This window comes from Flavobacterium piscinae (genome assembly GCF_004122145.1).
Classification (GTDB): domain Bacteria; phylum Bacteroidota; class Bacteroidia; order Flavobacteriales; family Flavobacteriaceae; genus Flavobacterium; species Flavobacterium piscinae.
Window position 1 is genome coordinate 1 of sequence record NZ_SBKQ01000006.1, and the last position, 57,671, is coordinate 57,671.

Consider the following 57,671-nt stretch of genomic DNA (forward strand, 5'->3'; position numbering starts at 1 on the left):
ACCTTAATGGAATGCTACATTCAACTCAACCCATCTCTTTGCGAACCGCCGAGTACGTGACCCGTACGCTCGGTGGTGTGAGAGGCTCTTCCTGTCAGTTTCTGGCAGGGCAGTCTACTCGATTAGCGGGTCGTAATTTTGTACTATTTACAATTTCCATTATACTTTGATGATTTAAAAATTAGGCCATAATTATCACAATCTGATAAATACTCCAAGGCTTCTGATTTATCGGTGCTGTTCAAGTAATATTCTTCTATGATTTTTAGTCCTATGTAGTAACCTAAATCTGCCGGTCTATTTTCGTCTGTGGAACCACCATATACCCAATCTGAATAATCTGTTATGCCATTCTTAAAATCCGAAATAAAGGACTTCCATAAACTACATTCATTTTTATTTCCGTAAGAGTGTAGCACAGGATTATTGTCAAGCATTAAAAGATTGCATGTAACGAATTCTGCAAACCCTTCCTTGATTATAGTTGATGGCAGATCTTTGGTGTATTTGTTTTTTTGATAGGTGTGCACTGCTTCGTGAATTATTAAAGGGGTAATGTCTCCTGTTTTGCTTACGACACTTTTAAGCCAAGGAGATAATTCATCAAAGATTGATGTTGAGTCTGCTGTTATCATTTCTGTTCCGACTAGAATTGTGTTTTTTGACACCGTGCCTCCAGTTCTAAGACAACCAAAAGCAAAACATATCTTTGGAGGTGAAAAGCCTGGTAAAATTTCTGCTAATTTTGACAAATATTTATTTATCTCTTCTACTTGAGAATCAATTTTATTACTATTATCCTTTATGGATGAAAAATAAAGTGGATACCGCTGAATAACGTTGACAACTTCCTCTGCAGTGAACTTTCGAAGTTTTATAAATTTTTTATTTGCTTGTGTAGCCTTGTTGAAATATTCTGTTTGAAAAATAAGAACACTATCAGCTTTTGTACGTGCTGTTTCAAGTAAATTGTACGCATTCCAAAAGTTTCTTATATCAACCGTGCTGATTTCTGACTGAGAAAACAATTTACTGCTCGTTAAAATGAAGCAAAACAAGGTGGTAATTATTTGTTTCATTGTTTTATTTATTATGCCCGCTAACTAGTAAATATACGCAAGTTTATATAACTTTTATCAAATATAAAATAAACCATCCAAAGTAAATCATTCCCTTTAAAAAATTATGTTTTACTGTAAAACAAAAAAACCGCCTAAAAGCGGTTTTAATGTCGTATTTATTTTAGTACAGTGCCGGGTAATCTTTTGGGTTCACTTCATGCATCATGGCGTATACTTTTTCGTAGATGTCTTCGGCGGAGGGTTTACTAAAGTAATCGCCATCCGTTCCATACGCCGGACGATGCGGTTGAGCCGCTAAGGTTTGTGGTTTACTGTCTAAATAATCATAGCCATTTTGTACATCAAGCACGTGTTGCAAAATAAAGGCAGAAGCTCCACCAGGCACGTCTTCATCTACCACCAAAAGGCGGTTGGTACGGGCTAAACTTTTCTTAATGTCATGGTTGATGTCAAAAGGTAAAAGGGATTGTATATCAATGATTTCACAATCAATACCTACTTCTAATAATTCTTTTGCAGCTTGTTCTACCAAACGCAAGGTTGAACCATACGAAACAATGGTAATATCAGTTCCTTTTTTGATGGTTTCCACCACGCCAATAGGGGTTTTAAACGCTCCTAAATTGGTTGGCATTTTTTCTTTTAAACGATACCCGTTCAAACATTCAACCAGTAGAGCCGGTTCGTCGGTTTCCAATAAAGTGTTATAAAATCCGGCAGCTTTGGTCATGTTTCGTGGAACCAATACGTGAATACCACGCACGGCATTGATGATCATTCCCATTGGAGAACCGGAATGCCAAACACCTTCTAATCGGTGGCCACGTGTACGAATAATCAACGGTGCTTTCTGACGGCCTTTGGTGCGGTATTGAAGTGTAGCCAAATCATCACTCATGATTTGAATAGCGTATAGCAAATAATCTAAATATTGAATTTCGGCAATAGGGCGAAGGCCACGCATCGCCATCCCGATTCCTTGTCCTAAAATAGTGGCTTCACGAATACCGGCATCGGCTACACGTAACTCGCCGTATTTTTCTTGCATGCCTTCTAAACCTTGGTTTACATCGCCAATGTTTCCTGAATCTTCTCCAAAAACAAGTACTTCAGGGTGTTTACTGAAAATGGCATCAAAATTATCCCGAAGCACTAAACGTGCATCTACTTCTTCGGCGTTGTTATCATAAGTTGGAACAACTTCTTTGACAGATGTGACTTGATGAGCTGATTCAGAAAATAAATGTGAACTAAATTTCGGTTGAATATTCGTCAAGTAGTTTTTAATCCACGTTGCCAATTGCGGTTGACCTTTTTCACCCACAATCATCCGAAGCACTTTTCGAGCAATGGTAATAATGTCTTTGCGAATCGGTTCTTTGATTTCTTTTAAATCGTTGGCATATTTTTGAATAAAAACGCGGTTAACACTGGTAGAGGCAATGCTTTCTAATAAAGCAACCAACTCGTTTTGCTCTTTTTTAAATGGCTCTAGAAACGCAGTCCAGGCGGCTTTTTTGCCTTCTAACACTTCTTTTTTGGTTACATTGTCAATTTCCTCAATTTCTTCAGCCGTAGCAATGTTATTGGCAATCATCCACAAACGCATTTGAGCCAAACAATCAAATTCGGCTTCCCATGCTAAACGTTCGGCATTTTTGTAGCGTTCATGACTTCCTGATGTGGAGTGACCTTGCGGTTGCGTAAGTTCGTTTACGTGAATCAACACGGGAACATGTTCTTCCCGGGCTATTTGTGCTGCCCGTTGGTAAGTGCCCACCAAAGCGGCATAATTCCAACCCAACACGTTCATGATTTCGAACCCTTTGTTGTCTTCATCACGTTGAAATCCTTTCAGAATTTCAGAGATATTTTCTTTGGTAGTCTGATGACGAGCATGCACGGAAATACCGTATTCATCATCCCACACACTCATGACCATGGGCACTTGTAAAACTCCGGCAGCGTTGATGGTTTCAAAAAACAGCCCTTCAGAGGTGCTCGCATTACCTATGGTTCCCCAAGCAATTTCGTTTCCGTTTTCGGAGAATTTATTTTTTTTCGATAAAACCGAAACATTTCTGTAAATTTTAGAAGCTTGTGCCAAACCTAACAAACGCGGCATTTGTCCGGCGGTAGGAGAGATGTCGGCACTGGAGTTTTTTTGTTTGGTTAAGTCGTTCCAGTTTCCGTTTTCATCTAGAGAATGAGTTGCAAAATGTCCTCCCATTTGGCGACCGGCACTCATTGGATCGTGTTCCAAATCGGTATGACCATATAATCCGGCAAAAAACTGTTGAATTGTTAATTGACCAATGGCCATCATGAACGTTTGATCGCGGTAATAACCTGAACGGAAATCACCATTTTGAAACGCTTTGGCCATGGCCAATTGCGGCACTTCTTTTCCGTCACCAAAAATACCGAATTTTGCTTTTCCGGTGAGTACTTCACGTCGGCCTAGAAGCGAACATTCTCTGCTGGTAATGGCAATTTTATAGTCGTTTAAAACTTCTGTTCGGAAATCCTCAAACGTCATGGCTTGTTTGGTTTCTGGTGCTGTCATAAATCAATAAAAATTCTTGTATCGAACAAATTTAAGTAAAAAGTTCGAAAAACAATACAAACAGCATAAAAATAATTTTATGGTATTGATAAAAAACATCTAATTTATTTGTTTTAAATTATGTTTTTTATTGTAAAAAAGCTATATTTATGAATAAAATGTAATTTATTAAAGATGTAATGATGGATTAAAACCATTTTCGAGTAAATAAACTTACCAACACATTCGGACTTAAAGTGACCATAAATCGGATGCGTTCACCGTAATTGCTTTTTCCGACTTCCCAACCGTTGGAAGAGTAAACGGGGAAGTAAAGTTCAAAATAGTCGGTCACCAGATTGAGTCGAATACCACTGTCGTACACAAACTTGGCTGATTCATTTTCATTTTTCAATGCACCAAGGTCGCCGTAGACTTCCACCCAATTCCAAATATTTACACTCGAATTAAACGTGGTTATCCATTGGTTGGCAAAAGGAGTGTCTAACTTTGCTTTAAATGCTCCTTCCGCCACTATGTATTGTTGACTAAATAGACCGGTGGTTTCAGAACGGCCATACAAGCCATAATCAAATAAGTAATCGGTGGGTCGGTCAAGAGCAAAACTAAAGAAGTCTGAATTGGTTTTACGGTATAAAAATGAACCCGCGAAAAAGCGAAGGTTTACTTGTCGATTACTTTCAAATAATTTTCGATATTCCAATTCAACGGCTGCTTTTCCAAAGGAATTGGCGAGTTGAAGATCGGTTTTGAATGCAAAATGGTTTTTTACTTCGGTTTTTACATTAAAATACCTCGCATTGAAAATAGAGTAATTTTCATTTCTTCCTTCTAAAGAAACAAAAGGCGATTCTTCCCGTTCCACAATCACTTGTCGAATCATCAGTGATTCTTTTCGATTGTCACGGTAGTTATCCGGCCGTTTGAAGAACTGTATCATCGGATTAAAACGAATATAGCCGGCATTCTGAGCATAATCGAAGAATTGTCCGGAAAATTGATAGCGAATCAGGTAAATATCACTGTCTCTACGAAACTGATTTCCAATCAAACGAAAGTTTCCAATCATTTTCTGAGTCAAAGTTGAGTAAGCAGGATTGACATCAAAAATAATAGGTTTATCTAAAAATGTTTTATTGTGAAATCGCATTCCCGGCATCAAACCGTTATACAAGTTATATTCTAAAGTTGGCACATATAAAATTTGATTGTGATAGGGGTCTTCTAAGTCTTTGAGAAAATTAAATTTTATCGGACGGTCATTGAATGAATAATTTTTGAGTGATTTCCAGTTGTTTCTCAAGTTGTATTCCGGTACTTCATTTTCATAATTCAATACAATTCGATCGGCATCTTTTCGACTTATCGTGATGGTGGAGTCGGTTTTAATGTTTTCCAGCCAATCTTTGAATACGATTTCACCATTTTTCAAACCAAAAATCGGTATAGGAACCACGACACCGGTTTTATTACGAACGGTAAAGGCAATGCTGTCATTTGTTTTAGAAACCTCGGTAAATTTATAGTCGATGATGTCTCTGGAATTAATAATGGTCTCAAAAAACCAATCAATGTTGTTGGGACAGTTTTGCCTTAATATTTTTTCGAAATCTTTTGATGAGGTTTGTTGGCGTTGATTCAGTTGAATAAACGATTGAATACTTTTGGTGGCCAAGTTATTTCCGCAATAGTCATCCAGGTATTTTAAGCTCAAGCCGGCACGGTATTTTCCGGCAATTTGTTCGTTGAATTTGAGTAACGTGTTTTTAGGATTTCCGATGGGTTGGTCGAGGTTTTTTCTGGCCATCAGCATATAATAATAGCTGTATTGCTTATTAAAATCCAAAGCGAATAAATTAAACCCTTTTAATATTTTGAGTTTGGAAATATTACCCATCATTTTCATATCGGGATAATGTTCATCGATGTATTTCATCATGATATGTACTTGGATGGCATCGTAGATCCAATTGTCCTCACGAGCGTTTAATTTTAAATTGCTCTTTAAATACTCATAAACATAGGTTTTTAAAAATTTTATTTCATATAAAAAGTTATCGGGATATGGACTGATGAAAGCGGGAAGTTGATTCAAACCATAAAACGGATTTCGTTCATAATCAGCCTGTGAAACAAGGATAGTTGAATTAGTAGTTGAACCAATGATTTCATCCGTAAATTTGACAACTCTATCAATGATTACTGCTTTTTGAATATCGTCAAGGCGATTGTCTTTTAAATTCGTATAAACGTCGGCAATGGCATTTTTATACCGATTAAAGGTGATTTGTTGTTCGGTGTAAATAGAAAAGTCCATTCTGTTTTTTCCTTCCAACGTATAAATTGTATGCTTACCTTGGTTTTCGATGGATACCATATTCAAATCTGTAAAAAGCCTTTGGTTTTGTGGAGTTTTAAAGGTGATGTGATAATCTGCAGGGGCATTGGTAATGTCATCCACATTGTAATTGCTATTGAGACAAAAAGCATTGTTTTCAAATCGTGCCGGGGTTAAAAACCAGTCTTTGAGATGAAAACCACCTTCACTTGTGTAACCATATTTGGTGAATTTATCACTAGGGATTTTGACTCGATAGGTTAGGTTAAATTTTATTTTTTGGTTGGGAGCCAATTTTTCTTGTAATGAAACTTCAATCAAATCCGGATGTCTTTCGGGACGACACCAATCTAAAAAAGTTTTATTTTCATCAATGATGGTGATGGCAGAGGTGCTTCCTCTTTCATAAGATTTTGCCAAGTGAAAACTTCGAACAAATTCATCAGAAAACCGTTTTGCCAGCGGTGTGTTTTTTGCTGAAAATGCATTGTTCCAATCATTCAAAATAATTTTACTCAAACTGTCTGTTCCGGTATTGTGAAAAACAATTTCTTGTAAAACGGTCAGCCCTTTTTGTTCGGGAAGCAATTCCACATAAATCGAATTTGTATTTTGGGCAAAAGAACATTTTCCGCTCAATAATACTGCGAATAAAAAGATAATTTTAACAAAGGAATGCAATGGCAATTTTTTAGGTTGAAAGATATTAAATTATTTACATCAAAATGTTATTAAAATGTTTAAATTGTTAAAAAAGCCATCTGTAAAGCCTAAAATCAGTAAATTTGCTAAAACTAAAATTACCATGACAAAAAGAGTACTTCTTTGGGTCGTCTTTTTATTGCCTTTTTGCTTTAATGCACAAGTGGTTATTAATGAAGTTGATGCCGATACCCCCGGACTGGATGTTCTTGAAATAGTAGAACTAAAATCTGAAACTCCCTATTTTTCGCTTGACGGTTACATCTTAGTTTTTTTTAATGGTAGTACCGGTGGAACAGGAACGTTAAGTTATACATCGATTGATTTAAGTGGTTTAGTTACTGATGGAAACGGAATTGTATTATTAGGAAACTCTCAAGTTAATCCTGCTCCTTCAAGGCTCTTCCCCCAAAATACAGTGCAAAACGGACCGGATGCCATTGCCATTTACCAAGATGTAATTGATTCATTTCCGATTGATACTCCCGCCACGACTAATAATTTAGTGGATGCGATAATTTATGGAAATAGTGCCACGCAAGCTACTGCTTTGCAAACCGCTTTAAATGTTTTTGTTCAAACCAACGAAAATGTAAACAGTTTAGCAGCATCTCAATCAATTCAACGCAAAAATGACGGGACGTATGAAGTGAAAACCCCCACACCACGAGCAAATAATGACGGAACCGGAATTATATACAATGGAATAGAAGTAATTACTTCAACCACTTTATTGAATGAAGGTGAAAGTGTGACCATTTCATTTGAAACGGATACACCCGTAGCAGAAACAGTTAATTTTACATTGAATTTAAACAACGGAACATTTTCAACAGATGATTATTCGGGTACAATTTCCATTACGATTCCGATTGGAACTTCTTCAGCTTCCACAATAATTGAAATTTTGAATGATGGCCTTAACGATGGAGACGAAGAAATGTCAATTGTTGTTGAGACTTTGCCGGAAGGCTATATCACCTTAAATAATAATGTAAAAGTTCGTGTTTTAGACGTAAATTTTGAAGTAGCAGAATGGGGAACACCTCTGACACCCACCTACGGAAATGTTTCTAGTACAGCACCGGCAGGCTATTATGCGTCTTTAGAAGGCCTTTCGGGCAATGCTTTGAAGCAGGCAATTCAAGACATCATTGCCAATCCGGAAGTTGTGCGTGCCCATTCGTATGGCGATGTAGTTGAAATTTTAAACAACGCCGATCAAAACCCGGCCAATAATAACCAAGTTTGGTTGATGTATGTGGAGCGTCCGCAAACAAAAATTGATTACCAAACCGGAGCAAGTATTGTAGGTTTTTGGAATCGAGAACATATTTTTCCGCAATCACGTGGTGGTTTTTCGGGAGGCACTTCCTCGTTTCCGGATGGAATAGACATTTGGTTGCCTACCAATGCTAATGATATTTTGGCAGGACATTCGGATGCTCATCACATTCGTTCCGAAGATGGTCAGGAAAACAGTTCCAGAGGTAATCGCGATTATGGAAGTGATTATAATGGTCCCACAGGAAATACAGGAACTTGGAAAGGTGATGTAGCCCGTTCTTTATTTTATATGGCTGTTCGTTACAATGGTTTGACTTTAGTGAATGGAAATCCTCCGGATACAATTGTGGGACAAATGGGCGACTTAGCTTCGTTGTTAGAATGGAATGAAACGGATCCTTCGGATGATTTTGAAATGAATCGAAATAATTACATCTACACCTGGCAATTGAATCGAAATCCGTTTATTGATTATCCGGAATTAGCCAATTATGTTTTTGGCGATAATTTTGGTGACCAATGGTTTGCTCCGCTAAGTGTAGGGGAAAATAATTTTAGCCAGGTGAAAGTATATCCCATTCCGGCAAGCGATGAAATCACGATTAGTGGTCTTGAAAACGCAGCTGATGTAACGATTTTTTCTTTAGAAGGCGTTCAAGTTTATCAAACTAAAATGAATGGGTTTACACAATTAAAATTGAATTTAGCTTCGGGAATGTATTTGATGAATATTGAATCGGATAGTCAAAAATGGACTAAGAAAATTATCATTAAATAAATACGTATCTTACTTACAGAATCACTTTAGAAAAGAAAAACCGCAAATTTCGTTTTGATTTTGCGGTTTTTTTTATGTTTAAAAGTTTGGACTTAAATTGTATTTTTTATAGAAGGCATCGAGCACTTCAACAACTTCATCTTCAGTATCCACTACTTTTATTAAATTCATATCTTCCGGACTGGCATTTTTCTGTTTGTCAATCATAACGTTTTGAATCCAATCTAATAGGCCGGACCAAAATTCAGTTCCAACCAAAATAATCGGGAATTTTCCAATTTTTTTCGTTTGAATTAAGGTTACGGCTTCAAACAATTCATCCAGCGTTCCAAATCCACCAGGCATCACCACAAATCCTTGTGAATATTTGACAAACATAACTTTGCGAACAAAGAAATAATCAAAATTTAGGTTTTTATCTTTATCAATATACGGATTGAAGTGTTGCTCAAATGGCAATTCAATATTCAATCCTACCGAAGTTCCTTCACCTCGATGTGCTCCTTTGTTTCCGGCTTCCATAATACCTGGACCACCACCGGTAATCACACCATATCCGGCTTTACTGATTTTGTAAGCAATGCGTTCAGCCAATTGGTAATATTTATCTTCCGGTTTTGTTCTTGCCGAACCAAAAATAGAAACACAAGGCCCAATTCTGGCCATACTTTCATATCCGTTTACAAACTCGGACATGATTTTAAAAATTGCCCAAGAGTCATTGGTTCGTATCTCATTCCACGTTTTTTGCTTGAATTTTTCTTGTATTCTGTGGTCTTCGTTTTCGTACTGGTCTGCAGCCATTTTTCTTTTCTTTTAAAATTAAACAAACATGCTAAAATAATTCTTTTTTTAAGAATTGAGCCGTTAAACTCTTTTTGTTTTTCACAACTTCTTCCGGTGTTCCTTTGCAAACAATTTCGCCACCGCCTTTTCCGCCTTCTAAACCAATATCAATAATATGGTCGGCCAGTTTAATAACATCCATGTTGTGTTCTATGACCAAAACGGTGTTTCCTTTGTCAACCAATTTGGTAATCACTTCCATCAGCACCCGAATATCTTCAAAATGCAAGCCGGTAGTGGGCTCATCTAAGATGTAAAACGTATTTCCGGTATCTTTTTTGGACAATTCGGTAGCCAATTTAATCCGTTGGGCTTCGCCGCCTGAAAGGGTAGTACTTTGTTGTCCTAACGTAATATAACCCAAACCAACATCTTGAATTGTCTTCACTTTTCGATAAATTTTTGGAATGTTTTCAAAAAACTCAACCGCTTCATCTACCGTCATGTTCAACACATCCGAAATGGATTTTCCTTTGTAGCGAATTTCTAGGGTTTCCCTATTAAAACGTTTACCCATGCAAGTTTCACATTCCACATATACATCCGGTAAAAAACTCATTTCGATGGTGCGAACTCCTGAACCTTCACACGTTTCACATCGTCCACCTGCCACATTAAAACTAAAACGTCCGGCTTTATAGCCACGAATCATGGCTTCCGGTGTTTGCGTAAACAGACTTCTGATTTCAGAAAAAACATCCGTATAAGTGGCCGGATTGCTTCGAGGTGTTCGACCAATCGGACTTTGGTCGATGTCGATTACTTTATCAATGTGTTCTAATCCTTCAATCTTTTTGAATGGTTGTGGTTTTTTTACTGCATTAAAAAAATGTTCGTTTAGAATAGGGTAGAGGGTTTCATTAATTAGTGTCGATTTTCCACTTCCCGAAACTCCGGTCACGCAAATGAGTTTTCCCAAAGGAAATTCTGCTGTAACATTTTTTAAATTATTGCCGGTTGCTCCAGTTAATTTGAGCACTTTTCCGTTTCCTAACCGACGTTTTTTGGGGACTTCAATTTTCATTTTTCCACTCATGTATTGAGCGGTAGTTGTCGTTTCAGAAAGCAATTGTTGTGGTGTTCCTTCACTGATGATTCTACCGCCAAAACGTCCGGCTTTTGGGCCAATATCAATCACCCAATCGGCACGTTCAATCATGTCTTTATCGTGTTCAACCACCAAAACGGAATTACCAATATCTCGCAAATTTTCTAACGAATTAATCAATCGTTCATTGTCTCTTTGATGCAAACCAATGCTCGGTTCATCCAAAATATATAAAACACCTACCAGTTGCGAACCAATTTGTGTAGCCAATCGAATCCGTTGGGCTTCACCACCCGAAAGCGATTTGGAACTGCGATTTAATGACAAATAATTCAACCCTACATCCAACAAAAATTGCAATCGGGCTTTAATTTCTTTCGTAATTTCAACTGCAATGGCTTTTTGTTTATTCGATAAATTTTCATCTAATTTCAAAAACCATTCATACAATTCCGAAATATCCATTTGTGATAAATCGGCAATATTTTTTTCATGAATTTTGAAATACAACGCTTCTTTTTTCAAACGTGAACCTTCACATTCCGGACAATCAATTTCATCCATAAATTCTTTAGCCCAACGTTTAATAGACGTGGAACTGCTCTCGTCAAATTGATTTTTGATGAAATTGGAAATCCCTTCAAACTCAATCTTATATTCTTTAGTAATTCCCAATGTCTTGGATTCCACTGAAAATTTTTCTTTCCCTCCATTCAAAATCATTTCCATAGCTTCATCTGAAATGGATTCAACCGCATCGGTCAATTTGAAACCATATTTTTCACCAATCGTTTCCAATTGTTTGAAAATCCAATTCGATTTGAATTCACCCAACGGAGCAAAACCACCTTGTTTGATGCTTAATTTTGGATTAGGAATAATTTTTTTCAAATTAATTTGATTGATGGTTCCCAAACCATTACAACTTTCGCAAGCCCCTTTGGGCGAATTGAATGAAAAATTATTCGGTTCCGGATTCGGATAGGAAATTCCTGAAGTTGGACACATTAACGTTCTGCTGAAATAACGCACTTCTTTACTTTCATGTTCAATCACCATCATCACATCATCTCCATGATGCATAGCGGTTTTGATGCTTTCTGTCAGACGTTTGTCGGTTTCTTCATCGTTTTCGATTTGCATGCGGTCAATTACAATTTCAATGTCGTGGGTTTTATAGCGATCGACTTTCATACCACTAATCAAATCCTGAATTTCACCATCCACACGCACTTTTACAAAGCCTTGTTTCCCAATTTGCTGAAATAACTCAGCATAATGACCTTTCCGGGAACGAACAATTGGAGCTAAAATATTAATACGTTTTCCTTTAAAATTTTCAATGATAAGACTTTTGATTTGTTCATCGGAATAGGAAACCATTTTTTCGCCGGTGTTATAACTATAAGCTTCACCGGCTCTGGCAAATAATAAACGTAGAAAATCGTAAATTTCGGTAATGGTACCAACTGTAGAACGGGGACTTTTGCTGGTTGTTTTTTGTTCAATGGCAATGACAGGCGAAAGTCCGTCAATTTTATCCACATCCGGACGTTCCAATCCACCTAAAAATTGTCGGGCATAGGCTGAAAAAGTTTCGATGTATCGTCGTTGTCCTTCGGCATAAATGGTATCAAAAGCCAAGGAAGATTTACCCGAGCCTGAAAGTCCGGTAATGACTACCAATTTTTCTCTTGGAATAGATACGTCAATGTTCTTGAGGTTGTGAGCCCGAGCACCAATTATTTCAATCGTTTCGTCTGAATGTTGCATGATTTTTTCGCAAAACGCAAAGTTACAATTTTAACAGCAAGATTTATACAGACAGATAAGAAGAATTTGTTAAACAATTTCTATTTTTGAAAAAATTAAACGTCAAACTTAAAATATGAAAATACTAGGAATCGGTTCCAGAATTAAACACGCCGAATACGGTTTAGGAGTAGTAACCAATGTAACTTCCAAACATTATTGGGTAACTTTTATCGAAAATGGATTAGAAACCATCGATGTGGATAGTGAATTTGAAGTCATTGAAGCATTAGAAGACGAGGTAGATTCGGTTAGTTTTTATGAAGTAGAAAAAACACTGAAAAATTTATTGCAAAAATGGTCGGATGTGTCACAAATTGTACCGATAGCTGATAAATGGAAAGGTGGAAAATTGATTCTAGAACCCGGAACAGCCACGCAAAATAAAGAAGTGCCAATCGATACATTTTTCCATAAAATTATTATGGTTCGTGACCGTTTAAGAGTTATGGAGCAAAAAATCAATGCCAGTAATTTAGATGAAGCTGAAAAGATTGATTTGCAACAATACATCACTCGAATTTATGGAAGTTTAACCACATTTAATGTGTTGTTCAAGAGTACGAATGATTATTTTGTGGGAGAGAAAACAAAATAGTCTCAGTTTTCAGTCTCAGTTTTCAGTCTCAGTAAACAGTCCCAGTAAACAGTCGCAGTTGACAGTATATGCTGCTAACTGTGACTGTAAACTGTAAACTGCGACTGAGACTGAAAACTCCACTGAAAACTGCGACTGCGACTGTAAACTGTGACTGCGACTGTAAACTGCGACTGCAACTGTAAACTGCGACTGAAAACTACCTAATCCTTTTCCTATTCGCTATATATTCTTCAATGGCTTTTTTGGTAGTATACCAATTCCTGCCTTCTTTGTGGGCATCAATTTTTCCTTGGCGAGCCAATAAACTGATATATTCTTGGCTGTAAGGCAATTCATTGGGTTCACTAACAATATTGGAAATTTCCTGAAAATCATAATCATTATCCGGTAAAGAACTGATGTAAATATTCAATGTTCTTTCCAAAGCCTGACTCATCAACAACATCAATTTTTGATAATTGCCCGAATTGGCTTGGTTGAGGGCTTCGTAATATTTTTTTCGGTCATTTTTTAAAATAATTGCCGGAGGAAATCCTTTTCGCATTAACAATAAATTCATGGCTAAACGAACGGTTCTACCATTTCCATCAAAAAAAGGATGAATCCAAACGAGTTTATGATGGAAAACTGTTGCCAATTCTATATCATTTAGTTCCAACGGATTGGTATTTACAAAATTTATCAATTCATCTAGTAAATCTGAAACTTTGTTGGCGTTCGGCGGAACAAAATTGGCTCCTGTAATTCGAACACCACCATTTCTGATACGTCCGGCAAATTCATCCTCAATCATTCGTAAAACTAATTCATGCAACGATAAAATATCGATACTTCGTAAAGTATACTTTTCATTCACTATCGAATACAAATAGTCAATTGCTTTTTCATGGTTTTTGGCTTCAAAATGTTCCCTTAATGATTTTCCTTTTACAGTAATTCCTTCTTGTAAAACCATTTGCGTTTCACGTAACGTCAACGTGTTTCCTTCAATACTGTTGGAATTATACGTCCATTCAATGGTTAATGATTCTTTGATTTTTCGCAAAGCAATAGCAGGAAGCGGTCTGCTTTGATTTAAAACAGCTAGCTTATCATACAATCTTTCAAATGTCGATTGAAATTCGGGTCGATAGGATGTATCAATTTTCCACATAACCCCACAAAGATACTAGTATCGTTTGAATAAAAAAATAATTCTATCCGATAGTAAGAAATTATTCAATAATCATATTTTTTAATCGAACACGATATGCTTCTAATATTGCTGTTTTTGATAACAATCCAATCACTTGATTATTTTTTAAAACAGGAAGAAAATCTTCTTGTGATCGATCAAATTTGTCCATGATGGAATCCGCTGTTTCATCATAGTTGACTTGTTCTTTTGGGGGACGCATAATATCTTGTAGTGGAGTAAATTTAACTTTATAATTGTTGAATAAATAAGGTCTGATTTCTTCAAAATTTACCATGCCAATTAATTCATTTTTATCATTTACAACCGGAAAAACGGATTGATTATAATTTGAAAGTTTTTGTATTAACTCTTCCAATGAATTGGATAATTTCAAAGTTTGAATATTGGTTTGAATGAGATTATAAGGTGTTATGCCCGAAAGAATATTCCGATCGCGATCATCGGTAAACACATCGCCTTTGGCAGCTAGATTTTTTATATCAAACGAATAGGGTTCATACCGTTTGGAAATAGCAAAACTGATGGAAGATACCACCATTAAAGGCACCATTAAACTATACCCACTTGTAATTTCGGCAATAAGGAAAATGGCTGTGAGTGGTGCATGGAACAATCCGCTGAGTATTCCTGCCATTCCCACCATCGTAAAATTAATGACAGGAAGTTTAAAACCAACTTGATTGAAAAAAGTGGCTACAACGAATCCCAAATAAGAACCCACAAATAGAGAGGGAGCAAAGTTACCACCGTTTCCACCACTTCCAATGGTAATACTCGTGGCATAAACTTTAATAAACATTGTGGCTCCGACAAAGAGGAGTAAAATCCAAATATTATCTTTAAAGTTTTGGAGTACGGTATTTTCTAAAATTTGTTGCGGATTTGTATTGGCAAGCATTTTTATACTTTCATATCCTTCACCAAATAACGTTGGGAAAAAGAAAATGAGAATGGCTAAAATAAAGGCTCCGTATAATGCTTTTCGAATGGGTTTTAGACGTGATTTTTCAAAATGATGTTCAATATTTCGGAAAGTTCGTGCATAATTTATGGAAACAAAACCCGATACTACTCCTAACAGTATATAAAAAGGCAAGTTATGATAATCAAAATTCAATTGTTTACTGAAGGTAAATAGAATTTCATCTTTCAATAAAATTGCCGAAACAATTGCACCGGTTGCCGAGGAAATCATAATCGGAATAAAAGCCGTGATACTCACATCCATCAAAACCACTTCAATGGCAAATAATACACCGGCAATGGGTGCATTAAAAGCAGCAGCAATTCCGGCAGCCACTCCACATGCTAGAAGAAGTGTTCTGTCTTTATAACTGAGCCGATAATTTTGAGCAAAATTACTTCCAAAGGCAGCACCTGTGATGGTGATAGGCGATTCTAAACCGGCGGAACCACCCATACCTACTGTTAGAGAACTGGTAATAATTTGAGCATACATTTGTTTTTTCGGCATGATGCCTGATTTTTTTGCAACAGCATACATGATTTGAGAAGTGCCTTTTTCGATGAAACCATCCAATGCTTTTTTTACCACAAAAGCAGTAAGTACAATTCCAATAATTGGTAGTGTACTGTTACTGTAGGGTAAATGCAAAATAGAATCCATGTATTGGGCAAAAACATACACCCAGTGAGCAAATGTTTTTAAGACAATTACGGCCAAAGCAGAGGAAACTCCTACCAAAAAACAGGCTAAATAAATAAATTGTCTAGGAGATAAAAAAGATTTTAAATAAAAAATAAATCCTTCTAGTCTTCTGAAGTTCTTTCTAAAAAAGTTTTTAAAAGGAGTTTTTCTATTAACCGGCATCAATCAAGAATATTGAACAAAAATAGCAATAAAAGATTACTTTAAAATATTTCGAAGTGCTTCTTTTTTACTTAATGGTTTCAGGTTTGTATTTTCAACATAGTTTATTACAGCATTTGGATTAAATCTTCCATAATCTCTCAGTGCCCAACCAATCGCTTTTTGAATAAAAAACTCTTTTGAATTTTTATGTTTTTCACATTCTGATTTCAACAATTCAAAATCAGTATTTTTTTTATAATTCAATTGAAATAGTATGGCACTACGATTGAGCCACCTATTTTCAGAATTTGAAAATCGCTCAATAACTTCCAATGTTTGTTCCGGAAATTGCAATAAATAATTCCCCAATAGGTATTTTGCTAATAAATCAACACTATCCCACCAAGAATGGGTTGTGAGCCATTTTTCAATTAATATACCGTCTTCTTTTTTGTAGTTTTTCTTAATTTCTTGAATTAAAATTTCCATGCCACAATACTGAAAATCGCGATCTTTTTTAGTAAAAAGTGACCAACTAATTCCTCTAAAATCTGATTGAATTTCAGGTTTATGCTTTTTCCATAGTTGTTTTAAAATAATTCTTCTTTGTTCTGTTTTGATGCCTAAAAACGGGAAGTTGTCTTTCATATAAGCTTCCATTTTAATGGCATTTTCAGCATTGCGATGTGCCAACAATTCTTTTTCAAGTGCTTGAATAAAATTCATTTTTTTTATTTAAAATCCAATTGCTTTATCATCACCTCTTTTGTCGGCTCCACCTTCATATTTTCCATTGGGAAGAACGAGAATGGCATCTACTTTTCCCAAAACGGGGGTGGTTTTTTCATTGATGATGTACTTTTTCTTTTTTAACGATTCCAATAAATCAGTTGTAAAACAATTGGGTTCAAAAATTACTTCATCGGGCAACCATTGGTGATGAAAACGAGGAGTGTTCACCGCTTCTTGCATACTCATGTTAAACTCTACCACATTTAAAAACGTTTGTAAAACGGAAGTAATGATGGTTGAACCGCCCGGAGTTCCGACAACCATAAACAGTTTTCCTTCTTTTTCAATAAGGGTAGGCGTCATCGAACTCAACATTCTTTTTTGAGGAGCAATGCTATTCGCCTTGGAACCGGTTAATCCAAACATGTTTGGTTCGCCGGGTTTAGATGAGAAATCATCCATTTCATTATTCAAAAAGAAGCCTAATTCATCACAATACAATTTAGAACCATACGCATCATTAATCGTTGTGGTGGCAGAAACGGCATTGCCAAATTGATCTATAATTGAATAATGAGTAGTTTCCATACTTTCGGAAAATTGAATATTTCCTTTTGAAACATCACTAGATTTGGTAGCTTCATCAAATGAAAAAGTTGACATTCTATCTTTTAAATATTCATCATCCAAAAGTTCTTTACTTGGAATTTTTACAAAATCCGGATCGCCCAAAAAATGATTTCTATCAGCGTATGCTCTTCGTTCTGCTTCTACCAAAAGTTGAATGTACTTTTCAGAATTATGTTGAAAGGTGTTTACATCATACGGTTCAATCATTTTTAAAATTTGACCTAATGTGATTCCACCACTGCTTGGTGGAGCCATTGATATAAGTTTATAATTTTTGTATGTGAAAGTGATTGGTTTTCGCCAAATGGCTTCATATTTTTCTAAATCTTCAAGTGTAATGATTCCACCTTTGGATTGAATATAATGGACTAAAGTTTTAGCTGTTTCGCCTTTATAAAATTCATCTCGACCGTTTTGGGCAATCTGTTCTAATGTATTGGCTAAAGCCAAATATTTTATAGTATCTTTTTCGTTAAAAACATTGGAAAACAGTGTTTTATATCCATTTGCTTTAACAATTGCTTCACGGTGTTTAAATAATCTTTCTTCTTGTTTTTGAGTAACCACAACACCTTTTCGAGCCAACTCAATTACCGGTTTTAATATAGTTTCTATAGGTAGCGTCCCAAATTTTTCATGCACGGCAAAAACACCGGCAATGGTTCCGGGAACACCCACACTTTTGCCTGATTCGGTACTCAACCCTTTGATTACATTTCCGTTTTCATCCAAAAACATATCAGAAGTAGCTGCAATCGGAGCTTTTTCCCGATAATCCAAACTGCCTATTTCACCATCATTTTTACGATACACCATAAATCCACCACCACCAATATTTCCGGCATATGGATAGGCAACGGCCAAAGCTAATTCGGTGGCTATCATCGCGTCAAAGGCATTTCCTCCTTGTTTCATGATTTCTACTCCAATTTGAGAAGCTTCTTCTCTTGCAGAGACTACCATCGCTTTTTCGGTCACTAATCCGGTTGGAATTGTGGTTTGTTCGGATTTGCATCCTAATAAAATTAATACAAGAAGTAATGAAATAATTCTCATAAAGTGGCAAGTTTTTCTTGGCAATGGATTTGTAATTCTTTAAAAAAAGCGGTGAATTCTTCTTCAAATTCGGAATAAAACTCCTTTAATTCATTTATTGAAAGATGCATATCAACTCGGTTTTTGGTACGATGATCCATTTGAAATAAAATCATCGATAAACCTTCAATTGAGGCATAACTTACCAACCAATTTCGGGCAATCATATAGGGCATCATTCCTTTGGTTCTCTCGGTTAAAATGTCATAATGACTTCTCAAATTTTCATAAAAAGAAATAGCCACTTTCTCTAATGGTTGATTGGAATACTTACTCCAATTTTTTGCTAAAAAATGGTCGTAAAAAATATCGATAATTACACCTGAATAATGACCGTATTTTTCATGCAATCGGTGTTTGCTCTTTCGAAAGATAGGGTGTGCATCCGTAAATGTATCAATAGCTCTATGCAAAATGATTCCTTTTTGAACCTCCGGAGGATAATTCAAATAATCGTTACCACGAATGCCATCGGCCATAAAATTGCCGATTTGAAGCAGTTCGTTATCGCCGGAAAGATAGATGTGAGCTAAAAAATTCATTTGCCTAAAGTAACAATTAATTCTTAAAAAATTGAATTTTAAATCACATTTACACCACTTCAATTCTTTATCTTTGCCTTGTTTTCAATTAAAAAGTATAATTTATGACATTAATTAAATCAATTTCAGGAATCAGAGGAACCATTGGTGGAAAAGTAGGCGATAATTTAACTCCGGTGGATGCGGTAAAATTTGCTTCGGCGTACGGCACATTTTTAAAAGCGGGAGGCGGGAAGATGGAACCGGGAAGAAAGCTGAAAGTGGTGATTGGAAGAGATGCCCGAATTTCCGGTCCGATGATTCATAATTTAGTAGTAAATACATTGATTGGATTAGGCATTGATGTCATTGATTTAGGTCTTTCAACTACACCAACTGTTGAAATTGCTGTTCCCTTGGAAAAAGCAGATGGTGGAATTATTTTAACTGCTTCACACAATCCGAAACAATGGAATGCCTTAAAATTATTGAATGCAAAAGGTGAATTTTTAAGTGGTGCCGAGGGTGCAGTGATTTTAGAAATTGCAGAAGCAGAAGCCTTTGATTTTTCAGATGTGGATAGTTTAGGTGAAGTTATTGTTAATGATGCTTACATGGATATTCACATTGATGAAGTGTTGAATTTACCTTTAGTGGATGCCGAAGCAGTAGCGAAGCGAAAATTTAAAGTAGTGGTCGATGGTGTGAATTCTTCAGGCGGAGTTATCATTCCAAATTTATTGGAACAAATGGGCGTGGAAGTCGTGAAATTGTATTGCGAACCAAACGGTCATTTTCCACACAATCCGGAACCCTTGAAAGAACATTTAGGTGATATTTGTGAGCTAGTGGTGAAGGAAAAAGCCGATTTTGGAATTGTGGTTGACCCGGATGTTGATCGATTGGCTTTTATTTCCAACGATGGTGAAATGTTTGGAGAAGAATATACCTTAGTGGCTGTGGCTGATTATGTGTTGAGTAAAACTCCGGGAAATACCGTTTCTAACATGTCTTCGTCAAGAGCATTACGTGATATTACCGAAAAACATAACGGAAAATACCAAGCTAGTGCAGTAGGTGAAGTGAATGTGGTAGAATTGATGAAAGCAACCAACGCCATTATCGGTGGCGAAGGAAATGGCGGAATCATCTATCCGGAGTCGCATTATGGACGTGATAGTTTGGTAGGAGTGGCTTTATTTTTAACACATTTAGCGAGTTTGGATGTTACGGTAGCGGAACTTCGGGCTTCTTATCCGCAGTATTATATGAGTAAAAACAAAATTGAATTGACTCCGGAGATTGATGTGGATGCCATTTTGGTGGCGATGACCGCTAAATATGCACATGAACAAATTTCTACCATTGATGGGGTAAAAATTGATTTTGCGACTGAATGGGTGCATTTGAGAAAGTCAAATACAGAGCCAATTATCAGAATTTATACCGAAGCTCCAACGCAAGCAGCAGCGGATGCACTGGCTTTGCGTATTATTGATGAAATTAAAGCGGTAATTTCTAAGTAAAATGAAAAAATTCATTCGGATTTCTTTTTTATTGGTTTCGATGGCGACTTTTTCACAGAAGTTCACAAAAGAAGAACGCGACTTTATTTTGGCAGCTGATACCACCCAAATGTTTAAAGTCATACAAATTACAGAACCGAATGAATTGAAAATTTTGAAAGCAGTTTCATCGGATATTCATCCAAAAGATAAATTGCTTCCGATTGTTGCGAAACGCATGTTTTTGGCCATGCGAGATCCCGAAAATCCGGGAATTGGTATTGCTGCTCCGCAAGTGGGTATTAATCGGAATTTATTTTGGGTGCAACGTTTTGATAAACCGGGAGAACCCTTTGAGTTTTATATTAATCCAAAAATTATTTGGCGTTCAGAATTACTTCGAAAAGGAATGGAAGGCTGTTTATCTATTCCCGAAGACCGAGGCGACGTGTATCGCAATTATACGATTAAAGTCACTTATTTTGATTTAAAAGGAAATTTCAAAGAAGAAATTGTAGAGGGTTTTACAGCCGTTATTTTTCAACATGAAGAAGATCATTTAAACGGAATCTTATTTACCGATAGAATTATTGAACAAGCGGGTTGGAATGTTCAATCCATTAATAATGATGCGAATTTGTTTTTGCGAAAAAAACTAAAACGCAATTAATTTTCAAACTTAAAAAAGAAAAATACCACGGCAGCCCATTCCTTTTTGATGCCTTTTGCATAGCCAATGGTAGAATAGCTATTGTTTTGAACCGTTCCGTCGTCTTTGATGTAACCTAAAGTAGAATAGTTGTTATTTTGAACCGTTCCGTTTTCTTTTACATAACCAACGGAGGAATAATTATTGTTTTGAATGGTTCCGTCGTTTTTGATGTAACCGATTGTGGAATAATTACTGTTCTGAATCGTTCCGTTTTCTTTGATGTAACCAACCGTTCTGTAATTGCTGTCTTGAATAGTTCCGTCGTTTTTAATGTATCCAGTTGTGCCGTAATTGTTGTTTTGAATGGTTTGACCGATAGAAATCAAAGATGAAAAAAGAAGAAAAAGGATTATGAATTTTTTCATGATTTTAATTTTTTTCTAAAACGTCTTTCAATGAAACTTTATAAATTCTACTCAAACCGTTTTGGTATTTCTGAATTTCTGATTCAAATTCTTCAATAGTTTTGAAGGACTTTGTTGCGGGAAGGCTTCTTTTACTTGTAAAATATAACGTTTGGGTTGAAGCATCATAAAACGGACAATAGTCCATACTTTCTGAATTGAATTCTTTTAAATTGAATGATTTTTTCCAATTACCTTCATTATCTTTAAAACTAATATATAAATCACCACTTCCCAAACCATCTGACGAGCCGTAAATTGTATAAATTAAAAAGGTCTCATCAGGTGAAATATATGCATTGAATTCGAAGCCTATGCTATTAATAGTTTCCTCTAAACGAACCGGAATTTTATAATTTTCACCATTCCAAACACTCATAAAAATATCATCTTTTCCCATGGATTTATCAGAATCAGAGGTGTAATAAAGGTTCTTATTGTTTGCTACGGTAGGATAAAATTCATCGGCAGTTGTGTTTATCGGACTTCCAACATTGATAGGAGAAGACCATTCACTTTTAGTGTTTTTTCGTTCGACATACCAAATATCAAAATCTTTTGGTTCTCCGCTTTCTGTCAAAGGTCGATTGGAAGCAAAATATAGTTTCAATCCATCAGTTGATAAAAAAGGTTCTAAATCTTTGTATTTTCCGGTAAACGAAACCAATTCCGGTTTGCTCCATTGTTCTTTTACTTTTTTTATATATGCAATAGCTGATAATTTTTCATTCGGACTCACTATTGAAAAGTAAGCTTCGTTTTGATTGGAAGAAATTGTAAAATCTCTTACGTGATGATAGTTCGAAAAGAATTCAAAAGCCGGTTCAACGTTGCTCTTTATTTGAGAAATAGCAATTGAAGAAATCAATAATAAAGGAAGTAGGTTTTTTGTCATCTTTTAAAAGTTTAAAACGCACTAATCAAATGTACTCTAATAATGGAATAAAAAATCTGATTTTTAAATAATTTAACAATCGAAGATCAATTGTTTTAAAGAGAGAAATTACCAAAAAAACGTATATTTGTCCAAATTATTTTTAGCATGACTACAACGGAAGAAACCACTCAACTGGAATTATATTTTCAACAATTTCGTGAAAATATAATCGGGATTGATCAGGAATTTGTTTCGCCTTTTGGCAAGCAAAAAATGGTATATACCGATTGGACTGCCAGCGGAAGATTGTATCGTCCGATTGAAGAAAAATTGATGAATGAATTCGGTCCGTATGTAGCAAACACCCACACTGAAACTACGATTTCCGGAACAGCAATGACGATGGCGTATCATCAAGCCAGAAACATCATCAAAAAGCATGTGAACGCCAATGAAAATGATGTCTTGATTACGGATGGAACCGGAATGACCGGCGTAGTCAATAAGTTTCAACGTATATTAGGATTACGAGTTTCAGAGAATTTAAAAGAATATACCAACATTCCAACCGAGATTAAACCAATTGTTTTTATTTCACACATGGAACATCATTCCAATCAAACCTCTTGGTTGGAAACAATTGCCGATGTAGTTGTTATTCCTGCTGATGCTGAAGGACTTTTTTGTTTGAATGAATTTAAAAAGCTAGTTGAAAAATATAGCGATAGAAGTTTTAAAATTGCTTCCATCACTTCGTGTTCTAATGTTACCGGAATTAAAACACCTTATCACGAAGTAGCCAAAATTATGCACCAAAACAATGGGGTTTGTTTCGTTGATTTTGCCTGTTCCGGACCTTATGTTGAAATTGATATGCATCCCGATAATGAAAGTTATTTAGATGCAATTTTCTTCTCACCACATAAATTTTTAGGTGGTCCAGGAACATCGGGAGTGTTGGTTTTTAATAAAAACTTATATAAAAATAATGTACCGGATTGTCCCGGAGGCGGCACTGTTTCGTGGACAAATCCTTGGGGTGGACATAAGTATATCGATAATATAGAAGATCGAGAAGATGGTGGCACACCTGGTTTTTTGCAAGTTATTAAAACCGCTTTAGCCATTCAGTTAAAGGAAAAAATGGGGGTTCAGAATATTTTAGACAGAGAACACGAATTGGTGGATTATGTTTTTGAACAATTGGAATCGGTTGAGAATTTAACCATTTTAGCCAATCAACACAAAAATCGATTAGGTGTCATTTCATTTTATATCAAAGATTTACATTTTAATTTAGGGGTAAAAATTTTGAATGATAAATTTGGCATTCAAACCCGAGGCGGTTGCAGTTGTGCCGGAACATACGGCCATTATTTATTACATGTGGATGAAGAAACTTCGAATGATTTAGTTTGTCAAATTACTTCAGGCGATTTAATCAAAAAACCGGGATGGATTCGAATGTCGATTCACCCAACCACCACAACGGAAGAAATAAAATTTGTGTGTGAAAGTATCAAACAATTAGCAGCAAATCATACAACTTGGGCTGATGAGTATGTATACGATGGAAAATCAAACAATTTCCGTCATAAAAACGATTTGGTTTTAGAAAAAGAAATGGTGAAGGGTTGGTTTTTGTAGTTTATTTTACATACTTAAACCGCTTGTGCGTCCACAAATAATATTCCGGAGCTTCTAAAATAAGGGCTTCCAATTTTTTCATAAATAAGTCGGTAATTTCATAATTGGGAACACTTGTAGGATTTTCAGATAGAATTTCCAATTCGGCTTCATAAAAACCTCTTTTTACTTTTCGAATTCGCATGAAAACAATATTCATATCAAATCGTTTCGAAAGCATTTCCGCTCCCGTTTGTAGTGGTGTTGAAACACCAAAAAAATTGCCCCAATGAAACGCTTTGGATACTTTAGGTGATTGGTCGCTGGCAAAACCATAAATGCCTAAATGTCCTTTTTTAAAGTTTTCCTCGATAGTAGGAATTGTCTCTTTGGTTGTAATTAAAGTAGCACCGAATTTAGAACGAATATCACGCACCAATTTGTCAAAATAACTATTGGCAATTTTCTTGTAAATGGCAAAACCCTGAAAACTAAAACTTTTATTCATCGAAATCGACCATTCATAGCTGGCATAATGTCCGGTCATTAAAGCAATACTTTTTCCTTTTTTTTCTAAATCTTTTATCACCTCTATGTTTTTGGTAATAAAGCGTTTATTCATTTCTTTATCTGAAATGGTTAGTGTTTTAATCATTTCTAAAAACAAATCACACAAATGATGATAGGACTTTTTTTCTATCTCCAACCGTTCTTTTGCAGTAAGATGCGGTAATGCAATTAATAAATTTTTTCGTACCGTTTTTTTTCGATAGCCTGCTACATGGTACATAATCACGAAAAAAAAGTCGGAGAGCAAATACAATACTCGAAAAGGTAACATGGAAATCATCCAAAGAAGGGGATAAATCAAAATAAAAGCGATGAATTGCATGCCAAAAAATTTTTACAAATATACAGTAATTTCCAATTTTATAAATCAAGCTTTAACAATTGGTAAAGAAACAATCCTTAATTTTACATTTTTAAAATAATAGTATGAGTATCGCTTTAATTGTAATTATCGTAGCCAATGCATTAGTAAGTTTTAAAGCATTTGACGATCAGTTTTTTTTCCGAAAGTATGAGTTTCACATAGGTAGCATTCGTGCGGGAGAACACCTTCGAATGATTACATCTGCTTTTTTGCATGTGGATATTGCCCATCTGGCATTTAACATGTTAACTTTATATTTTTTTGCTCCGGTAGTTATAAGTTTTTTAGGTACGCCTTCATTTTTAATGATTTATTTGGGAAGCTTATTGTGTGGCAACTTATTAACCTTACAATTTCACAAAGATGAATACCATTACAGAGCGGTTGGTGCATCGGGAGCTGTTACCGGAATTTTGTATTCAGCTATTTTATTACAACCGGATATGAATTTGTATATGTTTTTTATTCCCATACCCATTCCGGCTTATATTTTTGGAATAGTTTATTTATTGTATTCTATTTATGGAATGAAATCCAGAACCGATAATATTGGGCACACTGCTCACTTTGGTGGTGCCATTGGAGGTTATTTGATAACGCTTTCCAAAGAACCTCAAATGTTGACAGAAAATACGTTAATGGTTATTCTTTTGGCAATTCCGATTATTATTCTTTTTGTCTTGGCTAAAATGGGAAAGATTTAAAACGAATTACTTTTGGCATACAAATTGAAATAGACCAATGCAATAAATCAAAACAATATGAAAAAGTCAATGATTATCTTACTCACGTTAGTCGCAACGTCAATGAATGCACAAGAAAATAAACTCGTTCCGCAAATTTCTGTTTCCGGAGAAGGAAAGGTAAAAGTTACTCCGGACCAAGTTGTCATCAATCTAGGTGTCCAAAACACCGGTAAAGATGCTGCGGAAGTTAAAAAAATGAATGATGAAACGGTGGATAAAGTGGTGAAATACATCAAAAAATTTGGTATTCCAACTTCCGATTTTCAAACCACAAATGTAAGTCTGTACAAATCGTATGATTATGAAAAAAAGAAACATAATTTTCAGGCATCGCAATCCATTACGATTACTTTAAAAGATATCAAAAAATATGATGAATTAATGATGGGATTGGTTGATACGGGAATTAATAACATCACTGGTGTTGAATTTAAATCTTCCAAAATAGAAGAACACAAAGTAACTGCCAGAAAACAAGCCGTTTTGGATGCAAAGAAAAAAGCGGAAGATTTTGCAACAGCTTTGAATCAAAAAGTAGGTAAAGCGATTTTGATTACGGATAATTCGCAACCAATGTATCAGCCACCAATGTATAGAAATGTAATGATGAAAGCAGAAGCAATGGATGCTATTCCTGAAACACTTGCCATTGGAGAAATCGAAATAATAACCAATGTGAATGTTAGTTTTTTGTTAGAATAAAATGACAAAACATAAATATTAAACCACGAACTCAATTGAATTCGTGGTTTTTTTATACAAATTATTCTGAAATCTGTTTTTTCAAATGTTCACTATCCCACGCATGGTCAGAAGCTGAAAAATTGATGTGTAAATCATTTTTAAGCAATTGTTCCTGCATTTCAATTTCATCTTTTACGGTGGCTAAGTAAGCCATTTTATCGTGGCGTTTGGCAGCAAGTTTACGAATGGCTGCCTCATCATATTTAATAAATCGCTGCCCTTGACGTGTGGCAGAATATTTTCGATGTCCCAATTGTGTCAAAGCATCCACACCTAAATGGACCGCAGTATACAATGTCTCCCGATAAATTTTAGTTACACCATGATCAATTAATTCGTAGGCATCCACGCGGTTTCTGGCTCGGGTTAAAATATTTAAATGTGGAAAGTGTTTCCGTAAACTTTCAACTACACTTAAATTGACTTCCGGGTTGTCAATGGCGGCAATGAATATTTTTGCCTCTTCAGCACCGGCTGCTTTTAATAATTCTAAACGCGTGGCATCACCGTAATATACTTTAAAACCCATTTTACGAAGTAAATCTACCCGATCTGAATCGTGGTCCAAAATGGTTGCATTTACACCGTTAGCTCGCAACAAACGACCAATCGTACTGCCAAAATGACCAAAACCTGCAATAATAACCTCGTTTTGTTCATCTATTTCATCGTGTTTTCTCACTTCTTTTTCTTTTACTCCAAAATAAGGGTCAATCCATTTTTCATTTATTAAAAGTAAAAAGGGTGTGGATAACATGCTCAAAGCAATAATGGCCATCATTTGATTGGCTAATATATTGGGTAAAATATTCAATTGCATGGAGAAACTCAGAATCACAAATCCAAATTCACCGGCTTGACTTAATCCAAAGGAGAATAGAAAATTTTGGTCGCTACTTTTTTTATACACTTTTCCTATGCCGAACAGCACTAAAAATTTCACTGCAGTTAGGATGGCACCAAATACTAATATAAAAGTTGGATTATCAATAATTAATTTAAAATTGATGGAAGCTCCCACACCAATAAAAAATAAACCTAAAAGTAATCCTTTAAAAGGGGCAATATCACCTTCTAATTCGTGTCTGAATTCAGAATTTGCCAATACTACACCGGCTAAAAATGCTCCAAGTGCCGGACTCAATCCGACTAATTGCATTAAATACGAAACGGCTACCACTAATAATAGGGCAGAGGCGGTAAACAATTCCTGCAAACGGGTTTTGGCTACCATTCTGAGAACCGGAATGATAATTAATCTTCCACTAAAATATACGGCAACGATGGTGAAAATAACAATCAGGGTTTGTATCCAAGCATCAAAATCTGCAATCAAAGAAGTGTGCAAATTATCAGTTTCTACATGGCTTCCGGATACCATTAACGGAATGATTGCCAAAATCGGAATCACAGCAATATCTTGAAAAAGTAATACGGCAAAAGAGGATCTTCCCATCGAGGTTTGCGAAAGCCCTTTTTCTTTTAAGGTTTGTAAAACAATGGCTGTGGAGGAAAGTGAAAGTGCCAATGCAATTACCACAGTAGTTTGCCAAGACCAATCTAAAAACAATTGACAAAGTATAAATATGGTAAACGCACTTCCAATCAATTGCATCGAACCCATCCCGAGTATAAATTTCCGCATCTTCCAGAACTTATAAGGATCTAATTCTAAACCGATTAAAAATAGCATCATGACCACACCGAACTCGGCAAAGTGCATAATATCTTGACCTTCTGCACCAATAAATCCTAACACAAACGGACCTATAAAAATTCCGGCAAACAGATAGCCTAAGATGGAACTTAGTCCTAATTTTTTTGCAATCGGAACACACACAATGGCCGACGTTAAATAGATGATGGCTTGTACAAAAAATCCGTTATCCATTTGTTTTTAGTTTAGTAAACCATTCATTGATATAGAAATGTTTATTTAATTCTTCAAAATTCAACTCGTTTTTGGTCAGGAAAAGTAGTAATTCAGCATAGTTTTTGGCATGATTAACGGTTTCGTTTTCATCCATTTTATGTGTTCCATGCACTACAAAAGGTGGCAAATAATTCATTTTGCACACTTTTGCGGTTTGATTAAAAGGCTCTAATAATTCAGGAATGGTAAAACGATCCTTTCCGGTTGCACAATAATTTTCTTTGGCTCCACCGGTGGTGATCATTTGAAAAATCGATTTTCCTTTTAATACATTTCCGTTTTTTCCATAGGCCCAATCGTATTCTAAAACCATATCAATCCATTGTTTTAAGAGTGGTGGACAACTATACCAATACATCGGATGGTGCCAAATGATAATATCGTGTTTTTCTAGCAAAGCTTGTTCTTTTTTTACATCGATGTCAAATTCAGGATATTCTTCATACAAATCATGAAATGTAATGTGATTTGAAATGGGAATATGACGAACAAGCTCCTGATTGACAAAAGATTTTTCAAACAAGGGATGAGCAAATAGAATTAAAATTTTGTTTTGTGCCATGCCTTAAAACTACAGCTTTTTTTTCAAAAAAAGAAGTTAATTTGAAGCAAATGAAAAACTAAATTCCTAAATAATTTGATGGGGTAATTTGAAGCAATTCAGCTTTAATTTGATCTGAAACACTTAACGTATGAATAAAGGCATGAATTGTTTTTTGATTCATCACTTCATTGGTTCTAGTCAGACCTTTCAATGCTTCATACGGATTGGGATAACCTTCTCTACGTAAGATGGTTTGAATGGCTTCGGCTACCACAGCCCAGTTTCGTTCTAAATCCTCTTCCAGTTTTGACGGATTCAATAACAATTTATCTAAACCTTTCAATGTAGCTTCAAAACCAATTAATGTATGACCGATTGGTACACCAATATTTCGTAAAACCGTACTATCCGTTAAATCGCGTTGTAATCTTGAAAGTGGTAATTTGGCAGAAAGATGTTCAAAAATTGCATTTGCGATGCCTAAATTTCCCTCCGAATTTTCGAAATCAATTGGGTTAACTTTATGTGGCATAGCCGATGAACCAATTTCTCCGGCTTTGATTTTTTGCTTGAAATAATCCATTGAAACATATGTCCAAATATCTCTATCTAAATCGATTAAAATGGTATTTATCCGCTTTAAACAATCAAAATAAGCCGCCATATGATCGTAATGTTCAATTTGTGTGGTTGGGAAGGAATGATGCAGGCCTAATATTTCTTCCACAAATTGAGTTCCGAATTTTTTCCAATCCAATTGAGGATAAGCGACATGATGAGCATTGTAATTTCCGGTTGCACCGCCAAATTTTGCCGCAAACGGAATGTTGAATAACTGACGCATTTGTTCTTCTAAACGTTCCACAAACACACCAAATTCTTTTCCTAATCGAGTAGGAGAGGCCGGTTGACCGTGAGTGCGTGCAAGCATGGGGATATCTTTCCATTCCTGACTTAACTCTTTTAATTTTGAAATAACATTGACTAATAGTGGTACATATACTTTTTCAAAACTTTCTTTTACAGAAAGCGGAATAGCGGTATTATTGATGTCCTGCGATGTTAAACCAAAGTGAATGAACTCTTTATAACTATCTAAACCTAATGAATCAAATCCGTTTTTAATGAAATATTCAACAGCTTTTACATCGTGATTGGTTGTTTTTTCAATTTCTTTGATGGATAGGGCATCTTCAGTTGAAAAATTACGGTATAAATCCCTCAACTTTTCAAAAACACTTGCATCAACCGATTCCAATTGCGGTATCGGAAGTTGACAAAGAGCTATAAAATACTCAATTTCAACTAAAACTCTATACTTTATAAGAGCTTCTTCAGAAAAGTAAGCTGATAAGGAAACCGTTTTGTTACGGTATCGACCGTCAATTGGAGAAATGGCATTTAATTCGTTTAGAGCAATCATGTGTTGTGTTGTTGAGTTAATCTGAAAATTATCGGAAATTTTTAGAATTGCAAATATAGAGTTTAATGCAAAAAGGTAAAAGAAAATTCGACCGATAAAAGTTATTTCAATAGCAATAACCTTTCTTTCAGCATTATCATTCCCTCAGAACCTGAAAGTGGAATAATTTCTAATGGATTGGCTAATTGAACCACGCTTGCCGGTTTGGGGTCGATATAAAAAACGGGGGTCGCCGGTTTTGTGTAATGCATAATGCCAGCGGCCGGATAGACTTGTAATGATGTTCCGATAACAATAAAAATGTCGGCTTGTTCTGCTATTTCAATGGCTTCTTCTATGGCTGGTACATCTTCACCAAACCAAACAATATGGGGTCGCAATTGAAATCCGTTTGGGTCCTTGTGTTCGATTGTTAAATCACCATTCCAATCTAATAGGTAGTTTTCATTTTTTGTGCTTCTAACTTTAAGTAATTCGCCATGCAAATGTAAAACGTTTGTACTTCCTGCTTTTTCGTGTAAATTATCGACGTTTTGAGTGATAATATGTACATCAAAATGTTTTTCTAATTCAGCTAAAATAGAATGTCCATGATTGGGTTGTACTTCATGTAATTGCTTTCTTCTTTTGTTATAAAAATCTAAAACTAGTTCTGGATTTTTATTCCATCCCAAAGGTGATGCCACCTCCATAATGTCATGACCTTCCCAAAGACCGTCTGCATCACGAAAGGTTTTGATACCACTTTCGGCACTAATTCCGGCTCCGCTTAAAACGACTAATTTTTTCATCTGTAAAAAGAAACCCTCTCTATTTGAAAGGGCTTAAATGATTTATTTTTAAACTTTTCCTAAGGTATACAATTGTTCTAAAGTAGGGCTAGCACTGCCTCCTGAAGGCTCAAGTGTAATTCCGAAAGCTTCAGCTTCTACGACATTGTCAACTGCAAAAATCCGTTTGTTATCTCCTTTAAAGTCATCCAAAAGCCCTATACTCAAAGGAGTTAGCGGATTTAGTTTTAATGCCCAAACTTGATACACATAACCTTCCGGTGGTTCAGGTAATCCTGCACCATCAATGAAAACCGTTTGTGTTTCCTGATTCCAATATACTTTGGCATATGATGTAGGCGAAACTTCTTGACCGGCTAATGGAACAATTGTATTTTTCGGGTCTCTAACCAATGCCAAAGCTTCTTCGTTTGATTTATTTTTCAATTCTAAATCTACAACCGCTTCTTGTAATTTGCTTTTTTCTTTTTCTATCGAAACAATAGCCTCTTTTTTACCTTCTAGTTGTTGGTATAAATATCCTCCACCGACAAGGAAAACTATTGCTGCTGCCCATCCAAGGTACTGACTGAGGCCGGATTTTGGTTTTTCCTTCGGTTTCAATTCAACAACTTTGGTAGTATCTCCAAAAATTTGTTGTTTGATAGCTTCGTAATTTTTGCCTGACAAACGTGGAGCAACACTACCCGAAAGATAAACTATCGCGTTTTCAATCTCTACAATTTCCGCCTGTATCTCGGTATGTTGATTGGCCATTTTTACAACTTCCTCATTTTCGGAGTCGTTTAATTTTCCATAAACATACAATTCCAGAATCCCTGATTCTATATATTCTTGTGTACTCATGATACTTGTAATAAGTTTCTTAATTCGTTAATACAGTTTCTGTTTTGTGTTTTAACGGTACCTAACGGAATTTCGAGCTCGTCTGATGCTTCTTGTTGGGTAAAGCCTTTGAAGAATAATAAGTCGATAATCTTAATGCATTTAGGTTTTAATTTTTTAACAAATTCTTGAATTCCAATGGAATCAATTTTATTGTTCAGTCGCGTGTTATCATCAAGTAGATGTACGAAATTTTCAGCCGATAGGTTTTTTTGACTATTGTTAAAACCTTTGGAACGCAATCGATCTATAGAACTGTTTCTGGCAATATTAACAATCCAAGTATAGAACCTTCCTTTTTCCTCGCTGTAGGAATCTATGTTTTTCCAGATTTTTACAAATACGTCTTGCAAAACATCTTCCGCTTCTTCATGATCTTTGATGAGGTTACTAATTACACCAAAAAGACTTTTGGAATACATATCATACAAAAGTGTGAATGCTCTATCGTCTTTTTTGTAAATTAGTGGCAATAATTCTTCTTGTGTCATACCTTATTTTTTGATGTAGCCAAGATAACAACTTACGAATTAAAAACCAATTTTGTATGAGTGAAAAGTTAAAAACGACTGAATACCTAACATATTTAGAGGGATTTTTGACGGAAAACAGAAAAGCTAAGTTTTTGGAAATTTTGCAAGCTAGAACCAACCATTTTACGGTAGCCATCGAAGATGTTTATCAAATGCATAATACCAGTGCGGTCATGCGTAGTTGTGATGTTTTTGGATTACAGGAATTGCATGTAGTGGAACAAAAGTATGGTAAGAAAATCGATTCACAAATTGCTATGGGGGCTCAAAAATGGGTAGATGTATTTCAATATCCATCCAATCAGTCATGTTTAAAAGCACTAAAAGCAAAAGGTTATCAGATAGTGGCAACTACACCGCATTTTGATTCTTGTTTATTGGAAGATTTTGATATTTCCAAAAAATCTGCTTTGTTTTTTGGAACGGAACGCGACGGATTATCAGAAGAAGTAATGTCTCAAGCCGATTGTTTTCTTAAAATTCCAATGGTGGGATTTACAGAAAGTTTAAATATTTCAGTTGCAGCAGCTATTATTTTGCAAAATTTGACCAATCGACTTAGAAATTCGGATATGTGTTGGAAATTAACTGAAGAGGAGATTTTTTTTAAGCGAATTGATTGGGCTAGAAAATCGATTAAAGATATTAATAGGATAGAGGAGAGATATCTTAATAAGGAAAGTTTTTAGCTTTCAATTTTCATATTGTCCGTTATTGGATGAATAAAATAGAAAATAAATAAGAGTTAACTACTTTCTTTTCAATATTTTATATTCTTCATAACAATCATTAATGGCATCTAAAACCTGTAAATCATTTGCAGTTTTTATAAAAGATTCGGAATAATTACAGCGTTCAAGAATTTCAGGAATTTCTTTTTTATCAACGCCTAGCATAATTGCAATGGTTTCACGATCATATTTAGATTCCAAAAGATTTCTAACGGTATCGTCTTTTTTCATTTCTTTTAATTTCCGTAATTCTCGGGGTTTATTACCAAAGAAATTATAAAGCATATCAGTTGGATTGAAAATCGATCCCAATACTCGATTAAAGGCATTTGGTGAATATTGTCCGGCTTCGTAACCATAATTTAAACCGGAAATCCCGTAACGTTGATTGGTGTTTACAGGAATAAGTTTTGCATCTACTTGAAGATAGCCGGTTAAATTATAAGGAGTTAAAACTACTTCTTCCAAAGCTATAGCTTTTTCGGTCAATTTAATTTGGGTGTTTTTTGACTTTAACCAATCGTTGGTAACCCGAACGCGAATGGATTGAAAACCGATTAATGAAATATGTAGTGTATCATTTGTTTGTGCACTGATTTCAAAAATTCCTTTTTCATCAGTAATGGTTCCTTTAACGGAATTTAGATTAATGATATTAACATTGGCTAGAGGTTTTGAGTCACTGTCGTTCAAAATAGTAGCGGTCACTTTTTCAGTGCGTTCCGATTCTTGAGCGGAAAGTTGATAAGTGAAGAATAATAAAAAAACTACAAAATATTTCATATCATGATTTAACGGTTTAAAAGTACTAAATCACAAGAATATATTTTGTAGTTTCTTTATAATTATAAGAAAATTAACAAATACGATTAACTTCTTCTGGGTCTTCTGCTTTTTGCGGCTTCAAAAGAACGGCTTGCGGGTCTGTCACCTTCTGACCTTCTTGGTCTTTCAGAAGAACCTCCTTCTCTACGTGGTCTGAATCCACCTTCTTTTCGGTCGCTTCTTGAAACTCCTCCACCTTCTTTTCTTGGTCCAAATCCTCCGCTGCGTGAACCTGAGTTTCTTTCACCTCTAAATCCACCACCGCCACTAGTACCTCTTCCGTTATGGTCACGTCGTCCGCCACCATCGTTTTTAGAAATTTCAACGTTGATTCTTCGACCTTCAATTTCCATTCCGTTTAAAATCCCCATTACTTTATCGGTGTGTTCTTCGTCTGTGTTAAAGAATGAAAAACCTTCTTTTACATCTACTTTATATACATCTTCACGACCTAAATCCAGTGTGTCACGCAAGAAATCTTTTAATTGCATCCAATCAAAATTATCTCTTGAACCAATGTTTACAAAGAAACGAGTGGCTCCACTGGTGTTTTCTCTAGGTGCTCTCTCGTCACGTCGTTCCAAACCTGCATTTTGAGCTGATAAATCTCTGTTTTTCTTGTAGTAACTAATAAAACGGTTAAATTCTACTGAAACCATTTTCTTAATTAATTCTTCTTTCGACAACCCATCTAAAACTTCATTAATCGCCGGTAAGTAGTTATCAATTTCATGATCTACTTCGGTATCTTTAATTTTAGTAGCTAAGTGTAATAATTGAATTTCACAAATTTCGATACCGGAAGGAATTGATTTTTCTTGGAATTTTTGTTTGATGATGCGTTCGATGGATGAAATTTTACGCAATTCACTTTTAGTTACAATTACGATGGAAGTTCCTAATTTTCCGGCACGACCTGTACGACCTGAACGGTGATTGTAGGTTTCAATTTCATCCGGTAATTGATAATTGACTACGTGTGTAATGTTATCAACGTCAATTCCTCGAGCCGCTACATCGGTTGCTACCAACATTTGTATTTGGCGACTACGGAATGATTTCATTACACTGTCTCGTTGTGCTTGCGATAAATCGCCATGCAAAGCTGCTGCGTTATATCCGTCTTCAATTAATTTTTCGGCAACGGCTTGTGTATCACGTTTGGTTCTGCAAAAAACAACCGAAAAAATATCCGGATTGGCATCGGCTAAACGTTTTAAAGCTTCGTAACGATCACGTGCGTTCACTAAATAAAATTCGTGCGAAACGGTGGCAGAACCTGAATTTTTTGTACCCACCGTAATTTCAACCGGTTCATGCATGAATTTTTTGGCAATACGGGAAACCTCTGCCGGCATGGTTGCAGAAAACAACCAAGTGTTTTTTTCGTCTGGTGTTGTAGATAGAATGCTTACAATGTCTTCATAAAATCCCATGTTCAACATTTCATCTGCTTCATCAAGAATGCAATAATTAATTTGTGAAATATTTACATACCCACGATTAATCATATCTTGCATTCTACCCGGAGTGGCTACAATAATTTGAGCACCACGTTTTACTTCTCTGGCTTGTTCAGAAATACTGGCACCACCATAAACGGCTACTACATTTATTCCTTTTTCATATTTAGAATAAAGTTTTAATTCGTTGGTAATTTGCAAACAAAGTTCACGCGTTGGCGATAAAATTAATGCTTGTGTATTGCGGTTATCGGCATCTATTTTTTGAATGAGCGGGAAACCAAATGCCGCTGTTTTTCCTGTTCCTGTTTGAGCTAAGGCAACTAAGTCTGTTTCACTTTCTAATAAAACCGGAATCGCTTTCTCTTGCACTTCTGATGGATTTTCAAATCCGAGGTCTTTAATCGCGAGCAGAAGCGATTCGTTAAGACCTAATTGTTCAAATTTATTCATATAGTATTTTAAATTGGGTGCAAAGGTAGGTTTTAAAAACGATATAAACTAATTAGTTAAGCTATTGATTTTTAATTAGATAAATTATTGTAGTTGGTAGTAATGAAGGTGAATTATTGCAAAGTGAGTTAAAAAATTTTCAAAATCGTTTCGTTTTAATTATAGTTTATTCAGAAAATGAACTAGTTTTTCTACTGCTAATCCGCGATGACTAATTTTTGATTTTTCGCCGATTGACATTTCTGCAAAGGTTTTATCATAGCCGTTTGGAATAAAAATTGGATCATAACCAAAACCTTCAGAACCTCTTTTTTCGTTGATAATTTCACCTTTGATGATGCCTTCAAATACGTGTTGATATCCATTCAAATTCAGACAAATAACGGTTTTAAATTGAGCCTTTTTGTTTTCTTTATTAGCTAAATTACTAAGCAGTTTATTCATATTATCATCAGCATTCTTCTGTTGACCAGCATACCGTGCGGAATAAACTCCCGGTTCTCCGTTCAAAGCTTCCACTTCCAAACCGGTGTCGTCTGCAAAACAGGTATAACCATATTTTTCAGTAACGTAATTGGCTTTTAGAATGGCATTCCCTTCTATTGTGGATGCTGTTTCGGGTATATCTTCCAAGCAACCAATGTCTTCCAAACTTAAAATTTTAATTTCTTTGGGAAGTAATAACTGAATTTCTTTGATTTTATTTGGATTGTTCGAAGCGAAAACGAATTGCATAGAATATTTTTCAACAAAAGTAAAGATTTTTTTCAGGTTGAAAGGATTTGCTTAAATTTGGTAAAATTATCGAATGAAACGAGAACAAACCCGGAAAGAAGAAATTGTAAATGCCATTTCGCATGGAGTTGGCATTTTGTTTTGCCTCATTGCAATGCCTTTTTTGTTAATCGATTCGTTTAATGAAAATCAATTATCCATTTTCATTTCTGTTTTGGCCTTTGGTGTGGGGATGTTGTTGGTTTATTCGTTTTCCACCTTTTTTCATGCTGTAAAAAACCCCAAAGTGAAAGACATTTTGCAAATTGGAGATCATATCAGCATCTATTTTTTAATAGCGGGAACTTATACACCGCTCATGGTTCGCTATTTACCAAGCAAAACTGCCACTGTTTTTTTAGGAGTTATGTGGTCTATTGTTGCTATTGGAATAATCTTTAAAATTTTCTTAACTAAGAAATTCAAATTTGTCTCCGTTTTGCTTTATCTAGCCTTGGGTTGGATGATTGTTTTTGTGATAGAACCATTGATTCAAACCATGCCATTTTCTGTTTTTCTGTGGATTTTAATAGGTGGATTGAGTTATACATTTGGGGTTTATTTTTATGTAAAAGACCATAAATTTTACTACCATTCAATTTGGCATTTCTTTGTACTTTTTGGAACAATTGCTCACTTTGTTTCGGTTTATTTGAGTGTTTGATCTTCTTCAACGATAGTTAAAAAATAGCTCAAAATAAATTTTTTGTATATAATTGTGTTGGTTTACAGTGAAGGTAGTTGAGTTTTTTTGTTAAAATTTGAATTCAAAAAAACCAAACGAATTTATTTTTCGTAGATAATTTACCAATAAAAAATTCCTACATGAAACACAATTACGAAGCCCCGTCGTTTAGCGTTTTTTATGCTTTTCCTTTTTTCTTTTTATTCAGTTTCTTTCCATTACAGGCACAGTTTGTCATTAATGAAAATTCTTCTATTGATGAAATTTCATTACATCCTTATGCCCAAATTGCTGATTTAGAACAAAAAACGCTTACCATTGAAGAGATTTTTGTTGACAAGCAATTGGTTTTCCAAAACTTGCCGCATGAAAATACCGATTTAGGTTTTACTAACAATCATTTTTGGATAAAGTTTGACATTCACAACCAAACCGATAGCGAAAAAACATATTTTTTAGAGGCTTGTCGACCTATTGTTGATCTGGCTGAATTTTACACTATTGATAAAAACGGAATTGTTTCAAAACAAGTAAGTGGTGATGCAATTCCTTTCATGGAAAGAAGCTTGAAAAACCGTAAGATATTGTTTAAAATCATTCTACAACCCAAATCGAATTACTCTTATTATTTGCATTTAAAAAGTGATGGCGAAGTTATCAACGCGGGTATCATGCTTCGAACAATGGATAATTTAATGCAAACATTATCTTTTGAACAAGTAATTTTTGGAATTTTTTATGGAATTCTGCTCATTGCAGCGATTATTTACATGTTCTTCTTTTTCGCAATGAAAGAACGCAGTTTCTTATATTACAGTTTGTATGTAGTGTTTATTGGTATGTTGCAGTTTTCACTTGATGGCTATTTTTACCAATTATTTACACCCAATTCCGGTTGGCTTTGTTTGAATGCGGTAATTCTGTCGGCTTGTATAGCCAATTTTTTCTTAGGAAGGTATGCTCAAGTTTTTCTTCAAATAAAAAAGTACAGTACATTTATTAATAAGGCATTTTACATTATTTTTATTCTAGATTTTATTCTGTTGCTTTCTCTGTTTATACATCCAAAAGCGTTGCAGTTTTCTTATCCTTTAGCCAATGCACTAGGTCTTATTTTACTTATTTTAATTATTTCCTCTGTTGTCGTAATTTATAGCAAAACCAAGAAAATTGACAAGTATTTTGTGATTGGTGTAGCCTTTTTAATTGCCGGTTTAGTAGTGTTTATTCTGAAAAATTTTGGTGTGCTTCCGGTTACTTTTATGACCGAAAACGGTTCAAAATTAGGAACCGGAATGGAGGTGATTTTTCTTTCCCTTTCCATGGCAAATTTTATTCGTCAGTTGCGTGATGAACGAGAAGAATTGCAAATTGTTGCCCTTCAAAAATCGGAAGAAATGAACGAAATGAAATCCTATTTTCTTTCCAATATCAGCCATGAACTTCGAACACCTTTGAACGCAATTCTAAATTTATCGAAAGAAATTTCAAAGGAATCAAGAGATGAATCAATACAAAAAAACAGTTTGTTAATTAAAGATTCCTCTTATAGTCTTCTAAGTTCTGTGAATGATATCCTCGATTTTTCGAAAATAGAAAAAGGAGAATTAAAATTAGATTATGAAGAATTTAGTCCAAAACCACTGCTGGAACACATTGCCAAAAACATGGCGTATCGAGCAAAAAATCAAGGACTTGGTTTTAATGTAGATATTTCTTCCGATTTACCGGAAATGATTTTAGGGGATAAAATGCGTTTGACTCAAATGATTAATAATGTGCTCAGTAATGCATTAAAATTCACCACACATGGTTTTGTTACGTTTAAAGTGGAAGGCAAGCAGAAAAAAGGAAATCTTGTTGAACTGGTCATCGCAATTGCTGATACCGGTGTTGGCATTCCAAAGGAAAAGATGAATTCGATTTTTGAATCGTTTACCCAAGAAAGTATCAACAACAAACGAAAATTCGGAGGATTAGGATTAGGACTTTACATAGTCAAAACATTGGCGAATTTACACAATGGAAAAGTTGATCTTCAAAGCATTTTGGATCAAGGAACGGTATGTAAAATATCTCTAGAATATCAAACGGTTGTTGTAGCGAAGAAAGAATTACCTGTTGTAGAAACTGTTGAATATGATTTAAAAGGAAAAAACATATTGGTTGTGGAAGATAATGCCATGAATCAAATGGTCATCAAAATGATTACCAAAAAATGGTTAAACACCCATGTTGTTTTTGCCAATAATGGTCAGGAAGGTATTACTGCCTTGCAAGAAAATCATTTTGATTTGATCCTAATGGATTTGCAAATGCCTGTGATGGACGGTTATGAAGCGACAATTGCCATTAGAAATGGTGAAGCCGGAGATCAAAAAAAGAACATTCCAATTATCGCATTAACTGCCGATGTAATGGAAACAACCAAAGAACGTGTCATGGAAATCGGTATGAACAAATACATGTCAAAGCCCGTCGATAAAGAATTGTTATATAAAAATGTAGCTGAGTTGGTAAAGGAGTAATTTTATTTACTTTCGATACGCTTTTTTATTTTTGGCATTAAAATCTTTGCGTTTTTGTTGAAAGCATCCAGTATTCCTTTTTTGTTTTTTATGACAAGGACTTGCTGCATGGCAATTTTGTTTTTAAAATCTGCACTTTGCAAATAGGTGAGGTATTCGTCGTTTTTAATTCTTTCTTGGTGATTTAAATAGAACCAATTGTGATTATCTTTCCAATCTTTAAGATTTTCGTGAACATCTTCTTTTAAATACTCGTTTATGACGAGTAATAAATCATCCATTTGATTATAAAACATGAGCAAGTCAGCAGTTAATGAATCTTTTAATTGGGTTTCGTTTTCCACATAATTTTCTAACATTTTAAAACCCTTGTTTTTGATGGTAAATGGATTGTGCATTCCAACTAGGTTAGCACAAACTTCGCAGGAAGAATAATCATCATTCGTCATTTTTCCGGATAGAATTTTTTGATAAACACTATCTAAAAATGTGAAATTTCTTTTCATTTGATAAATTGTTAGTGTGTCACTGGACATATCCTCACTAATTATTTTAAAGATGGAAAGTTGTAAATTTCGCTGTTTTCGCTTTTCGTTGGAATTATTAATATTTACAGCGATCAAAATTCCGATAACCACTAGAATAATTTCGCCTACGGCATATTTTAAATAATTTAAAAATTTGCCTTCTTTAAGCTGGTTAAATCGAATGTTTCTGAAAAATTTAATCATATTATCTATTTTAATCGAACATACACATGTTTAATGCCTTTTTTATCCGATTCACGCTCATGAATTTCCAACAAATGTGTAAGCGATTTCATTAACGGAGTAAGCTTAGAAAAGCCAAAATTACGAGGGTCAAATTCAGGTTTTTTCTTCACAATCAAATTACCGACATCGCCCAAAAATGCCCAACCGTCATCGTCTGCAATATCTTCAATGCTTGATTCGATAATGTCAATCGTATCCACATCAATTTTGGTCATAATTTTTTCATCTTTCTTTTTATCGGTAGAAGTGGCAGTTGTTTTCTTCTTTTTAGCTCCTTCTAATACTTCAATAAAGATAAATCGGTCGCAAGCACTTATAAATGGTTTTGGTGTTTTTTGTTCTCCGATACCAATCACTTTCATGCCGGATTCCCGCAATCGAATCGCCAGTCTTGTAAAATCGCTATCGCTGGAAACAATACAAAACCCATCTAATTTTCCGGAATAAAGCAAATCCATTGCATCAATAATCAAAGCCGAATCCGAGGAGTTTTTTCCGGTTGTATAACCATATTGTTGAATTGGTGTAATGGCATTTTCAAGCAAAACACCCTTCCATCCATTGGCATTCGGACGTGTCCAATCACCATAAATTCGTTTGGTGGTGGGTGTGCCGTATTTTGCAATTTCTTCCATCATTCCTTTAATATTGCTAAACGGAACATTATCGGCATCAATCAGAACGGCTAACTTTAAATCGTTGTCATCGTGTTTACTCATAAAAATCAAATTAGTAATCAAATATACTCATATTAGCACATTCTTATGGCACTTTTTTAAATTATATAATTGTTGGCAATAATTCATAATCATTCCATTAAAAATATTATGAAAGTAGATTTGAAATCCTTACTTTTGCCACGTTTTTTAACACACAAAAAGTCATGGTAAAAGATTTATTCGAAAGAATTCAAAACAATAAAGGACCATTAGGAAAATGGGCTTCACAAGCAGAAGGATATTATGTTTTTCCAAAATTAGAAGGAGAACTTGGGCCACGTATGCAATTTCACGGAAAACAAATTCTAAATTGGAGTATCAATGATTATTTAGGTTTAGCCAATCACCCTGAAGTACGTAAGGCAGATACTGAAGCAGCGATTCAATACGGAGCAGCCTATCCGATGGGAGCCAGAATGATGAGTGGTCATACCAATGTGCATGAGCAATTAGAAAATGAATTGGCTGCCTTTGTCATGAAAGAATCAGCGTATTTGCTGAATTTTGGTTACCAAGGAATTATGTCAACCATTGATGCGTTGGTTACCAAAAACGATATAATTGTATATGATGTAGATGCACATGCTTGTATTATTGACGGGGTTCGTTTGCACATGGGAAAACGTTTTACCTATCGTCACAATGATTTGGAAAGTATGGAAAAAAACCTTCAACGTGCTACTAAAATGGCAGAAGAAACAGGAGGTGGAATTCTTTTTATAACCGAAGGAGTTTTTGGAATGCGTGGTCAACAAGGAAAACTAAAAGAAATTGTGGCCATGAAAGAAAAATATAATTTCCGTTTGTTGGTAGATGATGCTCACGGTTTTGGAACACTTGGAAAAACAGGTGCCGGAGCAGGCGAAGAGCAAGGTTGTCAAGACGGTATTGATATTTATTTTTCAACTTTTGCCAAATCCATGGCCAGCATTGGTGCTTTTATTGCCGCGGATAAGGATATTATCGATTATTTGAAATACAATTTGCGTTCACAAATGTTTGCCAAATCGTTGCCGATGATTCAAACCGTTGGTGCTTTAAAACGTTTGGAATTGTTGCGAAACCATCCTGAATTGAAAGATAAATTATGGGAAAACGTAAATGCTCTTCAAAATGGTTTAAAAGAGCGTGGCTTTAATATTGGTGACACAAATACTTGTGTAACTCCGGTTTACTTAGAAGGTTCTATACCGGAAGCGATGGTGATGGTGAATGATTTACGCGAAAATTATGGAATTTTCCTTTCCATTGTGGTTTATCCTGTGATTCCTAAAGGAATTATTTTATTGCGAATGATACCTACAGCTTCTCACACTTTGGAGGACATTAATGAAACACTTGCTGCATTTGAAGCCATTCGCGAAAAGCTAGTGAGCGGAACCTATAAAAAAATTGCAGATGCTACTACGGTAGATGTTTCTTAAAATAAAGCGGAAAGCTTATCAAAACAGAAACCACTCTTTTAATGGAGTGGTTTTTTTATAAATCAATTCGATAGGTTCTCCTTCGTCGGTCTACCACCGAATTAAAATTTTTCCATAAATTGTGAATCGCATTATTTTCTTCTAATTCAGGAGTTCGATTGCATTGGGTAATGCCTTTTTCTTTAAAAACGCGATAATATTCTCTAAAAATAAGGGCAGTTACGCCTTTGTTTTGGTATTCAGGATCAATACCAATGAGGTAAAACAACACTTCTTTACTGTGTTTTTTCGCTTGTAATAAGTGATAAAATCCAAACGGAAAGAGTCGCCCGTTTGCTTTTTGTAACGCTTCTGAAAAGCCAGGCATAACGATGCTAAAAGCGACCATTTTATCATTTTTATCCATTACAAATAAAATGTATTCCGGATTTACAAAAGGAATGTATTTCTTTTTAAAATAAGCTTTTTGTCTTTCGGAAACGGCGACAAAAGAAGCCAATTTTTCATAGCATGTGTTAAATAAATCAAACATTTTATCTACATACGGAATAATGTCTTTTGTCTGTGTAAAGGTTAAAATCTTTAATTCATAGCGTTTTTGAATTAATTCGCTTGCTTTTGTAAACGTATCAGGATTAACATTTGAAAACGAAAAAATACTTTCAAAATATTCTTTTTCTCTCACATAACCCAATTGTTCTAAATGGTCTTTGTAATAGGGAAAATTATACCAAGTAATCATTGATCCCAATCGGTCAAATCCTTCCGTTAATACACCAACTTTGTCTAAATTTGAAAAGCCCATAGGACCTTCAACATATTCTAAGTTGTTTTTTCGTCCGAGTTCGTATACTTTTTCCAAAAGAGCTTTGGTAACTTCAATGTCATCAATCACATCCCACCAACCAAATCGCACTTTTCTTTTTTGTTGATTATTGACTTCTTCCCAATTAATAATGGCAGCTATTCGACCAACAATTTTATTTTCTTTGTAAGCCAAATAAAAATAGGCTTCTGCATTATCAAAGGCCGGATTTTCATCTTTATTAAATGTTTCCAATTCATCCGAAATTAATGGTGGTACCCAATACGGATGATTTTTGTATAACGAAAATGGGAATTTAACGTAATCGGTCAGTAGCTTTTTTGAATTTGCTTCAATAATCTTTATCATTCTATTCTCCTCCTTCTACTTCGTCAATTCGTTTTTTCTTTTCTTTTTTATCTTTTTTCTTTTTGTCTACTCTTTTTCCACCATCTTCGTCTGATTCAATTTTTACAGGTTTGTATTTTTTATCAAAACGCCATGAAACGCCAACTCCTCCATATAAAATATCGGGAGTATCTTTAAAATTTTTACTGATGGAAGCATCAATTTGCAAATTATTTTGAAGTAAATAGGCTGCACCAATTCTAAAAATACTATCTGAATAATAGTCGCCTTTAATGCCTTGATTTTCAATAAAACCGGACCATTTTTGATTAAATCCTCTTGTTAAAGTCAATATATAACCCAATGATTTATAGTCTGTTGTGAATTTGTCATAAAAAATATTGGTAACCAAAACCCAACGTGTACCAAAGTGATTTTGTGCAATGACCATTATTTTCGGACTCATACTTGGTTCATCAGGAAAGGCATAATCTTCGTTTGCAAAACCAAAATTCATTCCAACATAAACACCTACTGCCGGAATAAACTGTTTCCATTTAAATTTGTGATTGGCTTTCCAACTGTATAGGTTTGGTTTATCTTCACCTTTTTTAAATGGGTCATAAATCAGGTATTTTGCTCCAAAGGTTGTTGCTCTAAATCCACTTCGAGTGGTTTCCACTAAAGGAGAAAAGTATTTATCATATTGGTATTTAAAATTCCCAATTACTTCCAATTGTTCAAAAAGAAAACCATAACGAAGGTCTAAATCAACACCAAAACCATTAGAATTGTAGCGAGAAAGATTATGGTCTTCGCGAATTCCATAAATACCACTTTCCATTTGAAAAACATTTTTTCCAACCGAAAAAGCCGCCATTGAGAGTCCGGGACGGTTAGAATTAATCATATCCGTATGCTGAGCCAATAAACTTGAAAAGCTAAAGACAAAAGCGATGTGAAGTAAACTATTCATTTTTTTCATGGTAGTAATGAGGTTGAATTACTGATTAGAAACCAAAAATAAGACTTTTTATTATTTATTTAAGAATGTTAATTTATTTTTGACCTCCGTAATTATTATTTTTACCAAAAATATTACCTTATGCAAACAGCTTCTGTACCTGGATTTGTGAGAACTATTTTAATTATTGTAGGAGTTTATTATGCTTTCAAAATTTTAGCCCGTATTTTGATGCCTATTTTATTGCGTAAAATGGTTCAAAAAGCAGAACAGAATTTTAAACAACATACTAATTATCAGAATCAAGCCGACAATCATTCAACTACTCAGAATTCATCCTCTACATTTGAAAAGCCTAAAGCCAAAAAACAAGTGGGGGAATACATTGATTATGAAGAAGTGGATTAGTTTGTTTACTTTCGTTTAAATTTACATTGATTTATTAAAAACACAGAATGAAATATTTTCAGAAATTTCTTCCGCATCTTTTAGCCTTTTTCGGTTTTGTGATGCTATCGTTGGTCTATTTCTATCCGGTTTTACAAGGAAAACAAATTTCGCAGTCCGATATTGTGCAATATACCGGAATGGCCAAAGAACAAAACGATTTCAGACAACAAACAGGCGATGAACCCTTTTGGACAAACGCCGCTTTCGGCGGAATGCCCACCTATCAATTGGGAGCAAAATACCCGCATAATTATGTAAAATCTGTGGATGGTTTTTTGCGTTTCCTTCCTCGGCCTGCCGATTATTTGTTTTTATATTTCCTTGGTTTTTACATTCTTTTGTGTGTTTTAAAAGTTGATCCGCTCAAAGCTTTTTTTGGAGCATTAGCGTTTGGATTTTCCACTTATCTAATCATTATTTTAGGAGTGGGACATAATGCCAAAGCTCATGCCATTGCTTACATGCCAATGGTTGTTGCGGGCGTTTTACTTGTTTTTCAAAAACGATTCATTGTAGGAGGATTACTCACCATGATAGCCGCAGCTTTAGAAATTCAAGCGAATCACTTTCAAATGACTTATTATTTACTACTGTTGTTGATTGTGATTTCTTTTTATTACACTTATAAGTTAATTAAAAGAAAAGAGTTCAAAAACATTGGAATTGCTTTTGGTGTTTTTGTAATTGCCGGACTTTTTGCCTTAGGAGCAAATGCAACGAATTTATTGGCTACAGCGGAATATACAGAATTTAGTACTAGAGGTAAAAATGAATTAACTATTGGTTTGGAAGGTGAAAAATTAGAAAATAAGTCGGGAATGACTTATGAATACATCACCGAATACAGTTATGGAATTGCCGAAAGTTTTAACTTAATTGCTCCACGCTTATTTGGAGGAGGAAATGCTGAAAAACTTGGTGCCAATAGTGCGTTATACGAAATGTTTATAGGCTTAGGGGCTCCTGAAAATGATGCTCTAGAATATGCTTCTCAAGCACCAACCTATTGGGGAGATCAACCTATTGTTGCTGCTCCGGCTTATATCGGAGCGATTGTTTTTTTCCTTTTTGTGTTGGCCATGTTCACAGAGAAACGCAAATTAAAATATGCTTTTTTAACGGGTGCGGTTTTTTCTTTAGTCCTTTCTTGGGGAAAAAATTTCCCGATTTTAACCGACTTTTTTATTGATTATTTTCCATTGTATAACAAATTTAGAGCGGTTTCATCCATACAAGTTATCTTAGAATTATGTATGCCGGTTTTGGCTGTTTTGGGATTGTATTCGTTCTTCAAATTAGAAAAAGATGAACAATGGAAAGCACTTTGGAAATCTTCGGCAATTGCGATTGGAATTTTTGTGTTGTTATTTGTTTTCAAAGGAATGTTTAACTTTTCATCTGAAAGTGATGCCTATTACAAACAAGTTTATGGAGAGATTGGAGAACCTTTTGTAAATGCATTAATTGAGGATAGACAGGCTATGTATACTTCCGATTTACTACGCTCGATGGGATTGATTGTAGCTGTTTTTGCTCTTTTTTGGTTGTTTATTAAAGAGAAAGTATCACAAATTATCGCTATTATTTTAATTGGTTCGTTGATGGTATTGGATTTATATGTAATTGCTAAAAATTATGTGAATGCGGATGATTTTGTCAATACCAGACAAGTCGATCAACCTTTTCAGCCTACCGAAGCCGATTTGCAAATTTTGGCTGATAAAGATCCAAATTTCCGTGTTTTTGAGCCAAGCCAAGGGATGGCGGGAGCAAGAACTTCTTATTTTCATAAAGCGATTGGTGGTTACAGTGCTGTTAAACCGCAACGCATTCAACAATTATACGATTATCAAATTGCCAAGAATAACATTCAAGTATTGAATATGTTGAATGTAAAATATGTCATTCAAACCACTGAAGAAGGTCAGGCAATTCCACTTCAAAATCCAAATGCCAATGGCAATGCTTGGTTTGTAAGTAAAGTAAAAACTGTTCAAAATGCTGACGAAGAAATGAAAGCCTTGGATAGTATAGATTCTAAAAATGAAGCGGTTGTTGATAAAGAATTTATGAAAAAAGTGAGTGCTCAATCGTTTGTAAAAGATAGTTTAGCAACCATCACCTTAGAAGATTACAAACCGAATTATCTCAAATATACTTCTCAAAATGCAAATAAAGGTTTGGCTGTTTTTTCGGAAATTTATTATCCAAAAGGTTGGAAAATTACTATTGATGGGAAAGAGGTAGAACAAATTAGAGCCAATTATGTATTAAGAGCAATAGAAATCCCTGCAGGAAAACATACGATTGATTTCAAATTTGAACCGGAAGTGGTGAGAACCGGAAGCTCCATTGCATTGTTTAGTTCTATTGGAATGTTGTTACTTTTGGCCGGTGGAATTTATTTTGAAATAAAGAAAAAAGAATAAATGATAGATTTTCATATAATTAATGTAGTATGAAAAAACCTGAAATAAATAAAGAAAAAATTGAAGAAAGAGAAGCTAAAAGAATTGCTGAAATTAAAAAGCTTTCTTATGCTCAACGACTTGAAAAGTTCTTAAAGTTAATGGAAATTTCTTATGCCTTAAAGAATGCACCTAAAGTTTATCCAAATAAAAAATGATTGAAGAAATAATAAATATTTGGAAAGTTTTTGAAGTAAATAATGTAAAATACATTACGATTGGAGGTTTTGCAGTAAATATTTATGGTTATTCAAGAAATACTGGTGATTTGGATATTTTGATTGAAGATTCATTAGAAAATAGAAAAAATTTAAGAAAAGCTTTCATTGAAATTGGAATTGGAGATTTTGAATCAATAGAAACTATGCAATTTATTCCAGGATGGACAGATTTCACTTTATTTTTTGGTTTGCGTTTAGATGTTATGACTTCAATCAAAGGCTTAGAAAATGTACCTTTTGAAGAATTGTTAGAAAAGGCAACTAAAGTTATAATGGGAAATGTTGCTGTAAATTTTATTGATTACGATAACCTAATTATCGCAAAAAAAGCAACGAATCGATTAAAGGATCAATTAGATTTAGATGAATTAAATAAAATCAATAATCCGAATAAAGAGTAACATTTTTTACTTTTCAGGAAACTATACAAAAAACTTTAACCAAGAATAAACTGAAACCAGAAGCACAAAAAATTCTAATCATTACCTACTATTGGCCTCCAGCCGGTGGTCCCGGTGTGCAACGTTGGTTAAAATTCGTGAAATATTTACCTGATTATGGTTTTGAACCACATGTTTATATTCCTGAAAATCCAACGTATCCCATTGTAGATGAAAAGTTAATGAATGAAGTTTCTGAAAAGGCAATTATCATCAAACAAAAAATAAAAGAACCGTATCGTTGGGCTTCGTTTCTTTCTAAAAATAACACCAAAAAAATCAGTTCCGGAATTATTCCTAGTAAGAAAAGACAATCACTGATTGAAAAAATAATGCTTTGGGTTCGTGGGAATTTATTTATTCCTGATGCCCGTGTTTTATGGGTGAAACCTTCAGTTGTTTTTTTGAAAGATTATATAGCGAAGCACCACATTGAAACTATCATTACCACTGGTCCACCACATAGTTTGCATTTAATTGGCTTGCAATTGAAAAAACAATGCAACATCAAATGGATTGCAGACTTTCGTGATCCGTGGACAACCATTGGGTATCACAAAGAATTGATGCTGAATGAAAATTCTGAAAGAAAACACAAAGAATTGGAAAAATCTGTTCTCCATTCAGCTGATAAAATTATGGTAACCAGTCCGACAACAAAAAGTGAGTTTTCCAACTTAACCACAAAACCAATTGAAGTAATCACAAATGGTTATGACATTGAAAAAGTGAATAAATCCGAATTAGACAAGAAATTTTCCATTGCTCACATCGGTTCGTTTTTATCCAATAGAAATCCGAGAATTTTGTGGAAAGCTTTAAAAGAATTAGTCAAAGAAAACAACGAATTTGCAGCTGATTTTCAATTAAAACTGATTGGAAAAGTAAGTCAGGATGTTTTGGAAACGATAGATGAATTCAAGTTAGGTAAATTTGTCAATAATTTAGGGTATGTTTCACATGACGAAGCTGTCTCACACCAAAGGATTTCACAAGTTTTGCTGTTAATTGAAATTGATGCAGAAGAAACCCGTTGCATTATTCCCGGAAAATTGTTTGAATACATGGTTTCCGAACGTCCGATTATTGCCATTGGTCCGAAAGCGTCTGATTTTGAAGGAATTTTAAAAGAAACCAACACAGGTCAGTTTTTTACTTATCAAGAGAAAGAAAAACTGAAGGATACAATTTTGACATATTATCAACTTTATAAACAAAACAATTTAAAAGTTTATCCTGTTGGTTTACAATATTATAGCCGAAAAAGTCTAACCGAAAAATTAGTAAAAGCTTGTCTTACTGATCACTAATCACTATTCAATAAAGTATGGGCATCGTACTCAATCAATCCATCAAAAACACCATCATTACCTTTATCGGTTTTGCTATTGGTGCCACGAATGCATTGTTTATGTACACGCATTTTTTAGGAGAAGATTATTACGGATTGACGGCTTTTTTACTTTCTTCTGCTAATATTATGATGCCATTAATGGCTTTTGGCATTCAAAATACATTGGTAAAATTTTATTCAGAGCATGAATCAGAAGAAGAGAAATCACGATTTCTAAATTTAGTTTTAGTATTGCCTTTCGTGATAATCATTCCTATTTTCTTGATTTTGTTTCTGTTTTATGGTGAAGCAGCGACTTTATTGTCACAAAAAAATTCAATTATTCAGGATTATGTTTGGATGATTCCCGTGATTGGATTGTTCATGGGATATTTTGAGATTTTTTATGCTTGGGTAAAAGTACATTTGAAATCTGTTTTTGGAAATTTTGTGAAAGAAGTATTGCTACGCGTATTCATCAGTATTTTTCTTTTTGCTGTTTATTTTGATTGGATAACCAACGTACAATTTGTATATTGTTTGGTGTTTATTTATTTCACAATGATGTTTTTAATGGCATTGGTGGCCTTTAAAGTGAGAAAACCGCAATTTCATTTAAAGTTTCCGAAGGAAAAAAAAGAGGTTTTTGTTTATTCAACATTTATCATTTTTTCCTCCAGTATCGCAGTGCTTTTGTTGGATATTGATAAGTTTATGATTGGACAATATATTCCAATCAGTGAAGCGGCTTATTATTCGGTAGCCATTTTTATTGCATTAACTATCTCTGTGCCGATGAGGGCCATGCATCAAATTACACATCCGATTACAACTGATTTGATGGCAAAGAAAAAGCACGAAGAATTGAACGATTTGTATAAAAAAACGGCCATAACTTTACAAGTCATAGGCGGATTTATTATGTTGGGAATTTTAACAAATATCCACCAAATTTATGCATTATTACCCGAAAAATATAGCGGTGGAGTAGCAGTAGTGTTTTTAATTTCTTTTTCAAAATTCTTTGATTTAATGTTGGGAAATAATAATTCCATCATTTTTAATTCAAAATACTACCGAACTGTGTTACTGTTAGGTTTGTGTTTGGTGTTTTTAACCGTGAGTTTAAACATGTATTTTATTCCCAATTATGGCATCGAAGGAGCTGCCATTGCTACTTTAATTTCCATTGGGTTATACAGTTTAGCCAAATTTTTATTTGTTGTTTTTAAAATGAATTTGTTTCCATTTTCAAAAAAGACAATTATTTCATTAGGTATAATTGCCTTCACTTTTGTTGCTTTTTATTTTTGGAATTTTACTTTCCACCCGATTTTGAATATTGTTTTAAAATCCATCTTAATCAGCCTATTTTATTGGTTTTTAAATTATAAATTATTGATTTCTACAGATATTAATGGAATGTTGGACAAGGTTTTTAAAATAATAAAAAGATAAATTGAATTGTATCTTTGTTAAAAGTGAATTTCTTTCTAGTAAAGAATTGCGTTAGGGATAGTAGCGAAAAGCCAGTTCACCGCGGTGAAAACGCCCAAATGAATTTAGAAATTAGAATTTAGAAATTTGAAAAAGAAAGAAAGCGAAAAGACGATCAATCTTAACAAAAAGAGAAAGCCCTGCTACTTGGGGATTTTCGCAGGACTTTCATCAACCAAACTTAACCAAACTTCTTAATCTAACTAACCAAACTCAATTTATTTACTTATTTTTTTTCATTTACCAACGCTTTTGTTCCATCTGCTTTATAGTAGTAGTAACTATTGTCGTTGTAGGTGTAACCGCTGTGGTAGTTATCTGAATTTCCATAGTAGGTGGAATAAGCATATCCATAATTTCCTCTTGTAAAATTCACTTGACCAATCGTGCGGATTATCATTCCTCTGTTGTTATATACAATTTGCATGCCACCAATTTGTGAAAGGGCAAAACGGTTGTATCTCATAAAAACTGATCCGATTCGGCTTACACGATTTCTACTGTCGTAGTTGATAAAAGTATTACCAACTCTTCGAACTCTTCCAAAACTATCGTGCTCAATTCGAACTCCGTAATTTATCGCTACGGTGGTATTTCCGCGTGTTCCTCCTCTGCGGTAATAGATTCCACCTTGACTGTCTTGTGGTCGCGTGTTGAAATCGAAATCACCGTTTAAGAATACAAAGAACTCGATACCTCGCTCCATGAATACAATTGGTTCTGCGTCCATGTAATTTGAGTGAGCAACATTTCTGTCAAAATCAGAAAAAGTAATTTTTTCTGTTGCTAAAGCCAAACTTCCAACCAGTAAGTTTACGGCTACTAAGAGGGTAATTTTTTTCATGACACATTCGATTTAAACATTTTATCTGAACTCGTTTCAGATTCTTGTTTAGGTAATTTCAATTGCCGTGCCAGAAATGATTTTTAAGTTGTGAATGAGTTGTTAATGATTTTTAAGTGATTGGTTTATAATGTCTTAATGGATGGGAGATAGAAGAGATTGAGAACACAGATATCTAAAATTTTATAAATTAGAAAAATTAAACAGAAAACCGATAACGGATAACCTACAACGGAGAAGAAGCGAATGGCTCGGGCATTATCAGCCAACCATTTTCCCGCTCTCCGTTGCAATCTCGCCAAAAGGCTAGGATTTACACTACAATCGGGGCTAAAAAGGAAACAAATCGTCTACTTGTAAACAAAACTGAAAATAAAAAATTTATCACGAAAAGCACAGAATTCACAGAATAACCTGAAACCTGAAACCCGTAAGCTACTTCAACTTCTCCTTCAAATACTTCCCCGTAATCGATTTTTTTTCTTTCACAACTTCTTCCGGAGTGCCAAACGCCATTAATTGTCCACCGTTTTCGCCTCCTTCCGGACCAATGTCGATGATGTAATCGGCACATTTAATTAAGTCCAAATTATGCTCAATCACGATAATGGAATGGCCTTTTTCGATTAAAGCATCAAACGAAGCCAATAATTTTTTGATGTCGTGAAAGTGTAAGCCGGTGGTTGGTTCGTCAAATACAAAAAGGGCTTTGTCTTTGGTGGTTCCTTTCACTAAAAACGAAGCGAGTTTAATCCGTTGAGCTTCACCACCCGAAAGAGTAGAAGAGGATTGACCTAATTGCACATAACCCAAACCAACATCTTGAAGCGGTTTTAATTTCTGAATGATTTTGGCTTGTTTGTGTCCATCGAAAAATGCAACGGCATCATCGATGGTCATTGTCAATATGTTATCGATATTTTTTCCTTCAAATTGTACTTCAAGGATTTCTTTTTTGAAACGTTTTCCACCACAGGTTTCACATTCCAAATGCACATCGGCCATAAATTGCATTTCGATGGTTACTTCGCCATCGCCTTTGCAGGTTTCACAACGACCGCCATCTACATTAAACGAAAAATGTTTGGGTAAATAGCCTCGAATTTTCGAAAGTTTTTGTTTTGTAAACAAATCCCGAATATCATCATACGCTTTAATATACGTTACCGGATTCGATCGTGAACTTCTCCCAATCGGGTTTTGATCTATGTATTCTATGTGTTTGATGTGCGAAAAATTACCTCGTAATTCGGTGAATTGTCCGGCTTTATCGCTTACACCTTCTAATTTTTTTTGTAAAGCGGGAAACAATATTTTTTTGACCAACGTACTTTTTCCACTACCGGAAACACCGGTAATGACAGTTAAACAATCCAACGGAAAGTTAACATCTATGTTTTTTAAATTGTTTTCACGAGCTCCAATAATTTCAATATGATTTTTGAATTTCCGTCTTTTTTTTGGAACTTCAATTTCTAATTCGCCGTTTAAGTATTTTGCTGTGAGTGAATTTGCATTTAGAATTTTGCTAAAATCTCCTTCAGCAACTAAATGACCACCGTGCGTTCCGGCTTCTGGTCCGATGTCAATAATACGATCGGCAGCTTTCATAATGTCTTCGTCATGTTCAACCACAATTACAGTATTGCCGAGATTTCTGAGGTTTTTCAACACTTCAATTAACCGTTCGGTATCTTTTGGATGTAATCCGATGCTTGGTTCGTCTAAAATATACATCGAACCTACCAAACTACTTCCTAACGAAGTAGCCAAATTGATGCGTTGTGATTCGCCACCGGAAAGAGAAGCAGAATTTCGGTTTAACGTTAAATAATTCAAACCCACTTCATCCAAAAATTTCAATCGGTTATTAATTTCAATCAACAATCGTTTCGCAACTTTTTGATCGTATTCTGAAAGTTCCAATTGTTGAAAAAAAACAATTAAGTTTTTTATCGGTAAATCAACCAATTCCGAGACGGTTTTGTTGCCTATTTTAATATTATTGGTTTCTGTTCGTAATCGTTTTCCTTTACAAGTCGGACATTTTGTTTTTCCTCGATAACGCGAAAGCATTACACGGTTTTGGATTTTATAATTTTTCTCTTCTAATTCTTTGAAGAAATCGTGTAATCCGGTAAAGTATTTATTTCCATTCCAAATCAACTGTTTTTGTTCTTCGCTTAATTGAAAATAGGGTTTATGAATTGGAAACTCAAACTTGTAAGCATTGTTGACCAATTGATCGCGGTACCAACTCATACTTTCTCCACGCCATGGAAAAATAGTGTTTTCATAAACGGATAAAGCTGTATTTGGAATTACTAAATCTTCATCAATACCAATCACATTTCCGTAACCTTCGCAAGTCGGACAAGCTCCGTACGGATTGTTAAAACTAAACAAATGAACGTTTGGTTCTAAAAAAGTGAGACCGTCTAATTGAAAATTGGTACTGAATTCAAGTCTTTTCTGCGAAGCTACTTCCTGCACAAAACATTCACCTTTTCCTTCATAAAAAGCGGATTGAACAGCATCAGCTAAGCGATTTAAAAACTCTTCATCGTCTTTCACCACAATTCGGTCGATGATTAACAGAATATCTTTATTGTCTAACGAATGTTGTTCTAATTCATCCAAACGAATCATTTCATGATCAACCAAAATCCGAATAAAACCTTGTTGGAGTAACACTTTCAATTTGTCTTCCAATGCTCTGCCTTCTTCCAAATGAATAGGAGCAAGGAGAAGCCATTTGCTATCAGGTTCAAAGGAAGAAATGGTTTTCACTACATCCGAAACACTTTGTTTTTTTACTTCCTGACCGGAAATTGGTGAAAATGTTTTTCCAATACGAGCAAAAAGTAATTTTAAATAATCATATATTTCGGTGGATGTTCCAACGGTAGAACGAGCGTTGGTTGTATTTACTTTTTGTTCAATCGCAATTGCAGGAGCAATCCCTTTAATGTATTCCACTTTAGGTTTGTCTAATCTTCCTAAGAACTGTCGTGCATACGAAGATAAACTTTCTACATAACGGCGTTGGCCCTCAGCATACAACGTGTCAAATGCCAAACTCGATTTCCCGGAACCTGAAAGTCCTGTAATTACTACCAGTTTATTCCGAGGAATAGCCACATCAATGTTTTTAAGATTGTGCAGTTGAGCTCCTTTGATTAAGATATTTTTCTTAGGTTCGAGTAAAGCAAATTCTTCTGGTGTCATAGCAAAATGGAAAGAATTGCAAAGATAGTGATTTGAAAGTTCAATTAAAAGGTTGACAATTTCTATTTTTTATATAAAATCAGCGTGTTTTATTATGGTTTTCCGTAATTATTGCATTTAGAATGTTAAAATTTCAATTAAAATTTGTTAGTTCAAATAAAATTGTGTTACATTTGGCTATTAATTAATCTTTATTTAACAATTGCTTATAGGAAAAAAAATACTTTTTTAGAAAAATTCAGTTCAAAACACGAAATTAAAAAGGTATTACTATGGCTACTGTTAATCAACTTCCAGACGCATTATTGGTTAAGAATTACATTGCTGGTGATGAACAATCGTTGGCTATTCTGATAGAAAGACATCAATCTAAAATTTACGGATTTATTTATTCTAAAATTGCAGATCGTGACATAACTGATGATGTTTTTCAAGATACTTTCATTAAAGTAATTAAAACGCTAAAATCAAATTCCTACAATGAAGAAGGTAAGTTTTTACCTTGGGTCATGCGAATTGCTCACAATTTAGTGGTCGATCATTTTCGTAGAACAAAAAAAATGCCTATGCAACGCGAAACAGAAGAATATTCTATCTTTTCGTACATGAGTGACAATTCGATGAATGTGGAAGGGCAAATGATTACTGAGCAAGTGGAAAATGATTTACATCGTTTATTAGATGAATTGCCGGCAGATCAAAAAGAAGTATTGGTGATGCGAATGTATCAAGACATGAGTTTTAAAGAAATCGCTGATTCAACCGGTGTAAGTATCAATACGGCTTTAGGTAGAATGCGATATGCTTTGATGAATTTGCGAAAAGTAATTGAAAAAAATCAAATAATTTTAACCAATTAAACAATATTTGGAAAAGTCTTTCGTTGTAGATAAAAACAAACATAATTATCTATGGCAAAACTTTACACTAGTAAAAAATTAGCGGCTCCAAAGATGTTACCAAAAAAAGAAACGATTCGTTTTTTGCTCGACTACTCCAAGGCACTGAGCATTGTTAAAGTTGGAAACATAACTTTTGAAAATATCGCTAATTAAAAGGAACATCCCGATTAAAGTCGGGATGTTTTTTTTTGGAATTCCTTCAAAACCGACTTCCGTCCAATCGTTCTCGTAATCACATCTTTCTCCAAGTCCCAACCACGAGCAGGCGAATATTCGCGACCATACCAAATAATTTGAAGATGCAAATCGTTCCATAATTCTTTTGGAAAAATCGCTTTTGCATCTTTTTCGGTTTGTACCACGTTTTTCCCATTCGATAAATTCCAACGATACATCAACCGATGAATGTGCGTATCCACCGGAAATGCAGGAACTCCAAATGCTTGGCTCATCACCACACTTGCCGTTTTATGTCCCACTGCCGGAAGAGATTCCAACGCTTCAAAACTTTGTGGGACTTGACCGTTGTATTTTTCAATCAAAATTTCAGACAAACCATAAATTCCCTTTGATTTCATGGGTGAAAGTCCACACGGGCGTATAATTTCTTTAATTTCTTCTACACTCATTTTTACCATATCATATGGATTATCGGCTTTAGCAAATAATAGGGGTGTAATCTGATTTACACGCACGTCAGTGCATTGAGCTGAAAGCAATACGGCAATGAGTAGAGTATAGGGGTCTTTATGGTCTAATGGTATAGGAATCGAAGGATATAATTCATTTAACGTATTTATAACAAATGTTGCACGTTCTTTCTTTGTCATTTTTGGTAATTTTGAGTTGTAAAAATAACTTTAATTGTACAACTTAGCAACTGGTTAAACAGTAACTCAATTCTTCAAACTATGACAACATTACAAAAAGGCGATAAAGCACCTGATTTTTCTGCAAAAGACCAAGATGGAAACCTTCACACTTTGGCTGACTATAAAGGAAAAAAATTAGTAGTATTCTTTTATCCCAAAGCGAATACCCCGGGTTGCACCGCTGAAGCTTGTAATCTGCGAGATAATTTTGACCGTTT

The 57,671-nt window shown here is 34.8% G+C and carries 49 protein-coding genes (1 of these 49 running past the window's edge); 20 read left to right on the top strand and 29 right to left on the bottom strand.

Features of this window, described 5'->3' with window-relative positions; genetic code table 11:
- Positions 1–143: 143 nt before the first annotated feature.
- From EQG68_RS06645 to EQG68_RS06655, 3 genes are all read right to left on the bottom strand, one after another.
- On the bottom strand, positions 144–1,079 hold the full coding sequence (locus EQG68_RS06645) for a gliding motility protein GldB-related protein (protein ID WP_129464013.1): 936 nt from the start codon (positions 1,077–1,079) through the stop codon (positions 144–146).
- 163 nt (positions 1,080–1,242) lie between these two features.
- Complete coding sequence (locus tag EQG68_RS06650) at positions 1,243–3,648, bottom strand: alpha-ketoacid dehydrogenase subunit alpha/beta (protein ID WP_129464014.1); 2,406 nt, start codon at positions 3,646–3,648, stop codon at positions 1,243–1,245.
- A 187-nt stretch (positions 3,649–3,835) separates the two neighbouring features.
- On the bottom strand, positions 3,836–6,667 hold the full coding sequence (locus EQG68_RS06655; RefSeq protein WP_246011669.1) for a gluzincin family metallopeptidase: 2,832 nt from the start codon (positions 6,665–6,667) through the stop codon (positions 3,836–3,838).
- A 124-nt stretch (positions 6,668–6,791) separates the two neighbouring features.
- On the opposite strand from EQG68_RS06655, the gene EQG68_RS06660 reads away from it, so the two are divergent.
- Positions 6,792–8,753, top strand: a complete 1,962-nt coding sequence (locus tag EQG68_RS06660; RefSeq protein ID WP_129464015.1) for an endonuclease — start codon at positions 6,792–6,794, stop codon at positions 8,751–8,753.
- Positions 8,754–8,831: 78 nt separating this feature from the next.
- Here the strand turns inward: EQG68_RS06660 and EQG68_RS06665 are convergent, their stop codons facing one another.
- Positions 8,832–9,557 (bottom strand): LOG family protein, encoded by a 726-nt coding sequence (locus EQG68_RS06665; protein WP_129464016.1) that lies wholly within the window; start codon positions 9,555–9,557, stop codon positions 8,832–8,834.
- 31 nt (positions 9,558–9,588) lie between these two features.
- Positions 9,589–12,420 carry an excinuclease ABC subunit UvrA gene (gene uvrA, locus EQG68_RS06670; protein WP_129464017.1) on the bottom strand — a complete coding sequence of 944 codons (2,832 nt, stop codon included), beginning with the start codon at positions 12,418–12,420 and terminating at the stop codon, positions 9,589–9,591.
- A 115-nt stretch (positions 12,421–12,535) separates the two neighbouring features.
- Here uvrA (EQG68_RS06670) and EQG68_RS06675 point away from each other — a divergent pair, with 115 nt between their 5' ends.
- Positions 12,536–13,057 (top strand): hypothetical protein, encoded by a 522-nt coding sequence (locus EQG68_RS06675; protein ID WP_026711218.1) that lies wholly within the window; start codon positions 12,536–12,538, stop codon positions 13,055–13,057.
- A gap of 199 nt (positions 13,058–13,256) precedes the next feature.
- On the opposite strand, the gene EQG68_RS06680 is transcribed toward EQG68_RS06675, so the two are convergent.
- From EQG68_RS06680 to EQG68_RS06700, 5 genes are all read right to left on the bottom strand, one after another.
- The gene (locus EQG68_RS06680) at positions 13,257–14,213 is read right to left on the bottom strand and encodes a Fic family protein (protein ID WP_129464018.1); all 957 of its coding nucleotides are present in this window, start codon (positions 14,211–14,213) and stop codon (positions 13,257–13,259) included.
- A 61-nt stretch (positions 14,214–14,274) separates the two neighbouring features.
- Entirely contained in the window at positions 14,275–16,089 is a 1,815-nt protein-coding gene (locus tag EQG68_RS06685) for a chloride channel protein (protein WP_129464019.1), read from the bottom strand.
- 36 nt (positions 16,090–16,125) lie between these two features.
- The gene (locus tag EQG68_RS06690) at positions 16,126–16,797 is read right to left on the bottom strand and encodes a DNA alkylation repair protein (RefSeq protein ID WP_129464020.1); all 672 of its coding nucleotides are present in this window, start codon (positions 16,795–16,797) and stop codon (positions 16,126–16,128) included.
- Positions 16,798–16,806: 9 nt separating this feature from the next.
- A complete protein-coding gene (gene ggt, locus EQG68_RS06695) occupies positions 16,807–18,489 on the bottom strand; it encodes a gamma-glutamyltransferase (RefSeq protein WP_129464021.1) in 1,683 nt (560 codons plus the stop codon).
- Positions 18,486–19,070, bottom strand: a complete 585-nt coding sequence (locus EQG68_RS06700) for an acyl carrier protein phosphodiesterase (protein ID WP_129464022.1) — start codon at positions 19,068–19,070, stop codon at positions 18,486–18,488. The genes ggt and EQG68_RS06700 overlap by 4 nt, the downstream gene beginning before the upstream one ends.
- Before the next feature lie 104 nt (positions 19,071–19,174).
- Here EQG68_RS06700 and glmM point away from each other — a divergent pair, with 104 nt between their 5' ends.
- Together glmM and def are read left to right on the top strand one after the other, a co-directional pair.
- Complete coding sequence (glmM, locus tag EQG68_RS06705) at positions 19,175–20,575, top strand: phosphoglucosamine mutase (RefSeq protein ID WP_129464023.1); 1,401 nt, start codon at positions 19,175–19,177, stop codon at positions 20,573–20,575.
- A gap of 1 nt (position 20,576) precedes the next feature.
- Positions 20,577–21,224, top strand: a complete 648-nt coding sequence (gene def / locus EQG68_RS06710) for a peptide deformylase (protein ID WP_129464024.1) — start codon at positions 20,577–20,579, stop codon at positions 21,222–21,224.
- Here the strand turns inward: def and EQG68_RS06715 are convergent.
- Positions 21,221–21,631 (bottom strand): 5-fold beta-flower protein, encoded by a 411-nt coding sequence (locus tag EQG68_RS06715; RefSeq protein ID WP_129464025.1) that lies wholly within the window; start codon positions 21,629–21,631, stop codon positions 21,221–21,223. The genes def and EQG68_RS06715 overlap by 4 nt on opposite strands.
- 4 nt (positions 21,632–21,635) lie before the next feature.
- Positions 21,636–22,565 (bottom strand): TolB-like translocation protein, encoded by a 930-nt coding sequence (locus tag EQG68_RS06720; protein WP_129464026.1) that lies wholly within the window; start codon positions 22,563–22,565, stop codon positions 21,636–21,638.
- Positions 22,566–22,712: 147 nt separating this feature from the next.
- Here EQG68_RS06720 and EQG68_RS06725 point away from each other — a divergent pair, with 147 nt between their 5' ends.
- Positions 22,713–24,194, top strand: coding sequence for an aminotransferase class V-fold PLP-dependent enzyme (locus tag EQG68_RS06725; RefSeq protein ID WP_129464027.1), 1,482 nt, complete (start codon positions 22,713–22,715; stop codon positions 24,192–24,194).
- Position 24,195: 1 nt separating this feature from the next.
- On the opposite strand, the gene EQG68_RS06730 is transcribed toward EQG68_RS06725, so the two are convergent.
- The gene (locus tag EQG68_RS06730) at positions 24,196–25,065 is read right to left on the bottom strand and encodes a lysophospholipid acyltransferase family protein (RefSeq protein WP_129464028.1); all 870 of its coding nucleotides are present in this window, start codon (positions 25,063–25,065) and stop codon (positions 24,196–24,198) included.
- Between the two features lie 104 nt (positions 25,066–25,169).
- On the opposite strand from EQG68_RS06730, the gene EQG68_RS06735 reads away from it, so the two are divergent.
- Together EQG68_RS06735 and EQG68_RS06740 are read left to right on the top strand one after the other, a co-directional pair.
- Positions 25,170–25,811, top strand: a complete 642-nt coding sequence (locus EQG68_RS06735; RefSeq protein ID WP_129464029.1) for a rhomboid family intramembrane serine protease — start codon at positions 25,170–25,172, stop codon at positions 25,809–25,811.
- A gap of 57 nt (positions 25,812–25,868) precedes the next feature.
- Positions 25,869–26,555, top strand: coding sequence for an SIMPL domain-containing protein (locus EQG68_RS06740; protein WP_129464030.1), 687 nt, complete (start codon positions 25,869–25,871; stop codon positions 26,553–26,555).
- Between the two features lie 61 nt (positions 26,556–26,616).
- On the opposite strand, the gene EQG68_RS06745 is transcribed toward EQG68_RS06740, so the two are convergent.
- From EQG68_RS06745 to EQG68_RS06770, 6 genes are all read right to left on the bottom strand, one after another.
- Complete coding sequence (locus EQG68_RS06745) at positions 26,617–28,488, bottom strand: monovalent cation:proton antiporter-2 (CPA2) family protein (RefSeq protein ID WP_129464031.1); 1,872 nt, start codon at positions 28,486–28,488, stop codon at positions 26,617–26,619.
- Positions 28,481–29,092, bottom strand: coding sequence for an NAD(P)H-dependent oxidoreductase (locus tag EQG68_RS06750; protein WP_129464032.1), 612 nt, complete (start codon positions 29,090–29,092; stop codon positions 28,481–28,483). The genes EQG68_RS06745 and EQG68_RS06750 overlap by 8 nt, the downstream gene beginning before the upstream one ends.
- A gap of 58 nt (positions 29,093–29,150) precedes the next feature.
- Positions 29,151–30,497: an adenylosuccinate lyase gene (gene purB / locus EQG68_RS06755; RefSeq protein WP_164975406.1), complete on the bottom strand. Its 1,347-nt coding sequence runs from the start codon at positions 30,495–30,497 to the stop codon at positions 29,151–29,153.
- 101 nt (positions 30,498–30,598) lie between these two features.
- Positions 30,599–31,288 carry an SIR2 family NAD-dependent protein deacylase gene (locus EQG68_RS06760; RefSeq protein ID WP_129464033.1) on the bottom strand — a complete coding sequence of 230 codons (690 nt, stop codon included), beginning with the start codon at positions 31,286–31,288 and terminating at the stop codon, positions 30,599–30,601.
- 48 nt (positions 31,289–31,336) lie between these two features.
- Positions 31,337–32,134, bottom strand: a complete 798-nt coding sequence (locus EQG68_RS06765) for an anti-sigma factor (RefSeq protein ID WP_129464034.1) — start codon at positions 32,132–32,134, stop codon at positions 31,337–31,339.
- A complete protein-coding gene (locus tag EQG68_RS06770; RefSeq protein ID WP_129464035.1) occupies positions 32,131–32,664 on the bottom strand; it encodes an RNA polymerase sigma factor in 534 nt (177 codons plus the stop codon). Before EQG68_RS06770 ends, EQG68_RS06765 begins: the two co-directional genes overlap by 4 nt.
- A gap of 56 nt (positions 32,665–32,720) precedes the next feature.
- Here EQG68_RS06770 and EQG68_RS06775 point away from each other — a divergent pair, with 56 nt between their 5' ends.
- Positions 32,721–33,395: a TrmH family RNA methyltransferase gene (locus tag EQG68_RS06775; RefSeq protein ID WP_129464036.1), complete on the top strand. Its 675-nt coding sequence runs from the start codon at positions 32,721–32,723 to the stop codon at positions 33,393–33,395.
- Between the two features lie 60 nt (positions 33,396–33,455).
- Here EQG68_RS06775 and EQG68_RS06780 read toward each other — a convergent pair whose 3' ends face one another.
- The 3 genes from EQG68_RS06780 to EQG68_RS06790 all read right to left on the bottom strand — a co-directional run bounded on the left by EQG68_RS06780 (position 33,456) and on the right by EQG68_RS06790 (position 36,913).
- Positions 33,456–34,220 (bottom strand): carboxypeptidase-like regulatory domain-containing protein, encoded by a 765-nt coding sequence (locus tag EQG68_RS06780; RefSeq protein WP_129464037.1) that lies wholly within the window; start codon positions 34,218–34,220, stop codon positions 33,456–33,458.
- A gap of 86 nt (positions 34,221–34,306) precedes the next feature.
- On the bottom strand, positions 34,307–36,178 hold the full coding sequence (locus EQG68_RS06785) for a DEAD/DEAH box helicase (RefSeq protein WP_129464038.1): 1,872 nt from the start codon (positions 36,176–36,178) through the stop codon (positions 34,307–34,309).
- Positions 36,179–36,337: 159 nt separating this feature from the next.
- Positions 36,338–36,913: a non-canonical purine NTP diphosphatase gene (locus EQG68_RS06790; RefSeq protein ID WP_129464039.1), complete on the bottom strand. Its 576-nt coding sequence runs from the start codon at positions 36,911–36,913 to the stop codon at positions 36,338–36,340.
- A 73-nt stretch (positions 36,914–36,986) separates the two neighbouring features.
- Between EQG68_RS06790 and trhA the strand changes: the two genes are divergently transcribed.
- Positions 36,987–37,616 (top strand): PAQR family membrane homeostasis protein TrhA, encoded by a 630-nt coding sequence (gene trhA, locus EQG68_RS06795; RefSeq protein ID WP_129464040.1) that lies wholly within the window; start codon positions 36,987–36,989, stop codon positions 37,614–37,616.
- Between the two features lie 161 nt (positions 37,617–37,777).
- Positions 37,778–40,165, top strand: coding sequence for a hybrid sensor histidine kinase/response regulator (locus tag EQG68_RS06800; RefSeq protein WP_129464041.1), 2,388 nt, complete (start codon positions 37,778–37,780; stop codon positions 40,163–40,165).
- Positions 40,166–40,167: 2 nt separating this feature from the next.
- Here the strand turns inward: EQG68_RS06800 and EQG68_RS06805 are convergent, their stop codons facing one another.
- On the bottom strand, positions 40,168–40,896 hold the full coding sequence (locus EQG68_RS06805; RefSeq protein ID WP_129464042.1) for a DUF6090 family protein: 729 nt from the start codon (positions 40,894–40,896) through the stop codon (positions 40,168–40,170).
- A 5-nt stretch (positions 40,897–40,901) separates the two neighbouring features.
- Positions 40,902–41,657, bottom strand: a complete 756-nt coding sequence (locus tag EQG68_RS06810; RefSeq protein ID WP_129464043.1) for an NYN domain-containing protein — start codon at positions 41,655–41,657, stop codon at positions 40,902–40,904.
- Positions 41,658–41,821: 164 nt separating this feature from the next.
- On the opposite strand from EQG68_RS06810, the gene EQG68_RS06815 reads away from it, so the two are divergent.
- Complete coding sequence (locus EQG68_RS06815) at positions 41,822–43,081, top strand: aminotransferase class I/II-fold pyridoxal phosphate-dependent enzyme (protein WP_129464044.1); 1,260 nt, start codon at positions 41,822–41,824, stop codon at positions 43,079–43,081.
- A 55-nt stretch (positions 43,082–43,136) separates the two neighbouring features.
- Here EQG68_RS06815 and EQG68_RS06820 read toward each other — a convergent pair whose 3' ends face one another.
- Positions 43,137–44,255 carry a GTP cyclohydrolase gene (locus tag EQG68_RS06820; RefSeq protein WP_129464045.1) on the bottom strand — a complete coding sequence of 373 codons (1,119 nt, stop codon included), beginning with the start codon at positions 44,253–44,255 and terminating at the stop codon, positions 43,137–43,139.
- A gap of 1 nt (position 44,256) precedes the next feature.
- The gene (locus EQG68_RS06825) at positions 44,257–45,210 is read right to left on the bottom strand and encodes a transporter (RefSeq protein ID WP_246011671.1); all 954 of its coding nucleotides are present in this window, start codon (positions 45,208–45,210) and stop codon (positions 44,257–44,259) included.
- Between the two features lie 129 nt (positions 45,211–45,339).
- On the opposite strand from EQG68_RS06825, the gene EQG68_RS06830 reads away from it, so the two are divergent.
- From EQG68_RS06830 to EQG68_RS06850, 6 genes are read left to right on the top strand one after another with little or no spacing between them, the layout of a single operon-like run.
- A complete protein-coding gene (locus EQG68_RS06830; RefSeq protein WP_129464047.1) occupies positions 45,340–45,606 on the top strand; it encodes a DUF4834 family protein in 267 nt (88 codons plus the stop codon).
- 47 nt (positions 45,607–45,653) lie between these two features.
- Positions 45,654–48,077 carry a YfhO family protein gene (locus EQG68_RS06835; protein ID WP_129464048.1) on the top strand — a complete coding sequence of 808 codons (2,424 nt, stop codon included), beginning with the start codon at positions 45,654–45,656 and terminating at the stop codon, positions 48,075–48,077.
- Positions 48,078–48,106: 29 nt separating this feature from the next.
- On the top strand, positions 48,107–48,274 hold the full coding sequence (locus EQG68_RS15030; RefSeq protein WP_164975407.1) for a hypothetical protein: 168 nt from the start codon (positions 48,107–48,109) through the stop codon (positions 48,272–48,274).
- Positions 48,271–48,738 carry a nucleotidyltransferase gene (locus EQG68_RS06840; RefSeq protein WP_129464049.1) on the top strand — a complete coding sequence of 156 codons (468 nt, stop codon included), beginning with the start codon at positions 48,271–48,273 and terminating at the stop codon, positions 48,736–48,738. Before EQG68_RS15030 ends, EQG68_RS06840 begins: the two co-directional genes overlap by 4 nt.
- Positions 48,739–48,788: 50 nt before the next feature.
- Positions 48,789–50,087 carry a glycosyltransferase family 4 protein gene (locus tag EQG68_RS06845; RefSeq protein ID WP_129464050.1) on the top strand — a complete coding sequence of 433 codons (1,299 nt, stop codon included), beginning with the start codon at positions 48,789–48,791 and terminating at the stop codon, positions 50,085–50,087.
- Between the two features lie 17 nt (positions 50,088–50,104).
- Positions 50,105–51,568 (top strand): lipopolysaccharide biosynthesis protein, encoded by a 1,464-nt coding sequence (locus EQG68_RS06850; RefSeq protein ID WP_129464051.1) that lies wholly within the window; start codon positions 50,105–50,107, stop codon positions 51,566–51,568.
- A gap of 265 nt (positions 51,569–51,833) precedes the next feature.
- Here EQG68_RS06850 and EQG68_RS06855 read toward each other — a convergent pair whose 3' ends face one another.
- Together EQG68_RS06855 and uvrA (EQG68_RS06860) are read right to left on the bottom strand one after the other, a co-directional pair.
- Complete coding sequence (locus EQG68_RS06855) at positions 51,834–52,451, bottom strand: hypothetical protein (RefSeq protein ID WP_129464052.1); 618 nt, start codon at positions 52,449–52,451, stop codon at positions 51,834–51,836.
- A 435-nt stretch (positions 52,452–52,886) separates the two neighbouring features.
- The gene (gene uvrA / locus EQG68_RS06860; RefSeq protein ID WP_129464053.1) at positions 52,887–55,679 is read right to left on the bottom strand and encodes an excinuclease ABC subunit UvrA; all 2,793 of its coding nucleotides are present in this window, start codon (positions 55,677–55,679) and stop codon (positions 52,887–52,889) included.
- 272 nt (positions 55,680–55,951) lie between these two features.
- Here uvrA (EQG68_RS06860) and EQG68_RS06865 point away from each other — a divergent pair, with 272 nt between their 5' ends.
- Together EQG68_RS06865 and EQG68_RS15035 are read left to right on the top strand one after the other, a co-directional pair.
- Complete coding sequence (locus EQG68_RS06865) at positions 55,952–56,539, top strand: RNA polymerase sigma factor (protein WP_129464054.1); 588 nt, start codon at positions 55,952–55,954, stop codon at positions 56,537–56,539.
- Between the two features lie 51 nt (positions 56,540–56,590).
- The gene (locus EQG68_RS15035) at positions 56,591–56,734 is read left to right on the top strand and encodes a hypothetical protein (protein ID WP_164975408.1); all 144 of its coding nucleotides are present in this window, start codon (positions 56,591–56,593) and stop codon (positions 56,732–56,734) included.
- 14 nt (positions 56,735–56,748) lie between these two features.
- Here the strand turns inward: EQG68_RS15035 and EQG68_RS06870 are convergent, their stop codons facing one another.
- On the bottom strand, positions 56,749–57,411 hold the full coding sequence (locus tag EQG68_RS06870) for an endonuclease III domain-containing protein (RefSeq protein WP_129464055.1): 663 nt from the start codon (positions 57,409–57,411) through the stop codon (positions 56,749–56,751).
- An 81-nt stretch (positions 57,412–57,492) separates the two neighbouring features.
- On the opposite strand from EQG68_RS06870, the gene bcp reads away from it, so the two are divergent.
- Positions 57,493–57,671 carry the 5' portion of a thioredoxin-dependent thiol peroxidase gene (bcp, locus tag EQG68_RS06875; protein ID WP_129464056.1) on the top strand. The gene runs 274 nt beyond the window's last position, so only the first 179 of its 453 coding nucleotides appear in the window; it begins with the start codon at positions 57,493–57,495; the stop codon falls past the right edge of the window.

Coding starts and splice junctions, on each gene's coding strand:
- EQG68_RS06645 (WP_129464013.1), bottom strand. CDS start 1,079: ATGAAACAAATAATTACCACCTTGTTTTGCTTCATTTTAACGAGCAGT.
- EQG68_RS06650 (WP_129464014.1), bottom strand. CDS start 3,648: ATGACAGCACCAGAAACCAAACAAGCCATGACGTTTGAGGATTTCCGA.
- EQG68_RS06660 (WP_129464015.1), top strand. CDS start 6,792: ATGACAAAAAGAGTACTTCTTTGGGTCGTCTTTTTATTGCCTTTTTGC.
- EQG68_RS06665 (WP_129464016.1), bottom strand. CDS start 9,557: ATGGCTGCAGACCAGTACGAAAACGAAGACCACAGAATACAAGAAAAA.
- uvrA (WP_129464017.1), bottom strand. CDS start 12,420: ATGCAACATTCAGACGAAACGATTGAAATAATTGGTGCTCGGGCTCAC.
- EQG68_RS06675 (WP_026711218.1), top strand. CDS start 12,536: ATGAAAATACTAGGAATCGGTTCCAGAATTAAACACGCCGAATACGGT.
- EQG68_RS06680 (WP_129464018.1), bottom strand. CDS start 14,213: ATGTGGAAAATTGATACATCCTATCGACCCGAATTTCAATCGACATTT.
- EQG68_RS06685 (WP_129464019.1), bottom strand. CDS start 16,089: ATGCCGGTTAATAGAAAAACTCCTTTTAAAAACTTTTTTAGAAAGAAC.
- EQG68_RS06690 (WP_129464020.1), bottom strand. CDS start 16,797: ATGAATTTTATTCAAGCACTTGAAAAAGAATTGTTGGCACATCGCAAT.
- ggt (WP_129464021.1), bottom strand. CDS start 18,489: ATGAGAATTATTTCATTACTTCTTGTATTAATTTTATTAGGATGCAAA.
- EQG68_RS06700 (WP_129464022.1), bottom strand. CDS start 19,070: ATGAATTTTTTAGCTCACATCTATCTTTCCGGCGATAACGAACTGCTT.
- glmM (WP_129464023.1), top strand. CDS start 19,175: ATGACATTAATTAAATCAATTTCAGGAATCAGAGGAACCATTGGTGGA.
- def (WP_129464024.1), top strand. CDS start 20,577: ATGAAAAAATTCATTCGGATTTCTTTTTTATTGGTTTCGATGGCGACT.
- EQG68_RS06715 (WP_129464025.1), bottom strand. CDS start 21,631: ATGAAAAAATTCATAATCCTTTTTCTTCTTTTTTCATCTTTGATTTCT.
- EQG68_RS06720 (WP_129464026.1), bottom strand. CDS start 22,565: ATGACAAAAAACCTACTTCCTTTATTATTGATTTCTTCAATTGCTATT.
- EQG68_RS06725 (WP_129464027.1), top strand. CDS start 22,713: ATGACTACAACGGAAGAAACCACTCAACTGGAATTATATTTTCAACAA.
- EQG68_RS06730 (WP_129464028.1), bottom strand. CDS start 25,065: ATGCAATTCATCGCTTTTATTTTGATTTATCCCCTTCTTTGGATGATT.
- EQG68_RS06735 (WP_129464029.1), top strand. CDS start 25,170: ATGAGTATCGCTTTAATTGTAATTATCGTAGCCAATGCATTAGTAAGT.
- EQG68_RS06740 (WP_129464030.1), top strand. CDS start 25,869: ATGAAAAAGTCAATGATTATCTTACTCACGTTAGTCGCAACGTCAATG.
- EQG68_RS06745 (WP_129464031.1), bottom strand. CDS start 28,488: ATGGATAACGGATTTTTTGTACAAGCCATCATCTATTTAACGTCGGCC.
- EQG68_RS06750 (WP_129464032.1), bottom strand. CDS start 29,092: ATGGCACAAAACAAAATTTTAATTCTATTTGCTCATCCCTTGTTTGAA.
- purB (WP_164975406.1), bottom strand. CDS start 30,497: ATGATTGCTCTAAACGAATTAAATGCCATTTCTCCAATTGACGGTCGA.
- EQG68_RS06760 (WP_129464033.1), bottom strand. CDS start 31,288: ATGAAAAAATTAGTCGTTTTAAGCGGAGCCGGAATTAGTGCCGAAAGT.
- EQG68_RS06765 (WP_129464034.1), bottom strand. CDS start 32,134: ATGAGTACACAAGAATATATAGAATCAGGGATTCTGGAATTGTATGTT.
- EQG68_RS06770 (WP_129464035.1), bottom strand. CDS start 32,664: ATGACACAAGAAGAATTATTGCCACTAATTTACAAAAAAGACGATAGA.
- EQG68_RS06775 (WP_129464036.1), top strand. CDS start 32,721: ATGAGTGAAAAGTTAAAAACGACTGAATACCTAACATATTTAGAGGGA.
- EQG68_RS06780 (WP_129464037.1), bottom strand. CDS start 34,220: ATGAAATATTTTGTAGTTTTTTTATTATTCTTCACTTATCAACTTTCC.
- EQG68_RS06785 (WP_129464038.1), bottom strand. CDS start 36,178: ATGAATAAATTTGAACAATTAGGTCTTAACGAATCGCTTCTGCTCGCG.
- EQG68_RS06790 (WP_129464039.1), bottom strand. CDS start 36,913: ATGCAATTCGTTTTCGCTTCGAACAATCCAAATAAAATCAAAGAAATT.
- trhA (WP_129464040.1), top strand. CDS start 36,987: ATGAAACGAGAACAAACCCGGAAAGAAGAAATTGTAAATGCCATTTCG.
- EQG68_RS06800 (WP_129464041.1), top strand. CDS start 37,778: ATGAAACACAATTACGAAGCCCCGTCGTTTAGCGTTTTTTATGCTTTT.
- EQG68_RS06805 (WP_129464042.1), bottom strand. CDS start 40,896: ATGATTAAATTTTTCAGAAACATTCGATTTAACCAGCTTAAAGAAGGC.
- EQG68_RS06810 (WP_129464043.1), bottom strand. CDS start 41,657: ATGAGTAAACACGATGACAACGATTTAAAGTTAGCCGTTCTGATTGAT.
- EQG68_RS06815 (WP_129464044.1), top strand. CDS start 41,822: ATGGTAAAAGATTTATTCGAAAGAATTCAAAACAATAAAGGACCATTA.
- EQG68_RS06820 (WP_129464045.1), bottom strand. CDS start 44,255: ATGATAAAGATTATTGAAGCAAATTCAAAAAAGCTACTGACCGATTAC.
- EQG68_RS06825 (WP_246011671.1), bottom strand. CDS start 45,210: ATGAATAGTTTACTTCACATCGCTTTTGTCTTTAGCTTTTCAAGTTTA.
- EQG68_RS06830 (WP_129464047.1), top strand. CDS start 45,340: ATGCAAACAGCTTCTGTACCTGGATTTGTGAGAACTATTTTAATTATT.
- EQG68_RS06835 (WP_129464048.1), top strand. CDS start 45,654: ATGAAATATTTTCAGAAATTTCTTCCGCATCTTTTAGCCTTTTTCGGT.
- EQG68_RS15030 (WP_164975407.1), top strand. CDS start 48,107: ATGAAAAAACCTGAAATAAATAAAGAAAAAATTGAAGAAAGAGAAGCT.
- EQG68_RS06840 (WP_129464049.1), top strand. CDS start 48,271: ATGATTGAAGAAATAATAAATATTTGGAAAGTTTTTGAAGTAAATAAT.
- EQG68_RS06850 (WP_129464051.1), top strand. CDS start 50,105: ATGGGCATCGTACTCAATCAATCCATCAAAAACACCATCATTACCTTT.
- EQG68_RS06855 (WP_129464052.1), bottom strand. CDS start 52,451: ATGAAAAAAATTACCCTCTTAGTAGCCGTAAACTTACTGGTTGGAAGT.
- uvrA (WP_129464053.1), bottom strand. CDS start 55,679: ATGACACCAGAAGAATTTGCTTTACTCGAACCTAAGAAAAATATCTTA.
- EQG68_RS06865 (WP_129464054.1), top strand. CDS start 55,952: ATGGCTACTGTTAATCAACTTCCAGACGCATTATTGGTTAAGAATTAC.
- EQG68_RS15035 (WP_164975408.1), top strand. CDS start 56,591: ATGGCAAAACTTTACACTAGTAAAAAATTAGCGGCTCCAAAGATGTTA.
- EQG68_RS06870 (WP_129464055.1), bottom strand. CDS start 57,411: ATGACAAAGAAAGAACGTGCAACATTTGTTATAAATACGTTAAATGAA.